This window comes from Sphingomonas sp. PP-F2F-A104-K0414, assembly GCF_004340945.1.
Lineage (GTDB): Bacteria > Pseudomonadota > Alphaproteobacteria > Sphingomonadales > Sphingomonadaceae > Sphingomonas.
In genome coordinates this window covers 1-55,765 of sequence record NZ_SLYD01000007.1, presented here as the reverse complement: position 1 = coordinate 55,765, position 55,765 = coordinate 1, and the positions used below count along the sequence as shown (strand labels likewise).

Here is a 55,765-nt window from a genome sequence, read left to right as displayed (position 1 = left end):
GGTCGGTATCGGACTGCTGGTCCTCGCCGTTCGGATCGGACTTGCGATCCTCATCATCGTGGTTGGCGTCGGAGTGGTTCGTCTGGTCGGTCATGCCTGGCCCTGTTCTTCAGCACGCATCGAATCGAGAATAGCGTCGATATTGGCGTCGATACGCGCCTTGATATCGAGGATGTCGTTGGGTTCGAGCACATCGCGCTCGAGCAGTTTCAGGCAGGTCGCGCGGTTCGCCCGCAGCGTGATGACCTGCCCCATCAAGGTGATCGTCGCGATCCTGCCGGTGCGAATCTCGGCGCAACCGGTGGCGATGCAAACCAAGTCGCTGAGCCTGCGCACCATCTGACCCATCACGCCGCCATAGATGCGCTCGAACGCCTCGCCCGGCTTCATCTGTTCGCGCAGCACGAACAGCGTCCAGTCGGCGCTCTCGTTGCTGGCCATCTTGTCCGCGAGTCGGCCGAAGATGCGGTGAATCTGGGCGCGCGCTTCGCCGATGTCGTCCGCCGCGAGTTCGTGCGACAGCTCGGACGGGTCGCCCATCACCGCGGACATGCGTTCGGCGATCCGGTCGGCGGCGGCGAGGTACAAGCCCTCCTTGCCGCCGTAGTGATAGGTGATCGACGACATCGCGGTGCCAGCCGCAGCGGCGATCCCACGCGTGCTCGCCCCTTCCAGCCCCTTGGTGCCGAATTCGCTGATTGCGATATCTAGGAGTCGGGACTGGACCACGAGCGGCGTTTAGTTCGATCGAACGAACCAGCCTAATGAACAAAGCGTCATGTTGCGCGGAGGGGATGGGCGTCGTTTCGCGCCGACTTTCCGCGCGCCCCCCGTCATCCTGACGAAAGTCAGGACCCAGGGTAACGGGCGTCGCACTGCATGGCTCTGGGTCCTGACTTTCGTCAGGATGACGGAAGAGGCTTAATTATGCCTGCGACGCGATCACGATGCCACCGACGCACGCCAGAAACAGCAACGCCGGCCCCTCGTGCGAAGGAACCGGCGTAAATCTGGTGGGCGCGGCTGGGATTGAACCAGCGACCCCACCCGTGTGAAGGGTGTGCTCTACCACTGAGCTACGCGCCCGAAACTCGTTCGGAAGCGGGCCTTTAGGCAGACCCCGTCCACCTGTCCAGCTCTTTCGATGGCGCTCCCTTCGATCCTCTCCCGCGAGGGGGAGGTGGCGCCGAAGGCGACGGAGGGGGAGGACACGGAGCAGAGGTCGTCTCCAACCTCCCCCTCCGTCTGGCAAGGGCCAGCCACCTCCCCCTGCCGGGGGAGAATCGAAGGCGTCCTTAGTTGACCGCGTCCTTGAGGCCCTTGCCGGCCTTGAACTTCGGCTGGGTCGAGGCCTTGATCGTCATCGGCTCGCCGGTCCGGGGATTGCGGCCGGTGGACGCCTTGCGCTTCGAGATCGAGAACGTGCCGAAACCGACCAGGCGAACCTCGTCGCCCTTCTTCAACGATGCCTCGATCGCGTCGAACACCGCCTCGACGGCCTTGACCGCGTCGGCCTTAACCAGCCCGGACGTGTCGGCAACCGTCGCGATCAGCTCCTGCTTGTTCATATAATCCCCCGGAAAAAACTCGAATCAGCCACGATGGACTCGCGACCGCGCTCAGCGCGCAATAATGCGGCGGCTCCGTCTGCTGTCAAACGAAACCGCCGCATCATCGCGTACGATCCAAACATGGATCAGTGGTGAAGGCCACCCCCGACCGGTGCGATCGGTGCCGGCGGCAGTGCCGCCAACTCATCCGCATCGGTCCACTCGATCGCTTCGAGCGGCTCGGTCAGCGCCAGACGAAGCACCTCGTCGACATGCGAAACGGGGATGATCTTCAGCCCCGCCTTGATGTTCGCCGGGATCTCCGCGAGGTCCTTCTCATTCTCCGCCGGGATCAGCACCGTCTCGATCCCGCCACGAAGCGCGGCAAGCAGCTTCTCCTTGAGGCCACCAATCGGCAGCACGCGGCCGCGCAGCGTAACCTCGCCGGTCATCGCCACCTCGCGCCGGATCGGCACGCCGGTCAGCGTCGAGACGATCGACGTGACCATGCCGATCCCCGCCGACGGGCCATCCTTCGGCACCGCGCCTTCGGGCAGATGGATATGGATATCCTTCCGCGCGAACAGGCTCGGCTTGATCCCGTAGCTCGGTGCGCGCGCCTTGACGAAGCTGAACGCGGTCTCGATCGACTCCTTCATCACGTCGCCGAGCTTGCCGGTAAGCTTCGCCTGGCCCTTGCCCGCGACCGTCACGCTCTCGATCGTCAGCAGCTCGCCACCGACCTCGGTCCAGGCGAGCCCGGTGACCGCACCGATCTGGTTCTCGGTCTCGCCGAGCCCGTGGCGATACTTCTGCACACCCGCGTACTCGCCGATGTTCTCGGGCGTGATAGTGACGCTGGTCGTCTTGTTCTCGAGGATCTGGCGCAGCGCCTTGCGGCACAGCTTGGCGATCTCGCGCTCGAGCGTACGCACGCCGGCCTCACGCGTGTACTGCTGGATGAGCGTGCGAAGCCCTTCCTGCGTCAGCGTGAACTCACCCGGCTTCAGACCGTGCGCCTCGATCTGCTTCTCGACCAGATGACGCTCGGCAATCTCGACCTTCTCGTCCTCGGTATAGCCCTCCAGACGAATGATCTCCATGCGGTCGAGCAGCGCCTGTGGCAGGTTCAGCGAGTTCGCCGTGCACACGAACATCACGTCCGACAGGTCGATATCGACCTCCAGATAATGATCCTGGAACTTGCCGTTCTGCTCCGGGTCGAGGACCTCGAGCAGCGCCGATGCCGGATCGCCGCGGAAATCCTGACCGAGCTTGTCGATCTCGTCGAGCAGGAACAGCGGGTTCGACGTGCCGGCTTTTTTGAGATTGGTCACGATCTTGCCCGGCAGCGAGCCGATATACGTGCGGCGATGCCCGCGGATCTCGGCTTCGTCACGCACGCCGCCGAGCGACTGGCGGATGAACTCGCGCCCGGTCGCCTTGGCGATCGACTTGCCGAGCGAAGTTTTGCCGACGCCCGGAGGGCCGACGAGGCACAGGATCGGCCCCTTCAGCTTGTTGGTGCGCGCCTGCACGGCGAGATACTCGACGATCCGGTCCTTGACCTTCTCGAGCGCATAATGATCCTCGTCCAGCGTCACCTGCGCGGCGGCGATGTCCTTCTTGATCTTCGACTTCTTGCCCCAGGGAAGCCCGAGCAGCACGTCGAGATAATTGCGCACGACGGTCGCCTCGGCGCTCATCGGTGCCATCGTCTTGAGCTTCTTCAGCTCGGCAGTCGCCTTGCCACGCGCTTCCTTGCTCATCTTGAGCGTCGCGATCTTCTGCGTCAGCTCGGCGATCTCGTCGCCTTCGCCTTCATCGCCCTCGTTGCCGAGCTCGCGCTGGATCGCCTTCAGCTGTTCGTTGAGGTAATATTCGCGCTGCGTCTTCTCCATCTGGCGCTTGACGCGGCTCTTGATCTTCTTCTCGACCTGCAGGACGCCCAGCTCGCCCTCCATCGCGACCATCGCCATTTCTAGCCGCTTCGACGGGTTGGTCTCGATCAGCATCGCCTGCTTCTCGGCAACCTTGATCGCGATGTTGGCGACGACCGCGTCGGACAGCTTCGACGCGTCCTCGATCTCCGACATCTGGACCGCAGTCTCGGAGGCGAGCTTGCGGTTGAGCTTGGCGTAGTTCTCGAACTGGTCCACGACCGAGCGCATCAGTGCGGTGACCTCAGCGCCCTCGACCTCGGCATCGGCAACCGTTTCGACCGTCGCGGTCAGGAAATCGCCGGACTCGTCCAGCGTCTCCAGCGTCGCGCGCTGCTTGCCCTCGACCAGCACGCGAACGGTGCCATCGGGGAGCTTCAGCAGCTGCAACACGGTCGCGGTGACGCCCATCGAATACAGGTCGTCGCGTGCGGGATCGTCCTCTGCGGGATCGACCTGCGCGACGAGATAGATCTCCTTGTCCGCCGCCATCGCCGCTTCGAGCGCGGCAACGGACTTATCGCGGCCGACGAACAGCGGCACGATCATGTGCGGGAACACGACGATGTCGCGAAGGGGAAGGACGGGGTACTGGGTCATGAACGCTCCGGTGGGTGCCTGCATGGGGGCATAGTCTGTAGCTTATATGGTGAGGATGAAGCGTCCATCAATTGGTTGGCGGTGGTTAGGGGTTTTCGCGCGTTGCCCAAGCGCCAGCCGGGCTCCTGCGAGCGCAGGAGTCCAGGGTATCGAGCGGCGGCATTCGTGATTCTGGGTTCCTGCGTTCGCAGGAGGACCGGAGGTGCCGGATCGCACTTGTATGCAAGCCGCCCAGGCGCGAGAACGCGGCATGATCTCGCGTTTTCTTCTCGCCGCCAGCGCCACCGCGCTCCTTGCCGCCGCCCCGCTTCCCAAGAAGGGCGAACCGGCGATCACCGCGCAGACGCAGCGGTCCGGGGGCGTACTGACACCCGAGCAGACCGCACTCCAGTTCGACAGCGCGGACCTTGCGTTCGAGGTGTTGCCCGAGACCGAGAGCCTGAACGGCGTGGCAACGTTGGTCTTCACCGCGAAAGCCCCCCTCACCCGCCTGCCGATCGACCTCGACCGCAACCTGCCGGTCAGCGCGATCACGATCGATGGCGTGCCGCTCGCCCCCTCGGCATGGAGCAATCCCGAGGGTCGGCTGACGATCACGCTGCCAAAGCCCGTCCCCGCTGGCGGGAAGGTCACCGCGAAGATCACCTATGGCGGCACGCCGCACGTCGCAGTGAAGGCGCCGTGGGACGACGGGATGGTCTGGTCGAAGACGCCCGACGGCCGGACTTGGTTCGCAACCACCGCGGAAGGCTATGGCTGCGACCTGTTCTGGCCATGCCTCGATTTCCCGACCGGCGAGCCTGCGCTGGTGACGCTGCACATCACCGTGCCGAAGGGGCTGAAAGCGCCCTCGAACGGCGTGCTGCTGGGCGTCGATACGCTGGCGGACGGCCGGACGACGTGGAACTGGCGCGCCAAGCATCCCAACACCTACGGCATCGCGCTGAACGTCGGGCCGTATGAGGAGATCAGCGGCACCTACAAGAGCCGCTACGGCAACAGCATCCCGATGTATTACTGGTACCTGCCGGGCGAGAAACCGCAGGCGGAGAAGCTGTTCGCCGAGTTCGCGCCGACGCTCGATTTCTTCGAAAGCATGATCGGCCCCTACCCGTTCGGCGACGAGAAGCTCGGCGTGGTCGAGACGCCGCATAAGGGCATGGAGCACCAGACGATCAACGCCTACGGCAACGGCTATGAGAAGGCGCCGGAGGGGTTCGACTGGCTGTTCCAGCACGAGTTCGCACATGAGTGGTTCGGCAACCAGCTGACGGCGGCAAACTGGGACGATTACTGGCTGCATGAGGGGTATGGCACGTACATGCAGCCGCTCTATGGCCAGTGGCGCGAGGGCCGTGCGCGCTATGCCGCGATGATGCAGGGCGAACGTACCTCGATCATGAACCGCAAGCCGATCACGCAGCAGCGCGTCACCACCGAGGAGGAGGTGTACGAGCTCGACAAGGGCGGCGCGGGGCAGGACATCTATTACAAGGGGTCGTGGATGCTTCACACGCTGCGAGGGCTGATCGGCGACAAGGCGTTCTTCGATGTGACGCGGCTGGCGGTTTACGGGCGCGCGGATCCCAAGCCGGGCAATTTCGCGCCGCGGTTCGGGTCGACGAAGGAGTATGAGACGCTCGTCAGGAAGGTGACGGGGAAGGACTATAAATGGTTCTTTGACGTGTATTTGCGGCAAGCGGCGCTGCCCGAACTGGTCGAGATGCGGACGGAAAGTACACTGTCGCTAGCTTGGAAAGTGCCGGGTAATGGCCCCTTCCCGCTGCCGGTGCAGGTGCAGGTCGATGGGAAGACGCGAGTGTTGCCGATGACGGGCGGGAGGGCGACCTTGTCCGTACCAGCCGGCGCGCACGTCGTGATCGATCCGGACGCGCTGGTCCTCCGGCGTAGCGTCGCGCTCGAAGATGTGGCCGCCTGGAAAGCCGCGCAAGCTGCGAAGGCCAAGGCCCAATGAGCGACTCGTCCGAGTTCCTTCGCGAAGGCGGGGGCCCAGGATCCCAAGAGACGACGCCCGTGGCTCCTGGACTCCTGCGTGCGCAGGATAACATCTGGGGGTCGCGCGCGGCGGAGATGGCGGCGATCTTCATGGTCGGCGACGGCTTGATCGGGCTCCTCCAACCCCGCCGCCACGTCGATCTCTGGAAGGACAATGCGCTTGGCACCGAGAAACTGGTGCAGCCGTTCGTCGACCGGCCCGGCCGCCGTCGCCTCTACGCCGTCGTGCAGATCGCCGCCGGCCTCGCCTTGGCTACACGCCAGAAGCGATGACCCTGCCGCGGTGGCCCCTGCTGGCGCTGGCGCTCGCCGGCTGCGGTTCGAGCCCCGACGCCGGCACGACCAGCCAGATCGCCAGCGGCGAACGCGTCTTCCGTCGCTGCACTGCCTGCCACACGATCGGGCAATATGCGGGCGATACCGATGGGCCGAACCTCTACGCGGTCATGGGCAACCCGATCGGCGAGCGGCGCCCGCGCTTCTCCTATACCGCCGGGCTGAAAGCACTCGGCGGCAACTGGGATGCAAAGCGCATGGACGCCTGGCTCACCAACCCGCGCAAGATGGTGCCCGGCACGACGATGGCGTTCGCAGGCCTTCCCGACCCCAAGGACCGCGCCGACGTCATCGCCTATCTCTCGACGCAAGGCCCCTGAGTTTACGGCACGACCGTCGTGAACAGGTAGGCTGCGAAGATCACGAGGTGGACGACACCCTGCAACACCGTCGTCCGCCCCGTGCCGAGCGACAGCGTCGCTACGAACAATGACAGAGCCAACAGCGTCATGCTCTTCGCGTCGATGCCGAGCGCGAGTGGCAGGTCGAGCACCAGCGACACGATCGCCACGCTCGGGATCGTCAGCCCGATCGTCGCCAATGCCGAGCCGAGCGCGAGGTTGAGGCTGGTCTGCAACCGGTTGCGCCGCGCCGACTTGTAGGCAGCAAGACTTTCAGGCGCGAGCACCAGCGCCGCGATCACCACGCCGACCACGGTAAGCGGCAGGCCGGCACCGAGCACCGCCGCCTCGATTGTCGGCGACAGCGTCTTCGCGAGCAGAACCACTGAGACAAGCGCCACCAGCAGCGCGGCGAAGGCGATGCCCGTTGCGCGGCCCGACGGCGGCGCGGCGTGGTCGTCCTTGTCGTCGGTCGACGGCAGGAAATAATCGCGGTGTCGCACCGTCTGCACCAGCACGAACGTGCCGTAGAGGATCAGCGATACGACCGCGACGAACATCAACTGAGATGGGGCGTAGGTCGGGCCCTGCGTCGACGAGGTGTAGTTCGGCAGGATTAGCGACAGCACCGCCATCGCCGCAAGCACGCCAAGCGCTGCGGTCATGCCCTTTAGCGTGAACCGCTGCTCATGATGCCGTACCGCGCCCGCGAGCAGGCATATCCCGATGATGAAATTGAGGATGATCATGATCGCCGCGAACACCGTGTCGCGCGCTAGCGTGGTGGCGTCGCCGGCGTTGGAGAGCATCAACGAGACGATCAGCGAAACCTCGATCACGGTGACCGCAATCGCGAGGACGAGAGTGCCGAACGGCTCACCGACCTTGTGCGCGATCACTTCGGCGTGATGGACGGCGGCGAGCACGCTGCCGATCAGGACGATGACTGCCGCCGCGGTGCCGAGCGTGCCCATCTTGGCAAGGCCGACGAGGACAGCGAGCAGTCCTAGGCCCGGCGCGATCAGCGTCCAGATCGGCAGCGCCAGGCGGTCCGGCATCGTCTCCACCACGTGTTCACTCGGTCGGTCGGCCACTTCGATCGTCATGCATGCTCCCTCGTTCCACTTGGATAACGAATGCGCGAGGGCGGATAAGGGTCCGAGTCGGGGCGATTGCGGGGCGGTGAGGATCGGGTAGGTTGCGGCGATGCTGGCTTCCAATCTCCGCGCAACGCTCGTCATGACCGTCGATGCGATGCGGTATGCTCGAGACCCGTGGTGGGTCATTTCCAGCGCGGCGGTGGCGCTTCACGGGGTGGTACCGATCGAGGTCGGTGACGTCGATGTGCTGATGAGCGTGGGCGATGCTCGGCGAATGATGCACAGGCTTGGCGTCGTGCCGATCGAGGATGGCGCGAGTTCGCTGTTCCGATCAACGTTGTTCGGGCGGTGGAAGACGCCGCCTTTGGTCGTCGAGATCATGGCGGGGTTTCATGTTGCGACGGGCGCGGGTTGGACGGAGGTGCTGCCTCGGACGCGCGTACCTGTCCTCGCCGAAGGGTCTGTCGTTTATGTGCCTGACCGGGCGGAATTGACCGAGATGCTCAGGCTGTTCGGACGTCCAAAGGATTTGGAACGCGTTCGGCTTTTGACCTCATAGATTTAGCACCCGAGCCGTCCGCGCTGTTTCTACGGCGCAGTCGCCGTGGGGCGTTTTCCAATTCCAGTTGGGAGAGGGTGAGACGTCGGAGACCGCGGTGGGTCAGGACGCGACGGTTGATACGGATGCGCTGCCCTACCCTTCCCCGTCATCCTGACGAAAGTCAGGATCCAGGGTTACGGCGGGCTGATCCTCGTGGTTCTGGATCCTGACTTTCGTCAGGATGACGGACGGGGGTTTTCGCGCGTATGCCCCAAATAAAAAAAGGGCGCCGATCGCTCGACGCCCTTTCCCGTATTCCCAAACCAATCAGCGCTTAAGCTGCGTCGCCAGTCTTCTTCTTCTCCGCATAGACGCGGATCGGTTCCTTGCGGCCTTCGATCACGTCCTTGTCGATCATCACCTCGTCGACGCCGTCCATGCCGGGCAGGTCGAACATCGTGTCGAGCAGGATGCTCTCGAGGATCGAGCGAAGCCCGCGCGCGCCGGTCTTGCGTTCGATGCCCTTCTTGGCGACCGACACCAGCGCATCGTCGGTAAAGCCGAGCGCGACGTCCTCCATCTCGAACAGCTTCTGGTACTGCTTGACCAGCGCGTTCTTCGGCTCCTTGAGGATCTTCACCAGCGCGTCGACATCGAGATCCTCGAGCGTCGCGATCACCGGCAGACGGCCGACGAACTCGGGGATCAGCCCGAACTTCAGCAGATCCTCGGGCTCGACCGACTTCAGCGTCTCACCCGTCTTGCGCTCGTCCGGCCCGGCGACATACGCGCCGAAACCGATCGACTTGCCCTGCAGACGATCGCCGATGATCTTCTCGAGACCCGAGAACGCACCGCCGCAGATGAACAGGATGTTGGTCGTATCCACCTGCAGAAATTCCTGCTGCGGATGTTTCCGCCCGCCCTGCGGAGGAACCGACGCCGTCGTCCCTTCCATCAGCTTGAGCAACGCCTGCTGCACGCCCTCGCCCGACACGTCGCGCGTGATCGAGGGGTTCTCCGCCTTGCGCGAAATCTTGTCGATCTCGTCGATGTAGACGATCCCGCGCTGCGCCCGCTCGACGTTATAGTCCGACGCCTGGAGCAGCTTGAGGATGATGTTCTCGACATCCTCGCCGACGTATCCCGCTTCGGTCAGCGTCGTCGCATCGGCCATCGTGAACGGCACGTCGAGAATGCGCGCGAGCGTCTGCGCGAGCAGCGTCTTGCCGCAACCGGTCGGCCCGACGAGCAGGATGTTCGACTTGGACAGCTCGACATCGGCACCCTTGGCGCCGTGGTTGAGCCGCTTGTAATGATTGTGCACCGCCACCGACAGCACGCGCTTGGCGCGCTTCTGGCCGATCACGTAATCGTCGAGGACGTCGCAGATCTCCTGCGGAGTCGGCACGCCGCCGTCCTTCTTGGACACCAGCGCAGACTTCGTCTCCTCACGGATGATGTCGTTGCATAGCTCGACGCACTCGTCGCAGATGAAGACCGTCGGCCCGGCGATCAACTTGCGGACCTCGTGCTGCGACTTCCCGCAGAACGAGCAATAGAGGGTGCTCTTCGAGTCGCCACCGCTCAGCTTCGTCATTCAATCACCTCTCGCGCATGTCGGTGCACGTGCCGTTTCCGGGGCCGCTACCGTAACGCACCCCGGAGTTCCTACAATCAAATAAACCGGCGGGGTTTACGATTCACCCCATGCCCGTCTCGTTCAAGCGGGTATCAGGCAGGCTTAGGCGCATCCTCGGATACCGCCGGACGCTTGTCGAACACCTCGTCGATCAGCCCGAAATCCTTCGCTTCGTTCGCTTCGAGGAACGTATCGCGGTCCATCCGGCGCTCGATCTCTTCGATCGGCTGACCGGTGTACTGCGAATACAGCTCGTTCATGCGCTTGCGGATGCGCAGGATCTCGCGCGCCTGGATCTCGATGTCGCTGGCCATGCCCTGTGCACCACCCGATGGCTGATGGATCATGATGCGCGCGTTGGTCATCGCGACGCGCATGCCGGGCTCACCGCTCGCGAGCAGGAAGCTGCCCATCGACGCGGCCTGGCCGATGCAGACGGTGCCGACGCGCGGACGGATGTACCGCATCGTGTCGTGGATCGCCATGCCCGCCGTGACGACACCGCCCGGCGAGTTGATGTACATGAAGATGTCCTTCTTCGGGTTCTCGGACTCGAGGAAGAGCAACTGCGCGGTGATCAGCGAGGCCATGCCGTCCTCGACGCCACCGGTTACGAAGATGATGCGTTCGCGGAGCAAGCGCGAGAAGATGTCGAACGAACGCTCGCCGCGGTTCGACTGCTCGATGACGATGGGAACCAGGCCTGCTTGCGTCTGCTGCAGGCCGAGCCCGGCGCTGGCCAACGGGCTCGCGAAATCGCCGGTCTCGAACGGATTGTGCATGGAAATCTCTCTTATGCCCCAGTGAACCGCTAACATCGGCGGTCCGGGAGGGGAGTTCAAGCCCTTCGCTCCTTGGCGCGAGGACAGCTTCCCCTCGCCCCTTCGGGGAGAGGGAGGGGCCCGCACGCACTTGCGGGTGGGAGGGTGAGGGGCGGTTGGGATCCGCCAACCTCCCCTCACCCTACCGTCGCCAAAGCGGCTCCTCCTTCCCTCTCCCCGACGGGGCGAGGGAGTCAGATGCCTGGGGCCGGGTAGGCCAGGTAGGCGAGGCGGCGGACTTCGCGGCGGCCGCGGACAACCGTGTCCAGGATCAGGCCGGTGAAGACGTTCAGCGCGGCGAAGATGCCGAGGCCGGTGATCAGGATCGCGGTCGGGAAGCGTGGGACCTGATGGATCTCGATGTACGTCAGCACCAGCGGTATGCCGAGGGTCAGCGCTAGCAGGCCGAACACGCTGCCGATCGCGCCGAAGAACCACAGTGGCCGCTCGATGCGGTAGAGCGTCATGATCGTGCGGACGATGCGCCAGCCATCGCCATAGGTGCTGAGCTTCGATTCGGAGCCTTCGGGGCGCGCGTAATAGGGCGTCTCGACCTCGCCGATCGGCATTTTCAGCTCGAGTGCGTGGACGCTGATCTCGGTTTCGATCTCGAACCCGGCCGACAGCGACGGGAAGCTCTTCACGAACCGGCGCGAGAACACGCGGTAGCCCGACAGGATGTCGGTAAAGCTGCGGCCGAATAGCCGAGCGAGCATGCCGGTGAGGAGCGCGTTGCCGAAGCGGTGACCGCGACGATAGCTTTCCTGGACCTGGCTGATCCGCGAGCCGACGACCATGTCGAGCTGCTCGTCGAGCACGCGCTTTACCAGATCCGGTGCGGAGGCGGCGTCATAGGTCGCGTCGCCATCGGCCATCACGTAGATGTCGGCGTCGATGTCGGCGAACATGCGGCGAACGACCGCGCCCTTGCCCTGGATGCGCTCGGTCCGGACGACGGCACCGGCGGCGCGCGCGACCTCGATCGTGCGGTCCGCGCTGTTGTTGTCGTAGACGTAGATGGTCGCGCTGGGCAGCGCGGCGCGGAAACCCGCGATCGTCTGCGCGATCGCGGCGTCCTCATTGTAGCAGGGGAGGAGGACGGCGATTCGAGGTTCGGTCATGCCCTGCCCTACGGAGTTGAAAGACGACATCGGAGATCGAGCAGCGGTCGAAACGTCAGTCAACGCATCATCCCAAAACGCACTTCCCCGGCGCAGGCCAGGGCCCAGTTAGGGAAGGTCCATAACGGAGCTTTGCGCGCCGTTACAGCTACCTTTCCAACTGGGCCCCGGCCTCCGCCGGGGAAGTGGTATTATAAGCACCGACTCTACCCAATCCGTCACCCCGGACTAGTTCCGGGGTCCACCGTTCCGCACACTTATCGGCTTGAGAGGGTGCGGAACGGTGGATGCCGGAACGAGCCCGGCATGACGGAGGGAAGGCATTACGCCTCGGTCTTGGTTGCGGCCTTCTTGGCAGCTGGCTTCTTCGCGGCCGGCTTCTTCGCCGGTGCGTCTGCGCCTTCGGTGCCCTCGGCGTTCTCGGCAGCAACCGGCGACGATTCCGTCACGGCCGTCTCTGCTTCGACGGGAGCCGCCTTCTTCTTTGCAGCTGCCTTCTTCGCAGGCTTGGCCTCGTCCGCTGCGTCCGAAGCCGGTGCTTCTTCCGTCACAGCCTCGTCCGAAGTTGGCTTGGCCTTCTTGGCTGCGGCCTTCTTCTTCGGCTTGTGGTTGTCGTGGTCATGCGTGTGCGTACCGCTGGCGAACCCGTCCTCGCTCTCGATCGCGGCCTCAAGCTCCTCGCGCGTCGCTTCGCGGTCGGTAATCTCGGCCTTCTCGAACAGGAAGTCGACGACCTTGTCCTCATACAGCGGCGCGCGCAGCTGGGCGGCCGCCATCGGCTCCTGCTGGATGTACTGCATGAACTGCTGGCGCTGCTCGGCCGGATACTGCTGCGCCGCCTGCGCGAGCAGACGCTGCATTTCCTGGTTGGAAACCTCGACGCCGTTCGCCTGGCCGATTTCCGACAGGAGCAGGCCGAGGCGCACGCGACGCTCGGCGATCTTGCGGTAATCGTCGCGCTCGCCTTCCATCTCGGCCATCGCGGCCTCGGGGTCGGCTTCGTGCGTGGCTTCGTGCTGGAGCTGCGACCAGATCTGGTTGAACTCGGCTTCGACCATCGAAGGCGGAACCTCGAAGTCATGACCCTCGGCGAGCTGGTCGAGCAGCTTGCGCTTCATGTGCGTGCGCGTGAGACCGTTATGCTCCTGCTCGATCTGACCCTTAAGCAGGCCCGTGAGCTGCTCCAGGCTCTCGAGACCCAGCGACTTGGCCAGATCCTCGTCGATCTTGCTCTCGCCCGCGGTCTTCACCGACTTGACGGTGATGTCGAACGTCGCCGGCTGGCCTGCGAGCGACTTCTCCTGATACTCCTCGGGGAAGGTCACGTTCAGGACCTTGTCGTCGCCGGTCTTCACGCCGACGAGCTGGTCCTCGAAGCCGGGGATCAGACGCCCCGCGCCGAGCTCGACGCCCATGTCGGTGCCGGTGCCGCCCTCGAACGCGACGCCGTCGGTGGTCTTGCCGACGAAATCGACGGTGACGAGGTCGCCCATCTTGGCGACGTAGTCGTCGGCCGCGTCGTCCCACTTCTTCTGCTGGTCGGCGAACTTCTGGAGCTGCTCGGTGACCGCGTCGTCGGCGACGGGCACGGTCAGGCGCTCGAGCTTGATGCCGTCGATTGCGGGCGCGGGGACCTGCGGGAGGACCTCCATCTCGACCTTGACCACGGCGTCCTTGCCGATGTCATAGCCGTCTTCCAGCTCGACCGAAGGCTGCATCGCGGGGCGAAGCTGCTTCTCGGCGACGAGCGTCTGGACGCCCTCCTGGATCGCAGCGTTGACCGCGTCCTGAGTCAGCGCGGGGCCATGCATCTTGCGGATGAGGTTCGCCGGCACCTTGCCCGGACGGAAGCCCGGCATCTTCATCTGCGGCGCGAGGCGCTTCAGCTCGACATCGACCTTGGCATCGATATCCTTCGCGGTGATGGTGAGCGTGTAGGCGCGCTTGAGGCCCTCGTTCAACGTCTCGACAGTCTGCATGTCCGGCCTTTGTCTAAAAGAGCATTCGGGATAAATTCGTGTTGGCTGTCGCCCCGCCCGAGCGGCGGAGTGGTGCGGGCGAAGGGACTCGAACCCCCACATCTTGCGATGGCAGGACCTAAACCTGCTGCGTCTACCAGTTCCGCCACGCCCGCACAGGACATCGCCGTAGCGGGCGCGTCTATACCAACGTTGCACGTCGGGGCAAGCACGCAAGGCAACTACCAGGAAACTCGGGCAGGAAACTCGGGCAGGAAACCCGGGGCGACTGCACGCGTTGATGCGGCTGAAGGAGAGAGCATCATGGCTACCCAACCCCCCGCAGAATTCCCCACCCCGAGCCAGCCGGCGCAGCCGACCACGCCGCCACCCGAGTTCAACCCACCCGCGCCGGACGTCGATTATCCCGATCCGGGCGCGCCCTCGACCGATCCCGCGCCAGTGCAGCCGGAGTTTTGAGCATGGCTGATCCGCATTCCGGTACGAACCCCGAAACGCTGCCCGAAGACCGTGACGAGGACACGCGGAGCGATATCGAACAGGCGGTCGAATCGCGCTCTGACGCGGTCGAGCGCGGCGAAGGCGGCGACGAGCCCGAGACGTTTACCGACAGCGGCCTGCCCGACGGCGTCGGCGGCACCGGTGGCGTGACCAAGAACCAGGGCGGCGACGCGCAGTAAGCGTCAAGACTTCGGCAGATGGCGGTCGGTGCGATAAGCGTCGACCGCCATCAGCAGGCCGGATATTTCCGCTGTCGTGAGTAGCAAAGAGCGTTCGGCACCGGTTTGCGCCATAAGCTTGAAGCGCCACGCAGTACTCTGATCGCTCACGTAAAGCGTTGAATTGATCTTGAGCAGCGCCGCATCGATCGGGAACCCGACAGTTTCCGAGCGGGGACAGGCAAAGCCCCTCGCGCACGATGCCCGTACGCGCGCAATCCTCTGCGTGGCGATCGATCGTGGCCCGGTCGGCGTCGCGTAATTCACCGCCTGCCAATCTGCCCAACCATAATCGCGATACCGTACCGTCGCGTAGACCTGATACGCGGTCCGGCCCGAGCGCTTGTCGATGAACGCGCGGAGAAAGACATCGTCGGACGCTATCCCCAGCAATGGCTTACGCTTGGCAAAGCCGTCCGCGGTCGTGATGGTCGCGATCGTGTCCAGATCATCGTCGTGAAGCGTCGTTCGCGCCTGGAACTGCGCGGGTGTCATGGCTGCAGGGCGTCGCTCGTCGTCGGACTCACTCCTGCCCGACGCGTGTCCAGACGCGAGCGTCAGGATCGCGACCGTCAATGCCCACCTGTTCGCCATGCGCCGCCCCCCGGCCATAAAGGAGCGCCTCACAAAGGGCGTATGCAAGCCGCGGGGACGGCAATCTGACCGGTTTCGGATCGGTCCCATGCCACAGACTTAGTTCGCCTGCTTCGGTCAGCACCGATACACATTGTCGCAGCTAGTCTAAGACGTTGCTATTACCACTGTTTAGGACCCGTCGATCTTCCCGCTTCCCAACCCTGGCCAGCCCCACACGCTCTACCTCGCGCTCGGCATAGTCGTCGTCGTCCTCGTCGTCGCGCGGCGCATTCCGATCGTGCGGACGCTGGTGAACATCGGCATGACGCTCGTGCTGGTCGGCTTGCTGTTCGTCGCGGTCGATCAGCGGCGTCAGTTCGATCCCTATGTCGGCAAGATCGCCCGGTTCCTGAAGATCGAGGATCAGCAGGTGGTCGGCGGCGAGGTCCGCATCCGCATGTCGCCGGACGGCCATTTCTGGGCGCGGGCGACGATCGACGGGGTGAGCCAGCGGTTGCTGATCGACAGCGGGGCGACGATCACCGCGATCTCGGACAAAACGGCGGGGGCGGCCGGGATCGAGGCGCGGGTCGGCGTTGTGCCGATCGTGTTGCAGACCGCCAATGGGTCTATCGCGGCGAAGACGGGGACGATCGCGAGCTTGCGCCTCGGCGCGATCGTCGCGCGGGACTTGCAGGTCGTGGTGTCGCCCGCGTTCGGCGAGACCAACGTGCTGGGGATGAACTTCCTGTCGCGGCTGGCCTCGTGGCGCGTGGAGGAGAACACGCTGATCCTCGTGCCGCATCATCCGCAGAAGGTGGATGCGTAACGCCCCGCCATGCCTTCGCACTTGCGCCCGTTTTCGCTCCGAACCCACCTTACCAAACTACCGCCACCCCGGCGGAGGCCGGGGCCCAGTTGGAAAGGTCGCAGTAACGTAGCACCGCGACCAGTTAGCAACGTCCCCCAAACTGGGCCCCGGCCTTCGCCGGGGTGGGGCGTGTTGGAAACGGGCGAACTAAACTTCTGCTAGTTCCCTCGCGAACGCGGGGGCCCAGGAATCCAACAGCGCTACGCTTAGTTACCCTGGGCTCCCGCCTTCGCGGGAGAACGGACAAAGGCGGGAGATCGGTAGGTGGGGCAGACAGAGAGAGCGCGAAAGCCGCCAGCTTACGAAGCCACCGACTCCCCAAGCGCCTTCTTCAACACCTCGTTAACAACGGCAGGGTTAGCCTTCCCCCCCATAGCCTTCATCGTCTGGCCCACGAAGAACCCGAACAGCTTGTCCTTGCCGCCACGATAATCGGCAACCTTATCCGCATTCGCCGCCATCACCTCGGCGATCACCGCCTCGATCGCCCCGGTGTCGCTGGTCTGCTTCAACCCGCGATCCTCAACCACCTTCGCCGCGCCGTCCCCGGTCTCGAGCATCACCTCGAACACCTGCTTGGCAAGGCTGCCCGACAGCGTGCCATCCGCGATCAGCCCCAGCAGCTCCGCCGCCTGCGCCGGCGACACCGGCGAATTCTCGATGTCCTTGCCAGTCCGGTTGAGCGCACCGAACAACTCCGACGTCGTCCAGTTCGCCGCCGCCGCCGGCTTCACACCCGCATCGAGCAACGCATCGAACCACCGCGCCGCCTCGACCTCGGCGGTCAGTACCGTCGCCTGATACGCGGTGATCCCCAGCGCCTCGTACCGTGCCCGCTTGGCATCCGGCAGCTCGGGCAGCGAAGCCCGGCACTCGGCCAGGAACGCATCGTCGAGCACCAGCGGCAACAGGTCCGGATCGGGGAAGTAGCGATAATCATGCGCGTCTTCCTTCGACCGCATCGAGCGCGTCTCGTTGCGATCGGGATCGTAGAGCCGCGTTTCCTGCTGGATCTTACCGCCGGCCTCGAGCACCTCGACCTGACGCTTGGCCTCCTGCTCGACCACCGCCATCACGAAGCGCACCGAATTGACGTTCTTCGTCTCGGTCCGCGTGCCGAGCTCGTCGCCGGGCTTGCGCACGCTGACGTTGACGTCGGCGCGCATCGAGCCCTCTTCCATGTTGCCGTCGCACGACCCGACATAGCGCAGGATCGATCGCAGCTTCCGCAGGTAAGCCCCTGTTTCCGCTGGCGAAGCTAGATCTGGCTTCGACACGATCTCCATCAGCGCAACGCCCGACCGGTTGAGATCGACGTACGACTGGGTCGGATGCTGGTCGTGCATCAGCTTGCCGGCATCCTGCTCGACATGGATGCGCTCGACGCCGATCCGCTTGCCCGCGGCATCGGGGTTCTTCTCGTCGAGGCTGATGTCGATCGCGCCTTCACCGACGATCGGATGATAGAGCTGGCTGATCTGATAGCCCTGCGGCAGATCGGCGTAGAAATAGTTCTTCCGGTCGAACCGCGACCATTTGTTGATCTGCGCCTCGATCGCCATGCCGGTGCGGACCGCCTGGCGGATGCACTCGCGGTTCGGCACCGGCAGCATGCCCGGCATCGCCGCGTCGACGAGGCTCACCTGCGTGTTGGGCTCCGCGCCGAACGCGGTCGCCGCGCCCGAGAAGAGCTTGGCGTTCGACGTCACCTGCGCGTGCACTTCGAGGCCGACCACGACCTCCCACTCGCCGGTTTCGCCCTGGATACGATAATCGCTCATGTTACCACCAAGCCTCTGGTCGCGCGGTAAATCCTGCTCGCTGTTCGATTGCGAGCCCTGCGTTCAGCACGCCTTGCTCGTCGAGCGGCTTGCCGATGATCTGCAGCCCGAGCGGCAGACCCTGCTTGTCGAGCCCACCCGGCACCGACATCGCCGGCAGGCCTGCGAGCGAAGACGGCACGGTGAAGACGTCGTTCAAATACATCGCAATCGGATCGGCCGACTTCTCGCCGAGCGCGAACGCCGCCGAGGGTGCGGTCGGGGTCAGGAGGACGTCGCACGTCTCCCAAGCCCGCTCGAAATCACGCGCGATCAGCGTCCGGACCTTCTGCGCCTGCGTGTAATACGCGTCGTAGAAGCCGGCCGACAGCACGTACGTGCCGATCATGATGCGCCGCTTCACCTCGGGGCCGAAGCCATCCGCACGCGTCGCGGCGTACATGTCCTGCAGGCCGGCACCGGTCGGCAGGTCGCGAATGCCATAGCGCACGCCGTCATAGCGCGCGAGGTTCGACGACGCTTCGGCGGGCGCGATGATGTAATAGGCGGGCAGCGCGTATTTGGTGTGCGGGAGCGAGACCTCGACGATCGTCGCGCCAGCATCTTTCATCCAGGCGATGCCCTGCTGCCAAAGCGCCTCGATCTCCTCGGGCATCCCGTCGACGCGATATTCCTTGGGAATACCGACGCGCAGGCCGTTGAGATTGGCGGACAAACCCGCTTCCCATTTCGGCACGTCGAGCTGCAACGAGGTGCCGTCCTTCGCGTCGAACCCGGCCATCGCCTCGAGCAGGATCGCGCAGTCGCGGACGTCGCGCGCCATCGGCCCGGCCTGGTCGAGCGACGAGGCGAACGCGATCGTCCCCCAGCGCGAGCAGCGGCCATAAGTCGGCTTGATGCCGCTGATGCCCGTGAACGCGGCGGGCTGGCGGATCGAACCGCCGGTATCGGTGCCGGTCGCGCCGGGGCATAGCCGAGCAGCCACTGCCGACGACGAACCACCCGACGAGCCGCCGGGAGCCAGCGAGGCGTTACCGCCATCGTTGCGCTTCCACGGCGAGATCACGTTGCCGAACGCCGAGGTCTCGTTCGACGAGCCCATCGCGAACTGGTCCATGTTCAGCTTGCCGAGCATCCCCGCGCCCGCGTCCCACAAATTCTGCGAGACGGTCGACTCGTAGGTCGGCGTGAAGCCTTCAAGGATGTGGCTCGCCGCGGTCGTCGTGACGCCCTTGGTGCAGAACAGGTCCTTCATGCCGATCGGCACGCCGGCCAGCGGCTTGAGCGTCTCGCCGGCTGCGCGCGCGGTGTCGGCAGCGGCGGCGGCGGCGATCGCGTGCTCGGGCGTCTCGACAAGAAACGCGTTCAACGCCTTGGCCTGGCTCACCTTTACGATGAACGCGTCGGCGACTTCGCGCGCCTTGAAGGAACCATCGCGAACGCCGTCGCGGATCCCTGCGATCCCGAGATCTGTGAGGTCGGTCATTATTCGATCACCTTCGGCACGGCGAAGAAGCCATGCTCTGCCACCGGGGCATTGGCCAAGACCTGCTCGCGGATGCCGCCGCCGGTCAGCGGGTCGGCGTTGACGACGTCGTCGCGCAGCCGCAGCGTGTTGGGGATGACGGCGGTCATCGGCTCGATACCGGTCGTGTCGACCTCTTCGAGCATCTCGATCCAGCCAAGGATGTTTCCGAGTTCCGGCGCCATGCGGGCGGCGTCCTCGTCGGTGATCGCGATGCGCGCAAGGCTCGCGATCCGCTTCACGGTTGCAGTATCTACGGACATGCGCTGCGGCTAGCACCCGGCGCGCCGGGGGCGCAACACCCTTCTAGCTCGCGGCCCTTCTTGTTCCCCCGCGGAGGCGGGGGCCCAGGATTACAGAGGATGCCGCCCGAGATCCTGGGCCCCCGCCTCCGCGGGGGAACGAGCCAGTTCCGGGCCGCCGCCGGTTTCCCCAACGAGAAGGCGCCCGTTGCAACCTTCCCCCGCTTCCGGCACGGGAGCGACACCGCCTGCACGGAAGGTCCCGCTTGGCCCGCAAGTTTCTCTATTTCGTCGCCGCGATGATCGTCCTCGCGATCGCCGCATTGCTCGCCTACCGCCTGTTCGGCACGCAGTTGATGCGCGCGGTGATGGTCCCGAGCGAGACTTTCCAGGCCCAACGCGAAGCCCCGCGCAACATTTACGCGCGAAAGATCATGTGGCTTGCCCGCCCCGACACGCCGGGCAATCCGGCGCTCTGGACGCCGCCCGGCTTCACCCCCGGCCAGCCCGGTACCGGCGCCGCGATCTTCTTCATCCACCCGACCTCGTACATCAACCGCGACCATTGGAACGCGCCGATCGACGATCCCGAGACCAACGCGCGGGCGGAACTCTTCCTCCGCGGCCAGGCGAGCGCGTTCAACGAGGCCGGCGACATCTGGGCGCCGCGCTATCGCCAGGCGACGTTCGGCGCATTCCTCACCAGCGCCGCCGAAAGCGAGCGCGCGCTGGCCTTGGCCTATAGCGACGTGTCGGCGGCGTTCGACCGGTTCCTCAAGGAAGCTGGCCCGACCCGCCCGATCATCCTTGCCGGGCATAGCCAGGGCGCGCTCCACCTCACCCGCCTGCTCCGCGACCGGATCGCCACCGACCCGAAGCTGAAGGCACGGATCGTCGCAGCCTATGTCGTCGGCTGGCCCGTCTCGCGCGCGACCGACCTGCCGCGCATGGGCCTCCCCGAATGCCGCGCCGCCGACCAGACCGGTTGCATCCTGTCGTGGGAAAGCTTTGCCGAGCCCGCAGATCCGTCGTTGATCGTCGACACCTACGACCAGACCACCGGTTTCGACGGACAGCCGCGCAAGGGCACGCCGATGGTCTGCACCAACCCGCTGACCGGCACCGCCGACGCGACCGCGTCCGCCACCGCCAACCTCGGCACATTGGTCCCCTCCACCGACCTCAAGACCGCGACGATCGCGATCGGCAGCGTCCCCGCGCGCTGCGCCGACCGCGGCTTCCTGCTGATCGGCGAAGGGCCGAACCTCGGACCGTACGTGCTGCCTGGCAACAACTACCACGTCTATGACTACAGCCTGTTCTGGGCGAACATCCGCGCCGACGCCAACCGCCGCCTGAAGGCTTTCAAATGATCACGCTCTCCGCCGCGCAGTTCCGCGACGCGCTCCCGAACGGCGGCCGGCTGATCGGTCTCGACGTCGGCACCAAGACGATCGGCACCGCGCTCTGCGACGCGGGCTGGTCGTTCGCGAGCCCCGCCCTCCTGATCCGGCGCACCAAGTTCCAGAAGGACAAGGCCGCACTTGCCGAGATCATCAAGGCGCAGGCCGTCGTCGGACTCGTCATCGGCCTGCCGATCAACCTCGACGGCAGCGAGAGCCCGCGCTCGCAATCGACGCGGGCGTTCGCGCAGAACCTCAAGGACATGGGCCTCCCGATCCTGCTCCAGGACGAGCGCTGGTCGACCGTCGCCGTCACCCGCACGCTGATCGAACAGGACGCCAGCCGCGCCAAACGGGCCGAGTTGGTCGACAAGATGGCCGCCGCCTACATCCTCCAGGGCGCGATCGATGCGCTGGTCACCGCACAGATCTAGCACGCCGTTAACCGTCCCTTGCCGGATGGCATGCGATGGCCTGCTCATGCCGCACCCGACCGACCAGGACAGGCCGAAGCCATGGTGGGCCACGCGCCGCTATGGCGCGCTGGTCAGCCTGCTGCTCGCGGCCCCGCTGCTGTGGCCGGCAATCCCGCCACTGACCGACATCTTCGGCCATCTGGCGCGCTACACGATCGTCGCACGGATCGGCACGTCGCCATATCTGCACCAGTGGTTCGCGACGCACTGGCAACTCTCGGGCAATCTGGGCGTCGACCTGATCGCGGCCGCAGTCGGTCCGGCCTTCGGCATCGTCCTCGTCACCAAGATCACCATGATCGCGACCGCGGTGCTGACCGGCGGCGGCATGCTGCTCGTCGCACGTGTGGCGCATGGCCGCCTCCCCCCGACCGCACCGTTCGCGTTGCCGCTCGTGTTCGGCATGCCGTTCCACTACGGCTTCCTCAACTACAGCCTGTCGCTCGCGCTGGTGTTCCCCGCGATCGCGCTTTGGTTGCGGCTGGGGTCTCGGCGAGATCGCGGCATCGTACGCGCCGCGCTCTTCGTGCCGATCGGCCTCGTGATCTGGATCACGCATCTGGCCGGCTGGGGGCTGCTCGGCCTCGTCCTGTTCGCGATCGAACTGGCGACCGCGCGACGCGATGGCGCCCCTTACTGGCGCGCGGTCATCGCCTGCCTGCCGCTTGCCGCACCGCTCGCGCTCCTGCTGCTCCAGCCGGCTGGATCGTCGACGATCGGCATATCGCACTGGTTCGACGGCTCGCTGAAGCTGTTCTTCGTCCTCGCCGTGCTGCGCGATCAGAACGCCGTGTTCGATATCGCCAGCGCCGTGCTGCTCTACGCGCTCGTCGTGTTCGGCCTGCGCGGGCTGGGTTTCCGCATGGAGCCACGCCTCGCCTACGCGGCGGCGGCGGTGTTCGCGGCGTTCCTCGTGATACCCGGCATGATCATGGGCTCCGCGCTCGCCGACATGCGCGTACTGCCCTGCGCGCTGGCGCTGGCGATCCTGTCGCTGTCGCCGACCAGCACGGCGCAGCGTAACCTCAATCTGCTGGCCATCGCCGCGCTGGCGTTCCTGGGGCTGCGGCTGGCGGTCCAGACGATCGGCTGGGCGCGCACCGCGACGCTGCAACGGGAACAGCTTGCCGCGCTCGACCATATCCCGCGCGGCAGCCGCGTGTTCGTGCTCGTCACGCTTCCCTGCGAATCGGCGTGGAGCAGCCACCGGATGGATCATCTCGGGCTGATGGCAATCGTCCGCCGCGACGCGTTCGCCAACGGCGTGTGGGACATGCCGTCGTCGCAACTGACGGTGCACCGACCCGATGCCGCCGGCTTCGTCTATGCCGGCAGCCAGACGCTGTTCCCCGCCGGATGCCGGTACGACGAGCAGTACGACCTCCCTCACGCACTAGCGACGATGCCGAGAGCGGCGTTCGACTTCGTCTGGCTGATCGACACGCCAAGCACCGCCTGGCCGAACGATCGCGGCCTCCACCGGATATGGTCGGGCAACCGCGGCGCACTGTACCGGATCACGCGCGCGCCGATCTGAGCCTTGCCCCCTGCCCCTGCGGCCACTATCCCGCGGCTTTAATGCGCACTTCAGATCACCGCCCCGCCGCCCTCATCGAAGGCGGCGCCGTCTTCCCGCACCGGCATCTCACCGGCATCGACGGGCTCCAGCCGCACGAGATCGCGTTCCTGCTCGACGAGGCGGAAACCTGGGTCGGCGCGAACCGGACGCACGCGACGCCCGACAAGCGGCTCGCGGGGCTCACCCAGATCAACGCGTTCTTCGAGAATTCCACGCGCACGCTGCTGTCGTTCGAGATTGCGGGGAAGCGGCTCGGCGCCGACGTCGTCAACATGCACGCCGCACAGTCGAGCGTGAAGAAGGGCGAGACGCTGATCGACACCGCGATGACGCTCAACGCAATGCGCGCGGACGTGATCGTGATCCGGCATATGTCGTCGGGCGCAGTGCGGTTGATCGCGGACAAGGTAGACTGCCCCGTCCTGAACGCTGGCGACGGGCGTCACGAGCATCCCACGCAGGCGCTGCTCGATGCGCTGACGATCCGGCGGCGGAAGGGCTCGATCGCGGGCCAACGCGTCGTCATCTGCGGCGATCTGCTGCACAGCCGGGTCGCGCGCTCGAACATCCTCGCGCTGACCGCGCTTGCCGCCGAGGTCCGCGTGTGTGCGCCGTCGACGCTGATGCCGCCGATGATCGAACGGATAGGCGTGACCGCGTTTACCGATTTCGACAAGGCGCTGGAGGGTGCGGACGTGGTGATGATGCTCCGGCTCCAGAACGAGCGGATGGACGGGGCTTACGTGCCGTCGACGCGCGAATACAGGCTGCGCTACGGCCTGACGCTCGACCGGCTGGCGAAAGCGGCGCCCGATGCGCTGGTGATGCACCCCGGCCCGATGAACCGAGGCGTCGAGATCGACTCGGCGGTGGCCGATCACGCACGCTCGGCGATTACCGAACAGGTCGAGATGGGGGTCGCCGTCCGCATGGCCTGCCTCGACGTGCTGACACGAAGAGCGCGCGGCGTGGAGGGTTGGGCATGATCCTCGCTCTCACCAACGCCACGCTCGCCTGCCCGGTCGGCGGCGTGACGAAGGGCAATGTGCTGGTCCGCGACGGCGTGATCGTTGCGACCGGCATCGTCGACATTCCTTCGGATGCGGACATCGTCGACTGCGCGGGCAAGACCGTGGCACCCGGGATCGTCGATCTTGGCGTAGCCAAGGTCGATCGTGCCGCGTTCCGCGCCGGCGGGATCGTCCGGATCGGCCTCATGCCCGACCAGTCGCCGGTGCTCGACGATCCCGGCATCGTCCAGCGTGCTGCGCTGATCGGCAAGCCCGACCTCTGGATCCACCCGATCGCCGCCGCCACGCGCGGGCTCGAAGGCCATGACCTCGCCGAGATGGCCATCTGCCTGTCGGCGGGCGCAAAAGCGGTCGGCACGGGGAAGCACTGGATTGCGGACAGCGGCGTGATGCGGCGCGTGCTAGCCTATGCGCGCGATCTCGACGTGACGGTGATCGCGCATGCCGAGGATAGCGGCCTCACCGCCGGCGCGGTCGCGACCGAAGGCGAGACCGCCACGCGGCTTGGCCTGCCCGCCGCGCCGGCTGTTGCCGAAGCCTTGGCGATCACACGCGACCTGATGCTCGCCGAGGATACCGGCGCGCGTCTCCACATCCGCCAGGTTACCACGGCGGCGGGGTTCGACCTGATCCGTGCGGCGAAGCGTCGCGGCGTGTCGGTGACGTGCGGGATCACGCCGGCGCATCTGCATCTGTCCGAGATCGCGGTCAGCGATTTCCGATCGTTCGCGCTGCTCTCACCGCCGTTGCGTGCCGAGGGCGACCGCCGCGCGGCGCTGGCGGCAATCGCGGACGGGACGATCGACGTGCTGTGCTCGGGCCACGAACCGCGCGGGCCGGAGGAAAAACGGCTGCCGTTCACGGACTCGAGCAGCGGGATGGCGGGCGCGGAGACGCTGCTGCCGCTCGCGCTGATGCTGGTGCGCGACGAGCATCTGACGCTGGAACGGCTGTTCGCGCTGCTGGCGCGCAATCCGGCGCGGGTGTTGGGGCTCGATACGGGTACGCTCGAGGTGGGCAAGCCTGCCGACCTGATGCTGTTCGATGGCCAGGCCCCGTGGCAGATCGTCGGGGAGGCGTTCAAGGCCGAGGCGGGGAATACGCCGTTCGACGGGCTGCCGGTGCAGGGCCGCGTGCTGCGGTTATGGAAGGGTGGCCGCGAGGTTCGCTAGTACTGCCACCCGATCACTACCGCATCACCACCACCCCGGCGGAGGCCGGGGCCCAGTTGGAAAGGTTGTCGTGACGGAGCGCCGCCCTCAATTAGCGACGTTCCCCAACTGGGCCCCGGCCTCCGCCGGGGTGGCACTTATTCGGCCGGGGTGGCGTTTACTCCGCTGGGGTGGTCGTTACTCTTTGGGAAGCGCCCCCCCTTACCGCGACGCCAACTGCATCCCGGGCTTGCGCAACCACTGCGCCATCGCATCGCCCGCGCCCATCCGGACGAAGCACGCCCCGCCCTTGGCGCGGTACTGCCGACACATCGTATCCGCCGCAGACCGGCTGAACCCGCCGACCGACAGCCGGTAGAAATCCTCGCCATCCGCTTTGAAAGTCATGCCGTTGGGCGTGTAGCCCGCGAGCACCGCGAACCGCTTGGCCGCACGCCCCCACGCATCGCGCGCAACGCCGGCGCTGTCGAACGCGCCAAGCTGCACATACCAACGCCCGGTGGCAGGCGTCTTCACCTGATACGCCGCGCTGGCCGTGCCGCGACCCGTTGGCGCAGGAGCCGAGGCGACCTTGATCGGGCCTCCCGCCGGACGGAGCATCATGGCGGGCATTGCCTGGACGACCTCCTGCCGCGGCCCGAACGATACCTTCGAAAAACCTGCGACCGGCGCAGCGGTTGGAACGGCAGCAACCTCGACCGGGGCCTCCACCACCACCGGATCGACCGCCGCGAGCGCCTGTGCGGGCGCACCTGGCACCACGGGCGCAGGCGCGTTCAACGCGAGCGCGACCGGCTGGCCCGCATCCGCCACTGCGCGCACCCCGAGCAGGCTCGCCACCTGATCCGACGCGTTGGCGGGCTGCGCGAACGACGCCCATTGTTCGAGCCGCGCATCGACGTCGGCGGGCGCCATGTCCGCCGCCGCGACCACGCGCGCCTCCTGCCAGCGCCCCGCCAGCGCAAAGCTCAACGCCAAATTCTGCCGCACCTTCGCGTTCGCCTCGGGCGACCGCGCGGTTTCGGTCAGCAGCGCGATCCCCCCCGCGGTATCGCCCGCGAGCGACAGCGCCAGCCCGCGATCGGGCGCCGGGATGATCGCCGCGTGCGTCGCCAGCGTCTGCCGCGCCGCCTGCCAGTCGCCCGTCGCGACCTGTGCCAGCGCGAGGTTGAGCGCTGCCTTGCCGTTGGTCGGCGACAACTGCAGCGTATCCGCGAACGCCTGCGAGGCCGACACGAACCGCCCGCCCTGCAGATAGCTCTGGCCGAGCAGCATGCGGTAGTCCGCCGATTGCGGCATCAGCGCCACCGCACCCTCGGCAAAGCCGATCGCCGCCGGACCATCACGCCTGGCGAGCGCGGTCTGCGCCCTGCCCGCATCCGTCGCCGCGCCTTTCGACGCGAGCGCCACGCTGCGATCGCTGGCCGAGGCTATGCCGCCACCATTGGCCGCGCAGCCGACCATGGTGCCGCCGAGCATGAGGGCGGAAATGCTGCCGAGGAGGAGTGCGCGCGTGGTCATCGGGATAATCCCTGTTTCAACGTTTTGGCGTGGCCGGCGGCAGCTGCGCGACGAGCGCATCCACTTCCGGCAAGGTCTGGAGAAAGGCATCGAGAGCGAGCGTGACGAGATGTTGCGACGACGATCCGGTGACCGCACTCGCGAGCCGCAACCGGAGGTGTCGATCGGTATCGAGCCGCAACGTGAACGCGGCCCTCGCGCCCTTCGTCTTGGCACGAGTCTCGCGGCCGATCCGCGCGGCGGTGGCGTTCGAGACCGACGCGACCGCAACCGGACGTTCGATCTCGACCTTCAACGCCTCGCGCGCGACCAGCACCGACGGCACGGCCGAGCCCATGTCGTTCCAGCCGAGATCGTCGCCCGCGTCATCGGCCGGCGCATTCAGATCCTGCGGCCGCATCGCCGGACGCGCGTCGCCCTTGCGCGCCAGCAGCGACGACGACAGCGCGGCGCGAGGTTTGGTCTGGGCCATCTCAGCCGACACCCCGACGGCCGAAGCCGCCTGCGACAGGACGCTGCCCGACGGCGGCCGGCACGCTGAACACGGTGCGGCGGAAATTCTTCTCGAGCCGGTCGCAGACATAGGTCCACAGCGCCTCGATCTCGGCGGTCGAGCGAGTGTTCGCATCGAGCTCCATCACCGTCCGCCCGTCGATCATCGAGACCGCGAAGTCGGTGCGCTGATGGACGATCACCGGCGCCACCGTGCCGTGCTGCGACAGCGCCAGCGTCGCGTCGGCAGTGATCCGCGCTTTCGGCGTGGCAGCGTTGACGACGAAGATCAGCGGCTTGCCGGCGCGCGCGCACATGTCGACGGTCGCACCGACCGCGCGCAGATCGTGTGGGCTCGGCCGCGTCGGCACGACGATCAACTCGGCGACCTGGATCACGCTCTGGATCGCCATCGTGATCGCCGGCGGCGTATCGATCATCGCCAGCTTGAAGCCTTGCTGGCGGAGGATTTCGAGATCGGCGGCGAGCCGCGCGACGGTGGTCTGCGCGAAGGCCGGCTCCTCGGCGGTGCGTTCGTTCCACCAGTCGGACAGCGAGCCCTGCGGGTCGATGTCGATCAGCACCACCGGACCATGGCCCGCACGCTCCGCCTGGACGGCGAGATGACCCGTCAAGGTCGTCTTCCCCGATCCCCCTTTCTGCGATGCGAACGCCAGAACGCGCATAATCTGCCTGATCCCCCGATAGTCGCAGCCGGCATGGCAGGCGCGGGTCAAGAAGCGGTTAACAGCGCGTCATAATGGGGTTGATCCGAGCGAAATCGGTCGGAAATTACCCGTACGCCCTTTGCCTAACGCGGCGAACGGCGGCATGGTAGCGATGAGTCGATATGGGGTAGAGCGATGACGGTTGGGCGTAAGCTTCTGGTGGGTGCGATCGCACTGAGCGGCGTGTTCGCCGCCGTCCCCGCCTATGCCGATGTGAAGGCCGGCGTCGACGCCTGGGGCAAGGGCGATTACGCGCGGGCCGTCGGCGAGTGGCGACCGCTCGCGATCGCCGGCGATGCCGACGCGCAGTTCAATCTCGCCCAGGCGTACAAGCTCGGCCGCGGCGTGCCGCTCGATCCCGGCCTCGCCGAAAGCTGGTTCCGCAAGGCGGCCTTGCAGGGGCATCTCCAGGCCGGCGACAATTACGGCCTCGCGCTGTTTCAGGCGGGGAAGAAGACCGATGCGCTGCCCTGGCTCGAAAAGTCGGTCGCACGCGGCGAACCGCGGACCCAGCTGGTACTCGGCACGATGCTGTTCAACGGCGATGGTGTGCCGCGCGATTTCCCCCGCGCCTATGCGCTGATGACGCGCGCATCGGCGTCCGGGTTGCAGTCCGCCTCGCAGACACTGGCGCAGATGGACCAGTATATTTCGCCCGCCGACCGCGAGAAGGGCACCGCGTTGGCGCAGCAATATGCGTTGCAGGCACCGCCCGCCGCCCCGTCGCGATCGACCGTCGGAGCGACCAGCGCACGAGTCGACGTACCGGCGCCGCGAACGGCCGAGACGCCACGGCCTACGCGTTTGCCAGCGAGTTCGCCCCCTGCCCGCGGTCCCGCGCCGACGCGTGAACTTGCGGCCAAGCCGACGCCGCCGAAACCCGCGCCGGTAAAGGCGGTTGCGGCAAAGCCCGCGCCAAAGCCTGCGCCGGTCAAGGCTACGGGCAATTGGCGCGTCCAGCTCGGTGCGTTCCGCGATCAGGGCAATGCCGAGACGCAGTGGAACAAGGTGCGCGGCAGGCTGCGTGGCGCGCAGCCTTTCTACACCAAGGCGGGCACCGTGACGCGGCTCCAGGCCGGCGGGTTCGCGTCGAAGGCGGACGCGACGCGCGCCTGCTCGGCAGCGGGCGTGCCCTGCGTGATCGTCGCGCCCTGATCTGAGGGACCCAAACGCGGTGATACGCATGACGATACTCATGACGATACTCATGACGATACTCATGACGGGGATATGCGAATGTTCTTTCTGACCCTGGCGTTACTGTCGGCGCCATCGACCTGCACCGAGATCAAGCAGCAATGCCGCGCGTGCCCGACCGAGGGCAGCCTCAAGGGGTGTTCGACGGTCGGCATCGCCTGCCAGCCGACGCGGCGAGTGTGCGAACCCGCTACGCCTGCAAAAGCCGTGGTACGCCCGGATCGCGGCGCCGACAAACGGTCGCATTGATCGACCGCGGTGCCGTCGTTGCGAGGGCAGGACCTGGCGCGGCAGGGATCAATTACCCGGACCGGTCGTTTCGTTTCGACATCGACCGGGAGCTAGATGAATGATTAAGACCTTGGCGCTGGCGTTTGCCGGCGCAACGCTGTTAGCCGCGTGTTCTGGCGAGCAGCCTGCGACGACTACGAGCAACGACGCGATGGTGGATAACGGCGTGTCGTTGCGCAACCTCGCGGAAACCGACGTGGCCGTCCCCAAACCCGAGCAGCTGACGGTCAAGGGCCGGCTGATCCCGACCCCGTCCGATCCGACCTCGCGGCACTTCCTGCTGCGCGAACGCAAGGCCGTCGGCGGCACGATCATCGCGATCCTGCGGCAGGAGCATGACGGTAAAGTTGCCTATGCGCGCACCGAGACCGACTGCGCCAAGCGGCTATTCCATGTGCTGGGCGTCGGCCCCAACCGCGCGCTGGTAGAAACCAACATCGCGCATGACGGCCCGTTGCGGCCGATCAAGGGGCTGCCGTTGCGTGAGGAACTGGCGACATACGTCTGCGAAGCGAGCGGCACGCCGTTGGCGAAGGCATAACCAAATCCAGGTCGGCGATCGTACAGGCCGCCGACCACCCTAGTCCGTCATCCTGGGCTTGAACCAGGATCCAGTGCCAAGGGGAACATCGCCTGTGGCTCTGGATCCTGACTTTCGTCAGGATGACGGACTTGGGTTACTCTGCAACCCAATCGCGTTTCGGAATACCCTGCGCATAGAGCAGCGCCGTCAGATCCCCATGATCGATCCGCGCAGCCGCAGCAGCCGCCACGATCGGCTTGGCGTGATACGCCACCCCAAGTCCCGCCGCCTCGATCATCGCCAGATCGTTCGCGCCATCACCGACCGCAAGCGACTCCTCGACCGCGATCCCCCGCTCGGCGATTGCTGCGCGCAACGTCGTCAGCTTCGTGTTCGAGCCTACGATCGGCTTGGTCACCGTCCCCGTCAGCACGCCGCCGTCGATCTCCAGCACGTTGGCGATCGCCCGGTCGAAGCCGATCTCTTTCGCTACCGGCTCCGCGAACCGCGTAAACCCGCCTGACACCAGCACCGCCACCGCTCCGCGGGCGCGCATCGTCCGCACCAAAGCCTTGGCGCCAGGCATGATCGTCACGCGCTCGGCTAAGCAGCGTTCGATGTCGCTTTCGGCCAGGCCTTTGAGGAGCGCTACGCGCGCATCGAGCGCGGCTTCGAAATCGAGTTCACCGCGCATCGCGCGCTCGGTGATCTCCGCGATCTGCGGCTTGATCCCGGCATAGTCCGCCAGTTCGTCGATGCATTCGACGGTGATCATGGTGGAGTCCATGTCCGCGACCAGCAGCGTCTTGGTCCGCGACAAGCTTGACTGTACGACCACGTCCGCCCCCGAGAAAGCACCCTCAAGCGCGCCCCGAGCCGCATCCGGCGCCATGCCGAAGATCAGGTCGGCGGCATCGCCCTCGTCGATCCAGCCGCTCGCGCCCGGTGCGCAGCCCGCGTCGCGCAGGCGGTCCATCGCGGTCGAAATATCGCCTGCGGTCAGCGTGCCCGAGGCTATAAGCGTTGCCGTGAACATAGAAACTCTCCCGAAGGTGGCGCTCATCGCAGGGCCGACCGCGAGCGGCAAGTCCGCGCTCGCGGTCGCCATCGCTGCGCGCCACGACGGCGTCGTCATCAACGCCGACTCCGCGCAGGTCTATGCCGACCTCCGCATCCTCACCGCCCGCCCGTCGGCGGAAGAAGAGGCCAGCGCCCCGCACCGGCTGTTCGGCCACGTGGATGCGGCCGATGCGAGCTACTCGGCCGCGCGCTGGGCTGCCGAGGCGACGCTGGCGATCCGCGATACGCTCGCCGAGGGCAAGCTGCCGATCCTAGTGGGTGGCACTGGGCTCTATATCCGCACGCTGCTCGACGGTATCGCGCCCGTCCCTACGATCGACCCGGCCCTTCGCGAGCAAGTCCGCGCCCTCCCCGTCGCCGAGGCGCGCGCCGCACTCGCGCAACTCGACCCGCAGGCTGCCCAGAAACTCAACGCAGCCGACACCACCCGCGTCGCCCGCGCTCTCGAAGTTGTCCGCGGTACCGGCCGGACGCTTGCCGATTGGCAGACGGAGAAGATCGGCGGGATCGGCGACACGATCGACGTCCGCGCGCTGATTTTGATCCCCGACCGCGACTGGCTCAACGCGCGTATCGACCAGCGCTTCGCCGAAATGGCCGATACCAGCCGCGAGGAAATCACCGCATTCCTCGCCCGCACCGATATCCCGCAGGACGCCCCGATCCGCCGCGCGATCGGTGTGCCCGAGATCGCCGCGCTCGTTCGCGGAGAGACTTCGAAGCCCGACGCCATCGCCGCCGGATCGCTCGCCACGCGGCGCTACGCCAAGCGTCAATATACGTGGCTCCGGCACCAGCCGCCCGCTGCTTGGACCCGCACCGAAGCCCTAGATCTCCCAACGCGCCTGCAGCAATTTGAAACTATATTGCTCAAATGATGTTTGACACGCATCTTTTATATCGGTAGCCGGCCCCTCCACGAGACGCTAAAGGCAGCGTTCTCGCAAAGGATGATATGAAATGACCGAGAAGAGTGGAGCCGATATCCTGATCGAGGCGCTGTGCGATCTCGGCGTGGAGGTCGTCTTCGGCTATCCGGGTGGTGCCGTGCTGCCGATCTACGATGCGCTGTTTCGCTCGGGTAGGATCAAGCACATTCTGGTGCGCCACGAACAGGCCGCGACGCATGCGGCCGAGGGTTATGCCCGCTCGACCGGCAAGCCCGGCGTGGTGCTCGTCACCTCGGGTCCCGGCGCGACCAATGCCGTGACCGGCATCACCGACGCGCTGATGGATTCGATCCCGATGGTCGTGATCACCGGCCAGGTGCCGACCGCGCTGATCGGCACCGACGCGTTCCAGGAGGCCGATACCGTCGGCATCACGCGCCACTGCTCGAAGCACAATTACCTCGTGAAGGACCCCGCCAAGCTTGGCGACGTGATCCACGAGGCGTTCCACATCGCCACCTCGGGGCGCCCCGGCCCGGTGGTCGTTGACATTCCCAAGGACGTGCAGGTCGCGACGGCTCGGTACAAGAAGCCCGGCCCGATCCAGCACAAGACCTATCGCCCGCAGGTGAAGGCCGACCAGTCGCAGATCGAGCAGCTCGTCGACATGCTCGCCGCGGCCGAACGCCCGATCCTGTACACCGGCGGCGGCATCATCAATTCCGGCCCCGCCGCGAGCCAGTTGCTGTGCGAACTCGTCCGCATCACGGGCGCGCCGGTGACGTCGACGCTGATGGGTCTCGGTGCCTATCCCGCGTCCGGTCCGCAGTGGCTCGGCATGCTCGGGATGCACGGCACGTACGAGGCCAACATGGCGATGAATCAGGCCGACCTCGTCGTCGCGCTCGGCTCGCGCTTCGACGATCGCGTGACGGGGCGGCTGGATGCGTTCAGCCCGAACTCGCGGAAAGTGCATATCGACATCGATCGCTCGTCGGTGAACAAGACCGTGCGCGTCGATCTCGGGATCATCGCGGACGTCGGCCACGCGCTCGAGGACATGGTGCGGATCTGGAAGAGCCGCCAGCATCCCAAGCCCGACACGACCGACTGGCAGCGGCGGATCGCCGGCTGGCGCGCGGTGAAGTGTCTCGATTTCCCCGAGAACGATCCGAACGAGATCATGCCGCAGCGTGCGATCCGGGCGCTGTTCGACGCGACGCACGCGCGCTCGCCGATCATCACGACCGAGGTCGGCCAGCACCAGATGTGGGCCGCCCAGCATTTCGGGTTCGAGAAGCCGAACAAGTGGCTGACCAGCGGTGGTCTCGGCACGATGGGCTACGGCCTGCCCGCCGCGATCGGCGCGCAGCTCGGCAATCCGAATGCGCTGGTGATCGACATCGCCGGCGAGGCGTCGATCCAGATGAACATCCAGGAGCTGGCGACCGCGTCGCAATACCGGTTGCCGGTGAAGATCTTCATCCTCAACAACCAGTATATGGGCATGGTCCGCCAGTGGCAGGAGCTCACCTATGAGAGCCGCTATGCCGAGAGCTATTCGGATTCGCTGCCCGATTTCGTCAAGCTCGGCGAGGCCTATGGCTGGAAGGGCATCCTGATCGAGACGCGCGACCAGCTCGACAGCGGGATCGCCGAGATGCTCGCGTATGACGGCCCGGTGATCGTCGATTGCCGCGTGTCGCAGCTGACCAACTGCTTCCCGATGATCCCGTCGGGCGCGGCGCATACCGACATGATCCTGCAGGCGAACGAAGTGTCCGGCACGATGGACGACGAAGCGAAGGCGCTGGTTTAAGATGCACATCTCCCAGGAAAAGGCCGAGCGGCACACGCTCGCCGTCATCGTCGACAACGAACCGGGTATCCTCGCCCGGATCGCCGGCCTGTTCACCGCGCGCGGCTATAATATCGAGAGCCTGACGGTGAGCGAGATCACCGCGGACAAGTCGGTCAGCCGGATCACCATCGTCACCAGCGCCTCGCCGGCGACGATGGAGCAGATCATCGCCCAGCTCGACCGGCTGGTGCCGGTGCACAAGGTCACCGACCTCACCGCACAGGGCGCGCACGTCGAACGCGAACTCGCGCTGGTGAAAGTCCGCGGCACTGGCGACCACCGGATCGAGGCGCTGCGCCTCGCCGACGTCTACCGTGCGCGCGTGGTCGATGCGACGACATCGAGCTTCGTGTTCGAGGTCACCGGCGGCATCGACAAGATCGACAAGTTCGTCGAACTTATGGGTGAAGTCGGTCTGATCGAAGTCGCCCGAACCGGCATCGTCGCGATCGCCCGCGGCAAAGAGCCGGCCTGAGTTTCGCTACCCAAGCTTCATCAACACCCAATTCCACCAAACCCGTCACCGCCCCCATCCGTCACCCCAGCGAAAGCTGGGGTCTCCCCCGGCTCCTGTCCCGCAAGAGCCGCATGAGATACCAGCTTTCGCTGGCATGACGCGATTTGCCGCTGGTGTGGTGAATTCCGGGCACCGACGCTTCACGACCCAATTCTTCCAGAAAGGACCATTCCAATGCGTGTCTATTACGATCGCGACGCCGACCTGAACCTCATCACCGACAAGAAGATCGCGATCGTCGGCTACGGTTCGCAGGGCCACGCGCACGCGCAGAACCTCCGCGATTCAGGCGTCAAGGACGTCGCGATCGCGCTGCGCGAAGGTTCGGCCACCGCCAAGAAGGCGATCGAGGCGGGCTTCGCGGTCAAGTCGAACAAGGAAGCCGCCGCCTGGGCCGACATCGTCATGATCCTCGCCCCCGACGAGCATCAGGCGGCGATCTATGCCGCCGACCTGCACGACAACCTCAAGCAGGGTGCGACGATTGCGTTCGCCCACGGCCTCAACGTGCATTTCGGCCTGATCGAGCCGCGCGGCGATCTCGACGTCATCATGATCGCGCCCAAGGGCCCCGGCCACACCGTGCGCAGCGAATATGTCCGCGGCGGCGGCGTCCCCTGCCTGATCGCGATCGATCAGGACAAGTCGGGCAACGCGCATGACATCGCCCTCGCCTATGCTAGCGGCGTCGGCGGCGGGCGCTCGGGAATCATCGAGACCAACTTCCGCGAGGAATGCGAGACCGACCTGTTCGGCGAGCAGGCCGTGCTGTGCGGCGGCATCACCCACCTGATCCAGGCCGGGTTCGAAACGCTGGTCGAAGCCGGCTACGCTCCCGAGATGGCGTATTTCGAGTGCCTCCACGAGACCAAGCTGATCGTCGACCTGCTGTATGAGGGTGGCATCGCCAACATGCGTTATTCGATCTCGAACACCGCGGAATATGGCGACATCACGACGGGTCCGCGGATCATCACCTCGGAGACCAAGGCCGAGATGAAGCGCGTCCTGGCCGACATCCAGTCGGGTCGGTTCGTGAAGAACTTCATCCTCGACAACCGTGCGGGGCAGCCTGAGCTGAAGGCGGCAAGGAAGCAGGCGCTGGCGCATCCGATCGAGAAGATCGGGTCGGAGTTGCGCGGGATGATGCCTTGGATCGGGAAGAATGCGCTGGTCGATCGCGAGCGCAACTGAGCGACGCGAACGCGCGTGAGCGCGGCCGGCACGACGAAGCCTGCCCATAGGGCACGGCTTCGCCGGGGCCGACGGGTTGGCGTTCCCGAGCGCTCCACACCACCCCGGCGAAGGCCGGGGCCCAATTGGGAAGGCCCCGGTAACGGAGCGCCGTCTTCGGTTAGCGACGTCCCCCAATTGGGCCCCGGCCTTCGCCGGGGTGATTTTGTGAGGTGGGGGCCGGTCTCCCTTTTCTGTTCCCTCGCGAACGCGGGGGGCCAGGGTCTCGGGCGGTGATCGTGGTTTAGCTGGGCCCCCGCGTCCGCGGGGGGAACTGGAACGGGCCAGCGGCCTCGCTTTCTCTCCCCCCACCGACCCAATTCCGAAACACAGCGTTGGCATAACGTCGTTTGACGCGCCCCCTCCGCTCAGCCAGCATCGCGTGTCAAACAGGAGACCCCGCATGCGCCTAGTCCTAGCCACGATCCTCGCCCTCACCGCCGCGCCCGTTCTCGCGCAGACCGCAGGCGTCCCCGGCGCACCGGTCAAGGCACGCGTCGCCGCCGGCACCTACGCGGTCGACCCGAACCACACCCAGATCACGTGGCAGGTCAACCACATGGGCTTCTCGATGCTCGAAGGGCAGCTCGGCGCGTCGGGGGGCAGCATCACGATCGATCCCGCCAAGCCTAACGCGACCAAGGTCGAAGTGACCTTCGCGATCGACCAGCTCTCGGTCACCGCGGCACCGTTTGCCGGCCATCTGAAGTCGAAGGACTTCTTCGACGCCGCGACCTACCCGACCGCCAAGTTCGTCTCGACCAAGGTCGTCGCGACCGGCGACAAGGCGACGATCACCGGCGACCTCACGCTCAAGGGCGTCACCAAGCCGGTCGTGCTGCAGGCGACCTTCATCGGCGCGGGCGCGAACCCGATGAACAAGAAGCTCAACTTCGGCTTCCGCGCGACGACCTCGATCAAGCGCAGCGACTTCAACCTCGGCGCCTACGCCCCGGTCGTGTCGGACAAGGTTGACCTGACGATCAACGCCGCGTTCTCGGCGCAATAATATACCAATTTCCCTATCGCGCTGGACACGGGACGTGTCCGCGCGATAGGACGCCATCAATGACGCACGGCCGCCTCCTGCTGCTTCGACTTACGCGCCCTTAGGCGCGCCGATCGTTTGCGCGGTGGCCATGCCCCGCGCCCCGCGCCTAAGGGCTGACCCGAACGCTCCCGACGACACGAGAGACTGGCCATGCTGCGCGACCCATCGACCAAATACCGACCCTTCCCCCAAATCGACCTGCCCGACCGCCAATGGCCGTCGAAGACCATCGTCAAGCCTCCCCGCTGGCTCTCCACCGATCTGCGCGATGGCAACCAAGCGCTCATCGACCCGATGGACGCGGAGAAGAAGACACGGTTCTTCGATCTGCTCTGCAAGGTCGGACTGAAGGAGATCGAAGTCGGTTTCCCGAGTGCGGGCGCTACCGAGTTCGATTTCATCTCCGGGCTGGTGAAGACCGGGCGGATCCCCGACGACGTGTCGATCCAGGTGCTGACCCAGTCGCGCCGCGACCTGATCGAGACGAGCTTCGCCAGCCTGGTCGGCGCGAAGACCGCGATCGTGCATCTGTATAATGCGGTGTCGCCTGCCTGGCGGAAAATCGTGTTCGGGATGGACCGCACGCAGGTGAAGCAGATCGCAATCGACGGCGCCAAGGTGCTGCGCGACGAAGCCGCCAAGCAGCCGAACGTCAGCTGGCAGTTCGAATACAGCCCTGAGACCTTCTCGACCGCCGAACTCGATTTCTCGCTGGAGGTTTGCGAGGCGGTGATGGAAGTCCTCATGCCGACGCCCGAAAACCCGATCATCTTCAACCTGCCCGCCACCGTCGAGTGCGCGACGCCGAACATCTATGCCGACCAGATCGAATGGTTCGGCCGCCACATCCGCAACCGCGACGCAGTGGCGATCTCGCTGCACACGCACAACGACCGTGGCACCGGCGTCGCAGCGGCGGAACTCGGCATGATGGCGGGCGCCGACCGGGTCGAAGGCTGCCTGCTCGGCAATGGCGAGCGCACCGGCAATTGCGATCTCGTGACCGTCGCGCTCAACATGTACACGCAAGGGGTGGATCCGCAGCTCGACCTGTCGGACATCGACGGCGTCGTGAACACGGTCAACTACTGCACCAACATCCCCGTCCACCCGCGCACGCCCTATGCCGGCGACTTGGTCTTCACCGCGTTCTCGGGGTCGCATCAGGACGCGATCAAGAAGGGCTTCGCGGCGCAGGAGGCGAAGAACGACACGCTGTGGGAGGTGCCGTATCTCCCGATCGACCCCGCCGATCTCGGTCGCAGCTACGAGGCGGTGATCCGCGTCAATTCGCAATCCGGCAAGGGCGGCGTCGCCTGGGTGATCGAGCAGGACAAGGGCCTGAAGCTGCCCAAGCGCCTGCAGGCCGACTTCAGCCGCCACGTCCAGGCCTATGCCGACGAAACCAGCCGCGAGTTGAACGCCGCGGATATCTGGGGCCTGTTCGAGCGGACGTACATGCCGCAGGCGGACGACCGGGTCGAACTGCGCGACTACGAGGAGAGCGGCGCCTCGGGGCAGCGGGTGTTCATCGGCCGGGTTGCGATCGACGGCGAGGAGCGGTCGATCTCCGGACGCGGCAACGGTCTGATCTCGGGCGTGATCGCGGCGATCGCAGAGTCGACCGGGCCGACACTCGACGTCATCGATTACAACGAGCACGCGATCGGCCACGGTGCGGACGCGCAGGCGGCGGCGTATGTCGAATGCCGTACGGCCGAGGGAAAGACGGTGTTCGGGGTCGGCATGGACACCGACATCGCCACCGCCTCGGTCCGCGCCGTCCTGAGCGCCGCCAACCGCGCCTGACCTTGCAGAGGACGGCCACCGGCTGAACCGGTGGCCGTTTCTTCTTATGCCAGCTTCGCCAGCAGCGCCTGCGCCGCCTTTTCCGACGATGCCGGGTTCTGGCCGGTGATCAGCAGGCCGTCCTCGACGACGTGCACGCCCCAATCGGCGGTCTTCGAATACTTGCCGCCCTGTTGCCCGAGCATGTCCTCGACGAGGAACGGGACGATATCGCTGAGCCCGACCGCGGCCTCCTCGCTGTTGGTGAAGCCAGTGACCGTCTTGCCGTTGACGAGCGGCGTGCCATCGGCAGCCTTCACGTCGCGCAGCACGCCGGGCGCATGGCAGACCAGCGCGACCGGCTTGCCCGCACCGATCGTGTCCTCGATCAGCGCGATCGATGCCGGATCGTTGGCGAGGTCCCAGAGCGGCCCGTGCCCGCCCGGATAGAACACCGCGTCATAATCGGCGATCCGCATATCGGACAGCTTGCGCGTATCGGCGAGTGCTGCGGTTGCCTCCGCATCCGCCTCGAACCGGCGCGTCGCGTCGGTCTGCGCGTCGGGCTTGGCGCTGCTCGGATCGAGCGGTGGCTGGCCACCCGCTGGCGATGCGAGCGTGATGTCCACGCCGGCGTCCTTGAACACGTAATAGGGCGCGGCGAGTTCCTCGAGCCAGAAGCCGGTCTTGCGGCCGGTATCGCCGAGATCGGCATGCGAGGTGAGGACAACGAGAATTTTCAACTTTGGTCTCCGGATCGGGGATTACGGGGAGGGAACGATCCGGCTCTAGGATCGGTACCTTACGCCTGAGAAACGAATTGCGCCCGATCGTGGGACTATCGCCCCGAGCGGGACCGACACTCATACGGCGGCATGCCCTTCCTTGTTCTCCTGCGAAGGCGGGAGCCCAGCCTGGATCCCCGCCTTCGCGGGGAAACACGTCTTTCCCAAACGCTGGATCGATCTGCCGCTAGATCGGTCGCTCCCGCACGATCCGGCAACCGATCGCGGCGTCTGGGTAGACGTCGGTCTTCATCGTCTCGATCTCGACCCGCCTCACGCGCTCGTCGCTCAAGCACAACGCAGCGATCGCCTCACACAGCGTCTCCTGCAACTTGAACGGGCGCTCCGCCACCATCGCCAGGATGCCCGCGCGCACGAAATCATAATCGAGCACCTCCTCGATCGCATCCTCGCCGAGCGGCCCCGGATACACCACCGTCATCTCGACCGAGACGACCACGCGTTGCGGCGCGACCTCGTGCGGATGGATGCCAAGCCGCATCATGACCTCGAGCCCGTCGAGGATCGTCGTGAATTCAGCCATGTCGCCCCTCAAACATCACGTCGCTATCGCGCGTCAGAAATCGCTGCCCGCAATCGACGAACAGGTTCTGCCCCGTCACGCCCTTCGCGGTCAGCAGCCACGCGACCGCGTCCGCGACCGCCTCCGCGCCGACCGGTCGCCGGAGCAAATTGTCGCTCGCCACCGCCGCGAATTCTTCCTCGGTCTGGTCGCCGCTCGGCAACGTCAGCCCCGGCGACACCGCGTTTACCGCGATCCGCGGCCCGAGCGCCTGCGCGAGCATCGTCGTCGCACCCTCCAGCGCGATCTTCCCGCAACTGTAAGAGAAGAAATCGGGGTTGAGGTTCGCCACCTTCTGGTCGAGCACGTTGACCACCGCGCCGTCCGCGACATCATCCTGCGCCGCCAGCGCGGAGGCGAGCAGCACCGGCGCGCCACAATTGATCGCACCAAGCTCGGCGAACAGCACCGGGTCGACGCTGGGCGGCCGATCGAACTCGAACCGCGAGGCGCAGTTCACCAGCCCGTCGATCGGTCCGCCGATCGCAGCCCGCGCCTTCGCGAACAGGTCGCCGATCGCACCCAGGTCGCTCAGGTCGCCGGCCACCGCAGCAGCACGCCCGCCGCCCTCCACGATTTCCGCCACCAGCGCCTCCGCCTCGTCCCGCGAATGCCCCTGGTGCACGACCACCGCATGGCCGTCGGCTGCCAGCCGCCGGACGATCGCCGCGCCCAGCCGCTTCGCCCCGCCGGTGACCAGCACCGTGCGCATCAGGCGCGCTGTCCCATCAAGGCCAGCACTTCCTTGCGGCTGCGTTCGTCGTCGCGGAACACGCCCATCATCCGGCTCGTGACCATCGTCACCCCCGGCGTCCGCACGCCGCGCGCGGTCATGCAGGCATGGCTCGCCTCGATCACCACCGCGACGCCCTGCGGCTTCAGATTGTCCCAGATGCAATCCGCCACTTCCGCGGTCAGCCGTTCCTGCACCTGCAACCGCCGCGCGAACCCGTGCAGCACGCGCGCGAGCTTCGAGATGCCGACGACATGGTTGCGCGGCAGGTACGCGATGTGCGCCTTGCCGATGATCGGCGCCATGTGATGCTCGCAGTGGGACTGGAACGGGATGTCCTTTAGCAGCACGATCTCGTCATAGCCGCCGACTTCCTCGAACACGCGCTCGAGATGCTTGGCCGGATCGTCGCCATAGCCTGCGCAATATTCCCTCCACGCACGTGCAACACGGCGCGGCGTGTCGAGCAGTCCCTCGCGGGTCGGATCGTCCCCTGCCCAGCGGATCAGCGTACGGATCGCCGACGCTACGTCTTCGGGCACAATCACCTTGCCATCGAGATCCAGCACATCCTCTGCAACCGTCGGCCCCTCGGGCCCGCCCAGTTCATCCCGCATTGCAACACCCTTTGTCAGCATACCCAAACATCAGAACATGGGTCCTCTTTTGCAACTGTTTCATTTCGGCCACTTGCCATAAATCCCGGTTTTCCGGGGACGAAAAAGCGTTGACGGTTGATTTAAATCGTCGTTACCTCGCCATACCTGAAAAACTAAATCGTGAATCGGCATAGACCGGCACGATCGGGGAGAGGACTGCCATGGCTAAGTTCGAACTGCTCGCCGCATCGGCGATGATACTCCTGTCGATCGCGCCGGCAATGGCGCAGACCGCCACCACCACATCGGCTGAAAACACCGCACCGACCAACGGACCCGGCCAGGAAGCCCCGTCGACGCAAACCCCGTCGACGCAGACCGCCCCAGCCGATACGCCGTCCAGCGCCTATGCGTCGCAGGATATCGTGATTACCGCGCAACGCCAATCGCAGCGTTTGCAGGATGTTCCGATTGCTGTGAGCGCTTTTACCGCTGAAAACCTCAGCAAGCAGCAGATCGTCAACCCGAGCGCGCTTCAGCAGACGCTGCCCAACGTCACCTTCACCAAGACCAACTTCACCACGTCGAGCTTCACGATCCGCGGGATCGGCGATCTGTGCACCGGCGCGACCTGCGACACCGCGACCGCGATCCACGTCAACGACATGCCGCTGGTGACGACCCGCCTGTTCGAGAGCGAGTTCTTCGATCTGGAGCGTATCGAAGTGCTGCGCGGACCGCAGGGCACGCTGTTCGGCCGCAACGCCACCTCGGGCGTCGTAAACTTCATCTCCGCCAAGCCCGATCTGTCCGCGATCCATTCCGCCGCCGAGTTCGAATATGGCAATTACGATTCGAAGCGCGTGAAGGCGATGTTCAACCTGCCCTTCACCGACACGCTCGGCATCCGCGTCGCCGGCACCTATCTCAACCGCGACGGCTATACCAAGAACCTGTACGACGGCCGCAAGATCGACGGGCGCGATCTGTATTCGATCCGCGGCACGCTGTCGTGGGAACCGACCAGCGACACCCGGATCGACCTGATCGGCTATTATTTCCGCGAGAAGGACGATCGCTCGCGGTTGCAGAAGCAGCTGTGCCACCGCGATCCGACCGGCGTCCTAGGCTGCCTGCCCGACCGGCTCGCCAACGAGACCGCGAACGGCAATTCGACGCTGTCCGCGGTACTCAGCTCGAACGAGTTCTTCGCGGTCAACAACCCCGCGCTCGCGCGCTTCGGCCTGCAGAGCCTGTACGGCCAGGATACCTATGCGGGCGTCGTCAACCCGGCCGACGTGCGGACCGTGTCGCTCGACTACAGCCCGACCTATTTCGCCGAGGAAGAGCAATATACCGCCAAGATTTTCCACGATTTCGGCCCGGTCAGCCTGAACTTCACCGGCGGCTACACACGCAACGTGGTCGACAGCACCGCCGACTATAATCTCGCGGTCGAGAACCCGCTGACCAACAATGCCGGACTCGCCAACCTCAATGCACTCGCCCGGACCGGATCGCCTTTCGCGTTCCTCAACGGCGTGCGGCAGACGCTGATCCCCAACGGCGCGGCGGGAGGCGTATGCCAGTCGGCAGCGGACCCGAACAATGTCGGCATCTATGGCGGCAATTCGATCGGGTGTTATGCGCAAAGCCTCGACTTCGATCGCTCGCGTCAGAAGAACCGCCAATATTCCGCCGAAGCACATCTCGACAGCAATTTCGACGGGATGTTCAACTTCCTGCTCGGCGGCATCTATGTCGACAGCAAGTCGACCAACACCGATTATTTCGTCAATTCGTTCGGGCTCGATTACGCCTCGGGCATCCTCGGCTCGGCGACCGCTGCAGCGAGCGGCCTGCCCGCGGGCAACGGCTATTTCCTGGCGACGCCCTTCTACCGCAACAGCGATACCGAGTTCCGCCTCAAATCCTACGGCATCTTCGGCGAGACCTATTTCAAGTTCACCGACAAGCTGAAGCTGACCGTCGGCCTGCGCTACAATCACGACAAGAAGACCGACGAGGCGCGCAACCTCGCACTCAACGTGCTGACGCCGATCGGCGCGACCGGCATCGAGCAGGGGCTCAATTACGGCACGGTCGATTTCGATCCGAATTTGCCGGGCCGGCAGGAGTTCGCCGAGGCGCAGGTGAGCTTCTCGCGACTGACCGGGCGCGCGGTGCTCGACTACCGGATTACCGAGAACAACCTGCTCTACGCGTCCTATTCGCGCGGGTATAAATCGGGCGGGATCAATCCGCCGCTGCTGCCGATGTTCAACGTCAGCAGCACGTTCCTCCCCGAGCAGGTCAATGCCTACGAGATCGGCTCGAAGAACACCTTCGGCGGCGGTCAGCTCAGGCTGAACCTCACCGGCTTCTACTACCAGTACAAGAACCTCCAGCTGAGCCGGATCGTGGCGCGCACCTCGGTCAACGACAACGTCAACGCCGATATCTACGGCGTCGAGGCCGAAGCGATCATGAGCCCGATCCCGGCGTTCGTGGTCAACATGAATGCCAGCTACCTGCATTCGAAGGTGTCGAGCGACAAGTTCCTGGTGAACCCGCGCGACGTGTCGGGCGGCCGCGCGGACGCGGTGATCATCAAGGACATCACCAACGCGTCAAACTGCGTCGTCGTGCCCAACGTGGCGGGCAATGCGGCGCTATCGAACGGCTATGTCGCGGCGGTCAATCGCGCGATCGGCCTGCGCGCGCCGACCGCGATCCCGACGATCGCGGCGACCGGCGCGTTCGGGATCTGCTCGGCGCTGGGCGCCAACGCAGCCGCCAGCGGCGTCTCGGTGCTCGACGGCGTCACCACCAACATCCGCGGCAACCGCCTGCCGCAGGCACCGACGTACAAATGGTCGGTCGGCGCGCAGTACACGATCGACTTCGCGAACGGCATGAGCCTCGTGCCGCGTGCCGACCTGAACTACACCGGCGGGCTGTCGGGGAGCATCTTCAACACCCAGATCGACCGGATCCAGGGGTATGAAGTCGTCAACATGCAGGTCCAGCTGAACGCACGCGAAGACCGGTTCTACGTCCGGGCGTATGTGCAGAACCTGACCAACAACGATGCCACGACCGGGCAATATGTGACCGACCAGTCGGCCGGGCTGTTCACCAACATCTTCACGATCGAACCACGTCGGTACGGCGTCGCGGCGGGGTTCAAGTTCTGAGGAGACATGCAAACTCCGATCGCGCGATCCTGCTATGGGCGGGATCGCGCGCGGGGCCAGCGTGGGTCGCTAGCGGGGATGGCATGGTACGCTCCACGGTGAGATCCCAGCTTTCGCTGGGATGACGACCGGAGTTTGCCAGAATTTGACGGTGCAGCCCTCCCCCGTCACCCCAGCGAAAGCTGGGGTCTCCCGCTTGCGAAGAGCCGTCCGCCACCAAACGGCGAGAAGCCTATCCCAGCCGCGCCGCGTGCCAGGCGACATGGTCTGCCATGAACGTCGAAATGAAATTGTAGCTGTGGTCATACCCCGGCTGCATCCGCAGCGTCAGGTCTATCCCCGCCGCCTCGCACGCGGCCGCCAGCAACTCAGGCTTCAACTGCTCGACCAGGAAGCCATCCGCATCCCCCTGATCGACCAGGATCTCCTCCACCCGCGCACCATCCTCGATCAGCGCACACGCGTCATACGCACGCCATGCCGTCCGGTCCGCCCCGAGATATTCGCCAAGCGCCTTCTCACCCCAAGGACACTGCAACGGCGCCACGATCGGCGCGAACGCCGACACGCTGCGGAACCGTTCCGGATTACGCAGCGCGATCGTCAGCGCGCCGTGCCCGCCCATCGAGTGCCCAAAAATGCCCTGCCGCGTCATATCCGCCACCGGGAACTCGGCCGCGATCAGCGCCGGCAGTTCGTTCTCGACATAGGACCGCATCCGGAAGGTCTTCGCCCAAGGCTCTTCGGTGGCATCGACGTAGAAGCCCGCACCCTTGCCGAAGTCGTACGCCTCGTCGTCCGGCACGTCGTCGCCGCGGGGCGAGGTATCCGGCGCGACCAGTATGACGCCAAGCTCGGCACACGTGCGCCGATACTCGCCCTTGTCCATGACGTTGGCGTGCGTGCAGGTCAGCCCCGACAGGAACCACAGCACCGGCAACCGCGCGCCGTCGTCATGCGGCGGCACGTAGACCGCGAAGGTCATGTAGGTACCGGTCACGGTCGAGGCGTGGCGGTAAACGCCCTGCGTGCCGCCATACGCCTTGCTGGTGGAGACGGTCTCCATCACGCGATCCGGTGCAGTGCGCAGATCTTGTTGCCCGACGGATCGCGCAGATAGGCCAGATACATCGTCCGCCCGCCGGTCGCCTGCCGCACGCCGGGAGGATCCTCGCAAGCCGTTCCACCGTGAGCCAACCCTGCCGCATGCCACGCGTCCGCGGCCTCCGTCGAAGCGGCGGCGAACCCCAGCGTGCTACCGTTGCCATGGCTCGCCGGTGCCCCATCGATCGGCTTCGTCAGCAGGAAACGCCCGCCGTCATGGGCATAAACCACCCGGCCCCAATCGTCCGTAACGCCCGCGGGCACCCCGAGCGCGCCCAATGCCGCATCGTAGAACGCCTTCGACGCCGCGATGTCGTCGGCGCCGAGCATGATATGGCTGAACATGGCCCTGCCCCTCAGTAGATCACGACGGAGCGGATGCTCTCGCCGGCGTGCATCAGGTCGAAGCCCTTGTTGATCTCGTCGAGCGTCAGGCGGTGCGTAATCATCGGGTCGATCTCGATCATGCCGTTCATGTACCAGTCGACGATCTTCGGCGTATCGGTCCGCCCACGCGCGCCGCCGAATGCGGTCCCGCGCCAGTTGCGCCCGGTGACGAGTTGGAACGGCCGCGTCGAGATTTCCTTGCCCGCCTCGGCCACGCCGATCACGATCGAGGTGCCCCAACCGCGATGGCATGCCTCCAGCGCCTGCCGCATGACCGTGGTGTTGCCAGTCGCGTCGAACGTATAGTCCGCACCGCCATCGGTCAGCGCGACGATGTGCTGAACGATGTCGCCCACATCCTTGGGGTTCGCGAAGTGGGTCATGCCGAAGCGCCGGCCCCATTCCTCGCGGTCCGGATTGATGTCGACGCCGACGATCATCCCGGCACCGGCAAGCCGCGCGCCCTGGATCACGTTCAGCCCGATCCCGCCAAGCCCGAACACGACGACCGTGTCGCCCGGCTGAACCTTCGCCGTGTGCACGACCGCGCCGACACCCGTCGTCACGCCGCAGCCGACATAGCACGAGGTATCGAACGGCGCGTCCTCGCGGATCTTCGCCACCGCAATCTCCGGCAGCACGGTGAAATTCGAGAAGGTCGAACAGCCCATGTAATGGAAGATCGGCTGCCCCTTGTAGCTGAACCGCGTCGTGCCATCGGGCATCAGCCCTTTCCCCTGCGTCGCGCGTATCGCGGTGCACAGGTTGGTCTTGCCGCTGAGGCACGACTTACACTGGCGGCATTCGGGCGTGTAGAGCGGGATGACGTGATCGCCGACCGCGACGCTGGTCACGCCTGCGCCCACTTCGCGGACGATGCCGGCGCCTTCATGGCCCAGCACGCTCGGAAACAAGCCTTCCGAATCAAGTCCGTCGAGCGTGTACGCATCGGTATGGCAGATGCCCGTCGCCATGATTTCGACGAGGACCTCGCCGAATTTCGGCCCTTCAAGGTCGAGTTCGACGATCTCGAGCGGTTTTTTTGCCTCGAAGGCTACGGCGGCGCGGGTCTTCATCGGTCGGTCTCCTTGATTGCCGCCCTGATGCCCCCCGAGCCCCGGCTCCGCAACCCGTCGGCGATGCAACCAAAGCCACGTTCCCGCGCTTGATCCTTTCAAATCAAGGAGATGGCGCGATGAAGGATCCGAAGAAGGGCGACGAGGTCACCTGGAAATCGCACGGCGGCGAGGCGCACGGCACGGTCGAGAAGAAGCAGACCACCGACACGAAGATCAAGGGCCACACCGTCAAGGCCTCCAAGGAGGAGCCGCAGTTCATCGTAAGGAGTGACAAGGGCGGCAAGGCAGCGCACAAGGCGGACGCGCTCACCAAGGCGTGACCACGCGCGCAGTGCCTAACGCACGCGCGCAACAGGAAGGAATGCTTATGGCTACAGCTCCCAAGACCGGCGGCATCCACGCCCCCGTCCAGCCCTCTCCCGAGCTCGGCGAGATCGTCGGCAACGACAAGCTGCCGCGCAGCGAAGTGATCAGCAAGGTGTGGGTCTACATCAAGGCCCACAACCTCCAGAACCCCGAGAACAAGCGCGAGATTCTGGCTGACGAGAAGCTGAAGAAGGTCTTCGGGCGTGACAAGTGCACGATGTTCGAGATGAACAAGTACATCTCGCAGCACGTCAAGGCCTAACCGCCAGCACTGCACGGCAAGCGGCGACGGGGCATCGACAGCGATACCCGTCGCCCCTTGATCGTCTCTACCCGATTTCTGTTACCTGATGGCGGCTACCCGGTCGCCTTGGCCCTTGGCGGCCCAACAATGACCCTTGGCAGATCGCGAACCAGACGCTTGATCGCCCCATCCGACCGTCGTACTGCGCATTCGGATGCCCCCGTAGCTCAGCCGGATAGAGCGACGGTTTCCTAAACCGTAGGCCGCGTGTTCAAATCTCGCCGGGGGCACCAGCTTTTCCGCCATTCCCCGGGGTTTTGAGCCGGATCCTAACGCGCGAAACGCGCGGATAGCTACGGTTCGCGTAGGCACAACGGGGGGCACAGTCTGTTCCCGCTACGGTCTACTTTTAAGGTGACGTTACCCAAGGCTGGCCCGGATACATCATTCATCGAGCGTTCTGCCCGCCCCAGCCAGCTGACACAGCCGGGGGCACGAAAAGCGGCACAAACGTGGGACCTGTTGGGACCTAGCTTATCGTTCCAACCGGCAGAACACCGGCTCGCTCCAGCTGGCCCAGGATACCGTTGTAAGCGGCGTTCATGCCCTGCTCACGACCTATGACATGATCCTGCACGGAGGACTCCCAGAACATCGTCAGCGGCCAGCGCTCGGGGCAGTGCGGCAATAGGACGCGCAGGGCCAACCTGACCGCCGAGGGATCTCCGCGCGCGCTGCCGGCCGCTTCCATCGCTTCCCGAGCGACGTCGACGGCGAGCTTCACGAGCATTCTTTCGCGGGGATCCAGTGGCATTCCATAATCGAAAGCACGAAGAGGGGAGCGGCTCACAGAATATAAAGTAGGGGGCGGGAAAACCCTAACCCCCCTAACATCGGCGGATTTCTGCGGTTTTTGGCCTAACCTTTTCCCTAACATTACTATAATCAGATTATAACCAATGACCCTGATTATCCCGGTTAGAAAAATCGTTTGTTTTCAATGGGATTAGGTTTTTGACCTGAAAAGGTTAGGCTTGGTGAGGGTCGGACCCTAATCGAATTATCGTGTTATCGCAGTCGCTTACATGCGGATCGGCGGTGAGGTTAGGAAGATTAGGGTTTTCCCGCGCCATACCCCCAGCCTGGACAGATGCCCGTCCACAAAGGTTTCGTAAGCGCCCCCCACGGTGTCCTGCTAAAGGTCGAAACCAAGCGAACCGGATCAATCGGGTAAGTTGGGTAATGACCAGGAATTGCCTATGTCAGAGAGAGCTAAATTTGCCGCATCTCGAAAGGTTCGTGGTGAAGATCATCAGCCCCCGATATTGGCAGTAGTCCGTCGCCGCTGGCTATATGTGTGGGCCGTTATTGGCAGTCTGGGCATCGCAATTTTATTCGGCACATTGCTGCTACCAGACCGGCCGAAAGGGAGCGCCAACAGGCATTCTCACGACTCATATTCCAACTTTCAGGCCAGAACCGTTGCCTGCCATCTAGGTCAAAGCAACGCTCGTATCACGGTGGCCAGTAAGGCCACGGCAGATGCATGCCTCAAATTACTTGAGCAAGATCGTCGCGCCTTTCAGGCGGAGATCGACTCTGATCGACAGGCGGATGCCGCTGAAGCCGCAAACGAACTTGCATACAGCCAAACAGTGATTGCCGCGTGGGCAGCAGCTGTTGGTCTATTAACGCTCGGTGCTGCTGGTGCGGCCGCACTGTTCGCGCAAAGAGCGGCATTCCAAACGAAGCAAAGTGTTAGGGTAGGCCTTAAGACGCTTGCCGCAACAAAAAGATCAAATAGCCTATTTCTTGAGGCGCAACTTCAGGAAACGCGCCCTTGGGTTATTTTGAAGATAAAGAAGATACAGTCCCTCAACGTAGGAGCCCTGCAAGTCTCTAATAGGAATTTTTCATACCTAGACGAGCCTCATTTTGTTCAAGGATTATTTGAGTTTAGCATTGAATGCAGGGGTGGACGACCAGCTTATGATGTATTTTGGTGGAGCTATCTGCATTCCGGATTGAGCACGTGGGCCGACGCTAAATATAGTAGCAAAGACATAATCAATAATTGGGTTAACACGTGTAAAACACGTGAAGATCCCGGTAAAATTATGTTTCCCGGCCAAATAGATAACGGTGTTTCCGGCATGAGATTTGAGATTTCTGACAATACATATACCGAGAATTATTATCCGACATTGACCATAGTAGTTTGTTATAAGTCTGGAAATGGCAACTTCCACCAGACATCGGCTGTTTACGGGTTTCGAAGGACAAGCGGCAACGGATTTAATATAAGGGAATTCGTTATAGACGGTACGGATATTCTCATCGAAGAGAGATTTGGTGGGTTTGCCACGTGAAATTAGCGCCGGAAAAACCCGATGCGCGACGTGTCATGCTCCCAAAAAATTTTGTTTCACGACTAAGTAGGGCCGCAAGACATCGAAAGATGGTCGCCGTCGCAAGGTTGCTGGGGGTGCCGCAGATTGATTATCCTGCCACCATCCGGACGTAAATCAATTCAACCGGTATGGCGCTATCTAGGTGCAGCAATCTGCATCCAATCGATGCGTCTAAAACCGCCCCTAGCGGCGCATTTCCTATGGGGCTGCAGCAGATCCGCGAACTGCATCCAAAGCCACCTAAAAAGCTCGCGGGCGAGGCGGGGGTTCTTGCGCGGTATTCGGGGTCGCGACACCGAGATCCGCCGGCCGGGCGCGCGCGGCGGTCGTCGTGGTGTGGACGATGACAACACATCAACCCCGGCTCCGCCTTACGCTTTTGCCGAGCCCGTAACGAGCAGTCTGTTTAATGCAGGGCGGGCCAGAAGGCCAAGGATCGTAACGGGTTGGCAAACGTGAACATTATGTCATCCTCTCAATCGCTGGCTTCACTCAGCGAATCGGAGAACAGAGATGGCTATCAAGAAACGTTTGGCTTTCGCTCTCGTGACTTTGGCAACTGTAAGTGTCCAGGCTATGCCGGCTCAGGCGCAACGCTACTGCCAGCGCGAATTGAACGACGACGTTGAGCCCGATGTGGGTTGCACTGCCCCGGTCGGCGGTGGGGTTGGCCGCACCGATCCGCGCTTCTCAAGTACTGCAAGCCCCACACACGATAAGGACGCAGCCGATCTGAATGCGTTCGTTGAAGCAATCGATTTGGCCGGCAACTGAAGACTGAGAGCCGCGGGCCTAAGCACGCGGCTCTCCCCCTTAGATTGTGAAGTTTGAGACGATCAACTCGCTGGCTTTGATCGTGGGCCCCGCGCCGACCGTATACGTCGTGTCGGCCTCGATCATGTGGAAGCCGGCGAACGTCTCGCGCACGCCGGGCGTGTCGTTGATCGACAGGAGGAACTTGCCCTTGATGCCGGCAAGCTGCGCGGCGAGTTGGTCGAAGTCGGCCCGGCCGAACACGTCCTGACCATAGTCCTTCTCGCAACCCCAATAGGGCGGATCGAGATAAAACAGCATCCCTGCGCGATCGTAGCGACGGATGAAATCGGCATAGCCGAGCTGCTCGATCGTCACCCCGGCAAGCCGTTCGTGAATGTCCGCCAGCAGCGGTTCCAGTTTGGTGACGTTGAACCGGGCGCCCTGAGACTTATCGACGCCGAAGTATCGGCCGTTGACCTTGCCACCGAATGCCAGGCGCTGAAGGTACAGGAACCGGCATGCGCGCTCGAGGTCGGTCAGTGCCTCAGGCGGTGTCCCCTTCAGCCGTTCGAACTCTGCGCGAGCAGCCACGCGAAAGCGCAGCATGTCGATCATGTACGGGTAGTGGCGCTGAAGGACGCGGAAGAACGTCACGACATCGCCGGACACGTCGTTGATCACCTCGACCTTCGGTCGCGATCGGCGTCGCAGGAAGATCCCGCCCATGCCGACAAAGGGCTCGGCATAGCCGTCGTGATCGACACGCTCGATCATCGTGACCAGCCGCGAGGCCAGATTGCGCTTGCCGCCAATATAGCCTGCGGCGGGTGCGACGGGCTGAACAAGATTCAGGGTGTTCACTTTTCGTTCTCGCTTCATAAGACCCGTACCCTGCGAATCGGCAGGGTGCGGGATGGCCGATGGCCGTTGGTCATGGCGAGAGTGAACCTCGTCGGTTTGCCGGGTTGCACCCCGACATCCCCCGCCCGGCTATGCCGGACGCGAAAGCTATTTGGCGGGCGCGATGGCCCGCGGATTGAACCGGACGGCTTCGAAGCCGACGCGGTCATTGATCTCGAGGAACGCCATCTGCAGGGGCAGGATCTCCAGCTCGAAGAACATATCGACGGCTTCGCTGATCTTGCCGAGCTGTGAACCCTGCGCCGGTACGATTCCCAGCACCGAAGGCGGGGTGCGGTGCGCCGCCAGCACGTCGTCGCGCGTCGCGTTCTTGATCCCGAGGAACTCGTCTTTCGCGCCCACCTCAGCGATCGGCAGGATCTTGATGCTGCCCTCCTTGCCGCCGGGCGCGTGGACGAACAGGTTTTTGAAGTTACCCGGCCCCTTCGAGTTCTTCAGCGCGTCGCGCAGCTCGTCGGTGTCGTTCTCATCGATGTCGCCGGTGGCGTAGAGGATATACCCGGCGTGACTGCCGTTCAGATAGTAGCGACGCCGGAACAGCGTCGCCGCCTCGTTCAGCAGCGCCGACTGCAACGCGCTGAGATATTCAGGCACGCCGTAGATTTCCTGATTGATGTCGGGCTGCATGATCTGGATGACGCTACCCGGCTTGAACGCGGTCGCTGCTGCCAGCCCCGGCGACCAGAAGAACTCACCGGCCACGATGCCGCGGCGGGTATATTTCGCGAGGCAGTGATCGAGCCGAAGCAACCCGCCGATCACGTTGTCGCGCCGCTCGACATAGGCGTTGCCGAACACGAGATAGTCCTGCACCGCGCGACCAAACGCCGACCGCGACAGCACCGGCACCGTCGACGCGCCGCGCGTGACGGGGTCGAACGACGCGACCAGCAGGTTGCGCTTGAGCATGATCGCCGAACTATGATGCGGCGATACGCGGAACGCTCGCGCGAGGCCGTCCAGCGATAAAGGCGGCTCATACCAGCGGTCGGTCTTGTAGCACTCGACCATGTCCATGATCTCGCGGCGGTTCAGCACGGGCTCGGGATCGCCGAACGAAAACGCGGTTGCCCGGCTCGTTTGCGCGGGCGTGTTCGCGCCAAAGGCGGGCAACTGGTTCATCAAAATAGCTCCATACGGGTCTTCGGCCGCACCTGACCGTCGAGTGGTTCGTTGATAAAAATGTGCATCGCCGCCCAGGCGAGGTCGCCGTGGCCGACTGCTTCGGTGCGGCTCGTCCTGAAGGTGACGCTCTTGCCGCTCTGGGTCAGCGCTTTCTTGATCGACAGGAACGCCGACTGCAGGTCGATCCAGCCGGCGTCGTATTCGACACGCTGGCGGGCGAAGGTGTGCTGCGCCTTCATGACCAGACCGGTTTTCACCTCGAGCGAGTATTCGATCGCGACCACGCCGCGCACCTTGGCGTCGCGCAGGATCTGATAGACCGCCGCGCCGATGCCCTTCTTGTCGATCCCGAGATACGTGCAATTGTAGCGTGCAAGGCGCGCGCGGACGAACTCGGCCTGCGCCTGAAAGTCGCCTTTGATCTGGTGGCGTTCGAGCAGTTTGAACTTCCCGCCGGGGCCGTCGGGCGGCAGCGCGATTACCAGCGCAGCGTTGTCACCGTCCTCGCTCTCCTGCGGGTCATAGCCCGCCCAGACCTCGCGATTGCCGACCGGTCGCTTCGCCAGCATGTCGACGTCGGTCCAGTCGACCATGGCGTCGACCGCGCACCGCTGCAGCTCGTTGAACTTGAACGCCGACAGGCTGTCGTCGACGAACTGGCACATGAGCAGGTTGGCGAATTCGTCTGGCGCATATTCGATGCGCAGCTCGTCGAGGTTGAACAGGTCGCAGCCGCGCGCCGCGGCGTCTTCGATCGTGACGATCTGCCGCCAGACCTGATCTTCGCACAGCACGCCTGCCTGCAACCGGGCGTGCGAAACATCGATCTCGATCCGGTCGGCTTTCTTGACCCGCCGGTTGCGCCGCTCGCCCGTCCAGTACGGATGGCCCTGATGCGCAATGGTTGACGGGGTCGAGAAATAGGTTCGGCGCCAGCGCTTGTGCATCGCCATCGCGCTGGCGACCTTGTTCAGCTCCTCGAAGCCGTAGGTCCAGAAGAACTCGTCGAAGTAGAAATTGCCGTGATAGCCCTGGGCGGTGCGGGCGTTCGTGCCGAGGAAGATCAGCTCGGCCGCGGGCTCGCCCGCGGGGATCGTGTCGGCCGTCAGCACGATCGGATCGCCCTGCAGCTTCACGCCGACGCGCGCCGCGAACTGGACGATGTAGTTGCGAAAAATGTGCGCCTGATTTTTCGACGCCGACAGGAAGATCTGGTTGCCGCCCCCACGTAGCGCGTCGAGCAGCGCCTCGCGGGCGAAATACCATGTCGCGCCGATCTGGCGCGATTTGAGGATCATGCGTGTGCGCTGATCCTTCGCGCCCCACCAATCCTCCTGATAGCCGAACAGCTCGTCGTGAAAGATCTGCTCGAGTTGCTCGACCTGTTCGGTCGTGAAGTGGTTCTTCGGCTTGCCAGCCTTGCGATCACCGGCGTTGCGGTTGCCGACCTTATCGTTGAGGTCGCCCTCGTGCCCGCCGGGCGCTTCGAAGCGGCGCACGCGCGCGGCCGACGTGACCGCGCGCATCAGGAGGTCGATCTCCTTCAGATCCCCGCCGGTCTTCTTGTCCTTCGCGATCAGCCCGCAAAGCCGCGCCTCGAGATGGTCCTCGATCTTGGCGATGCACGGCGCATCGTCCCATTTGTCGCGATCCTTCCAGCTTTGGACCGTCTTCGGATTGAGGTGCAGTTCCTCCGCGATCTGCGGGACGCCCCAGCGCTGCCAGTACAGGCTGCGCGCCTGTCGACGCACGTCCACGGGAATCGGGAACGTCGAGGATGGCAACGGCATGCCGGTATCTGCGGGGAGCTTGTCCATGTCGCGGCGGACCTTGCCGCGCGATCGGGGGCGTCCGCACCGTGTCTAGGGTGTGGAATGCGATCCCACACCTGCGCACGCTTGAGAGAGGCGGCACTTTCGGTCCCTTTGCGGCTTCCAGATGCCGCCTGACGCGGCCCACCGATTTTGAACCCCGAGGGACCGACCGCCATGGGCACCAAGAGCAAGTTCTTCCGCGCATTCGTATCCGGCGCGACGATCAGCGACGGGCGCGTCATCACCGACGAGATGATCGACGAGGTCTTCTCGACGTTCAACGCCGAGACCTACAGCCCGCGCATCAATGTCGAGCATCTGGCTGGTTACAGCCCCGAGCCCCCGTTCAACGGGTACGGCGATGTCGTCGCGGTGAAGGTGCAGAGCGACGATTTCACGATCGACGGCAAGGTCGAGAAGCGCAAGGCGCTCTATTGTCAGGTTCAGGGCAACGACCAGCTCGTCGCGCTCGTGAAGGCAGACCAGAAGCCGTATCCCTCGGTTGAGCTGACGCCGAGCTATGCCGGCACCGACAAGGTGGGCCTGATCGGTCTCGCCTTCACCGACAAGCCCGCCTCGATCGGCACGCAGCGTCTGCAATTCTCGCGCTCTGCGCCGGGCACCGTCTTCGCTGCCTCGTCCGATGCCGTCACGCTGGAATTCGACACGCCTGCGTCCGATCCGGCCAAGGTTGAAGGTGCCGTCGCCGGTTTCTTTTCCGCACTCGCGGCAACGTTGAAGGGCGGCAAGCCCGAGAAGGTCGAGGTTGCAACGCCCCCGGCACCCGCCAACGACAATTTCGATGCCGCGGCGTTCACCACGCAGATGGGCGACGTTGTCGGCAAGTCGATCGCGGCTGCAATCAAGCCGATCACCGACGCCCATGCCGAGCTGCATGGCCAGTTCGCGACGCTGCAGGCCAAACTCGAGGCCACGCCCGAAAAGGACTTCAGCCGCACGGCCGCCAATGGCGGCACCGGCGAGCCCGCCACGGACTGCTGACAAGCAGCCACCCCCTTCGACCCGACCGACATTCGCCCAGGAGCCGCCCCCATGCGCAACGAAACCCGTCTCAAGTTTGACGCCTACACGACCAAGATCAGCGAACTGAATGGCGTCGGCGACAC

55 protein-coding genes and 3 tRNA genes (1 of these 58 cut by a window edge) are annotated in these 55,765 nt (G+C 64.8%); 28 read left to right on the top strand and 30 right to left on the bottom strand.

Annotation, left to right across the window (positions count from 1 at the left end; all coding sequences use genetic code 11):
• From C8J46_RS16400 to lon, 5 genes are all read right to left on the bottom strand, one after another.
• Nucleotides 1–94 carry the beginning of an HlyD family secretion protein gene (locus C8J46_RS16400; RefSeq protein WP_132741464.1) on the bottom strand. The gene continues 1,088 nt to the left of window position 1, outside the view, so only the first 94 of its 1,182 coding nucleotides appear in the window; its start codon is at nt 92–94; the stop codon falls past the left edge of the window.
• A complete protein-coding gene (locus C8J46_RS16395) occupies nt 91–729 on the bottom strand; it encodes a CerR family C-terminal domain-containing protein (RefSeq protein WP_132741462.1) in 639 nt (212 codons plus the stop codon). The genes C8J46_RS16400 and C8J46_RS16395 overlap by 4 nt, the downstream gene beginning before the upstream one ends.
• Before the next feature lie 282 nt (nt 730–1,011).
• Nucleotides 1,012–1,086, bottom strand: a tRNA-Val gene (locus C8J46_RS16390).
• A gap of 209 nt (nt 1,087–1,295) precedes the next feature.
• Nucleotides 1,296–1,568 carry an HU family DNA-binding protein gene (locus C8J46_RS16385; protein WP_056048186.1) on the bottom strand — a complete coding sequence of 91 codons (273 nt, stop codon included), beginning with the start codon at nt 1,566–1,568 and terminating at the stop codon, nt 1,296–1,298.
• A gap of 128 nt (nt 1,569–1,696) precedes the next feature.
• On the bottom strand, nt 1,697–4,090 hold the full coding sequence (gene lon, locus C8J46_RS16380) for an endopeptidase La (protein WP_132741460.1): 2,394 nt from the start codon (nt 4,088–4,090) through the stop codon (nt 1,697–1,699).
• 250 nt (nt 4,091–4,340) lie between these two features.
• Here lon and C8J46_RS16375 point away from each other — a divergent pair, with 250 nt between their 5' ends.
• From C8J46_RS16375 to C8J46_RS16365, 3 genes are read left to right on the top strand one after another with little or no spacing between them, the layout of a single operon-like run.
• Nucleotides 4,341–6,065 (top strand): M1 family metallopeptidase, encoded by a 1,725-nt coding sequence (locus tag C8J46_RS16375; RefSeq protein WP_132741458.1) that lies wholly within the window; start codon nt 4,341–4,343, stop codon nt 6,063–6,065.
• Between the two features lie 59 nt (nt 6,066–6,124).
• Nucleotides 6,125–6,379 (top strand): hypothetical protein, encoded by a 255-nt coding sequence (locus C8J46_RS16370; RefSeq protein WP_243643454.1) that lies wholly within the window; start codon nt 6,125–6,127, stop codon nt 6,377–6,379.
• Nucleotides 6,376–6,762, top strand: a complete 387-nt coding sequence (locus C8J46_RS16365; protein WP_132741456.1) for a c-type cytochrome — start codon at nt 6,376–6,378, stop codon at nt 6,760–6,762. Before C8J46_RS16370 ends, C8J46_RS16365 begins: the two co-directional genes overlap by 4 nt.
• Before the next feature lie 2 nt (nt 6,763–6,764).
• On the opposite strand, the gene C8J46_RS16360 is transcribed toward C8J46_RS16365, so the two are convergent.
• A complete protein-coding gene (locus C8J46_RS16360; protein ID WP_132741454.1) occupies nt 6,765–7,889 on the bottom strand; it encodes an ionic transporter y4hA in 1,125 nt (374 codons plus the stop codon).
• 100 nt (nt 7,890–7,989) lie between these two features.
• Between C8J46_RS16360 and C8J46_RS16355 the strand changes: the two genes are divergently transcribed.
• The gene (locus C8J46_RS16355) at nt 7,990–8,442 is read left to right on the top strand and encodes a hypothetical protein (RefSeq protein ID WP_132741452.1); all 453 of its coding nucleotides are present in this window, start codon (nt 7,990–7,992) and stop codon (nt 8,440–8,442) included.
• Nucleotides 8,443–8,758: 316 nt separating this feature from the next.
• Here C8J46_RS16355 and clpX read toward each other — a convergent pair whose 3' ends face one another.
• The 5 genes from clpX to C8J46_RS16330 form a co-directional block, all read right to left on the bottom strand.
• Nucleotides 8,759–10,024, bottom strand: a complete 1,266-nt coding sequence (gene clpX, locus C8J46_RS16350; RefSeq protein ID WP_056048170.1) for an ATP-dependent Clp protease ATP-binding subunit ClpX — start codon at nt 10,022–10,024, stop codon at nt 8,759–8,761.
• A gap of 134 nt (nt 10,025–10,158) precedes the next feature.
• Nucleotides 10,159–10,848 (bottom strand): ATP-dependent Clp protease proteolytic subunit, encoded by a 690-nt coding sequence (locus tag C8J46_RS16345; protein WP_056048165.1) that lies wholly within the window; start codon nt 10,846–10,848, stop codon nt 10,159–10,161.
• A 233-nt stretch (nt 10,849–11,081) separates the two neighbouring features.
• On the bottom strand, nt 11,082–12,008 hold the full coding sequence (locus C8J46_RS16340; RefSeq protein WP_132741450.1) for a glycosyltransferase family 2 protein: 927 nt from the start codon (nt 12,006–12,008) through the stop codon (nt 11,082–11,084).
• A 323-nt stretch (nt 12,009–12,331) separates the two neighbouring features.
• The gene (gene tig, locus C8J46_RS16335; RefSeq protein ID WP_132741448.1) at nt 12,332–13,987 is read right to left on the bottom strand and encodes a trigger factor; all 1,656 of its coding nucleotides are present in this window, start codon (nt 13,985–13,987) and stop codon (nt 12,332–12,334) included.
• A 70-nt stretch (nt 13,988–14,057) separates the two neighbouring features.
• Nucleotides 14,058–14,142, bottom strand: a tRNA-Leu gene (locus C8J46_RS16330).
• Between the two features lie 148 nt (nt 14,143–14,290).
• Here C8J46_RS16330 and C8J46_RS20925 point away from each other — a divergent pair.
• Nucleotides 14,291–14,446 (top strand): hypothetical protein, encoded by a 156-nt coding sequence (locus tag C8J46_RS20925; protein WP_165886596.1) that lies wholly within the window; start codon nt 14,291–14,293, stop codon nt 14,444–14,446.
• Nucleotides 14,447–14,448: 2 nt separating this feature from the next.
• Nucleotides 14,449–14,667 (top strand): hypothetical protein, encoded by a 219-nt coding sequence (locus tag C8J46_RS16325; protein ID WP_132741446.1) that lies wholly within the window; start codon nt 14,449–14,451, stop codon nt 14,665–14,667.
• Nucleotides 14,668–14,670: 3 nt separating this feature from the next.
• On the opposite strand, the gene C8J46_RS16320 is transcribed toward C8J46_RS16325, so the two are convergent.
• Entirely contained in the window at nt 14,671–15,300 is a 630-nt protein-coding gene (locus C8J46_RS16320; RefSeq protein ID WP_132741444.1) for a hypothetical protein, read from the bottom strand.
• Between the two features lie 280 nt (nt 15,301–15,580).
• Here C8J46_RS16320 and C8J46_RS16315 point away from each other — a divergent pair, with 280 nt between their 5' ends.
• A complete protein-coding gene (locus C8J46_RS16315; protein ID WP_243643453.1) occupies nt 15,581–16,111 on the top strand; it encodes a TIGR02281 family clan AA aspartic protease in 531 nt (176 codons plus the stop codon).
• Nucleotides 16,112–16,452: 341 nt separating this feature from the next.
• On the opposite strand, the gene gatB is transcribed toward C8J46_RS16315, so the two are convergent.
• The 3 genes from gatB to gatC are packed head-to-tail and all read right to left on the bottom strand — an operon-like array spanning nt 16,453 to nt 19,722.
• Nucleotides 16,453–17,934, bottom strand: coding sequence for an Asp-tRNA(Asn)/Glu-tRNA(Gln) amidotransferase subunit GatB (gene gatB, locus C8J46_RS16310; protein ID WP_132741442.1), 1,482 nt, complete (start codon nt 17,932–17,934; stop codon nt 16,453–16,455).
• Nucleotide 17,935: 1 nt separating this feature from the next.
• Nucleotides 17,936–19,420, bottom strand: coding sequence for an Asp-tRNA(Asn)/Glu-tRNA(Gln) amidotransferase subunit GatA (gene gatA / locus C8J46_RS16305; RefSeq protein WP_132741440.1), 1,485 nt, complete (start codon nt 19,418–19,420; stop codon nt 17,936–17,938).
• A complete protein-coding gene (gene gatC, locus C8J46_RS16300) occupies nt 19,420–19,722 on the bottom strand; it encodes an Asp-tRNA(Asn)/Glu-tRNA(Gln) amidotransferase subunit GatC (RefSeq protein ID WP_056048145.1) in 303 nt (100 codons plus the stop codon). The genes gatA and gatC overlap by 1 nt, the downstream gene beginning before the upstream one ends.
• 245 nt (nt 19,723–19,967) lie before the next feature.
• On the opposite strand from gatC, the gene C8J46_RS16295 reads away from it, so the two are divergent.
• From C8J46_RS16295 to C8J46_RS16275, 5 genes are read left to right on the top strand one after another with little or no spacing between them, the layout of a single operon-like run.
• Nucleotides 19,968–21,074 carry a DUF3089 domain-containing protein gene (locus tag C8J46_RS16295; RefSeq protein ID WP_132741438.1) on the top strand — a complete coding sequence of 369 codons (1,107 nt, stop codon included), beginning with the start codon at nt 19,968–19,970 and terminating at the stop codon, nt 21,072–21,074.
• Nucleotides 21,071–21,538, top strand: coding sequence for a Holliday junction resolvase RuvX (gene ruvX / locus C8J46_RS16290; RefSeq protein ID WP_060524389.1), 468 nt, complete (start codon nt 21,071–21,073; stop codon nt 21,536–21,538). The genes C8J46_RS16295 and ruvX overlap by 4 nt, the downstream gene beginning before the upstream one ends.
• 46 nt (nt 21,539–21,584) lie before the next feature.
• Nucleotides 21,585–23,117 (top strand): hypothetical protein, encoded by a 1,533-nt coding sequence (locus C8J46_RS16285; RefSeq protein ID WP_132741436.1) that lies wholly within the window; start codon nt 21,585–21,587, stop codon nt 23,115–23,117.
• A gap of 41 nt (nt 23,118–23,158) precedes the next feature.
• On the top strand, nt 23,159–24,145 hold the full coding sequence (locus tag C8J46_RS16280; protein WP_132741434.1) for an aspartate carbamoyltransferase catalytic subunit: 987 nt from the start codon (nt 23,159–23,161) through the stop codon (nt 24,143–24,145).
• On the top strand, nt 24,142–25,362 hold the full coding sequence (locus tag C8J46_RS16275; protein ID WP_132741432.1) for an amidohydrolase family protein: 1,221 nt from the start codon (nt 24,142–24,144) through the stop codon (nt 25,360–25,362). Before C8J46_RS16280 ends, C8J46_RS16275 begins: the two co-directional genes overlap by 4 nt.
• Nucleotides 25,363–25,563: 201 nt before the next feature.
• Here the strand turns inward: C8J46_RS16275 and C8J46_RS16270 are convergent, their stop codons facing one another.
• From C8J46_RS16270 to C8J46_RS16260, 3 genes are read right to left on the bottom strand one after another with little or no spacing between them, the layout of a single operon-like run.
• Nucleotides 25,564–26,883 (bottom strand): SPOR domain-containing protein, encoded by a 1,320-nt coding sequence (locus C8J46_RS16270; RefSeq protein WP_132741430.1) that lies wholly within the window; start codon nt 26,881–26,883, stop codon nt 25,564–25,566.
• 16 nt (nt 26,884–26,899) lie between these two features.
• The gene (locus C8J46_RS16265; RefSeq protein ID WP_132741428.1) at nt 26,900–27,355 is read right to left on the bottom strand and encodes a hypothetical protein; all 456 of its coding nucleotides are present in this window, start codon (nt 27,353–27,355) and stop codon (nt 26,900–26,902) included.
• A gap of 1 nt (nt 27,356) precedes the next feature.
• On the bottom strand, nt 27,357–28,061 hold the full coding sequence (locus C8J46_RS16260; protein ID WP_132741426.1) for a ParA family protein: 705 nt from the start codon (nt 28,059–28,061) through the stop codon (nt 27,357–27,359).
• A gap of 177 nt (nt 28,062–28,238) precedes the next feature.
• Between C8J46_RS16260 and C8J46_RS16255 the strand changes: the two genes are divergently transcribed.
• The 3 genes from C8J46_RS16255 to C8J46_RS16245 all read left to right on the top strand — a co-directional run bounded on the left by C8J46_RS16255 (nt 28,239) and on the right by C8J46_RS16245 (nt 30,132).
• Complete coding sequence (locus tag C8J46_RS16255) at nt 28,239–29,258, top strand: SPOR domain-containing protein (protein ID WP_132741424.1); 1,020 nt, start codon at nt 28,239–28,241, stop codon at nt 29,256–29,258.
• Between the two features lie 81 nt (nt 29,259–29,339).
• Nucleotides 29,340–29,549: a hypothetical protein gene (locus C8J46_RS16250; RefSeq protein ID WP_132741422.1), complete on the top strand. Its 210-nt coding sequence runs from the start codon at nt 29,340–29,342 to the stop codon at nt 29,547–29,549.
• 100 nt (nt 29,550–29,649) lie between these two features.
• Nucleotides 29,650–30,132: a hypothetical protein gene (locus C8J46_RS16245; protein ID WP_132741420.1), complete on the top strand. Its 483-nt coding sequence runs from the start codon at nt 29,650–29,652 to the stop codon at nt 30,130–30,132.
• A 136-nt stretch (nt 30,133–30,268) separates the two neighbouring features.
• On the opposite strand, the gene serB is transcribed toward C8J46_RS16245, so the two are convergent.
• Nucleotides 30,269–31,150, bottom strand: a complete 882-nt coding sequence (gene serB / locus C8J46_RS16240; RefSeq protein WP_132741418.1) for a phosphoserine phosphatase SerB — start codon at nt 31,148–31,150, stop codon at nt 30,269–30,271.
• A gap of 16 nt (nt 31,151–31,166) precedes the next feature.
• Here serB and miaA point away from each other — a divergent pair, with 16 nt between their 5' ends.
• The 6 genes from miaA to leuA all read left to right on the top strand — a co-directional run bounded on the left by miaA (nt 31,167) and on the right by leuA (nt 38,555).
• Nucleotides 31,167–32,072: a tRNA (adenosine(37)-N6)-dimethylallyltransferase MiaA gene (miaA, locus tag C8J46_RS16235; protein WP_243643452.1), complete on the top strand. Its 906-nt coding sequence runs from the start codon at nt 31,167–31,169 to the stop codon at nt 32,070–32,072.
• An 82-nt stretch (nt 32,073–32,154) separates the two neighbouring features.
• Nucleotides 32,155–33,903: an acetolactate synthase 3 large subunit gene (locus tag C8J46_RS16230; RefSeq protein ID WP_056048115.1), complete on the top strand. Its 1,749-nt coding sequence runs from the start codon at nt 32,155–32,157 to the stop codon at nt 33,901–33,903.
• Nucleotide 33,904: 1 nt separating this feature from the next.
• Complete coding sequence (gene ilvN / locus C8J46_RS16225) at nt 33,905–34,420, top strand: acetolactate synthase small subunit (protein ID WP_056048113.1); 516 nt, start codon at nt 33,905–33,907, stop codon at nt 34,418–34,420.
• Nucleotides 34,421–34,636: 216 nt separating this feature from the next.
• Nucleotides 34,637–35,656 (top strand): ketol-acid reductoisomerase, encoded by a 1,020-nt coding sequence (ilvC, locus tag C8J46_RS16220; RefSeq protein ID WP_132741414.1) that lies wholly within the window; start codon nt 34,637–34,639, stop codon nt 35,654–35,656.
• A gap of 442 nt (nt 35,657–36,098) precedes the next feature.
• On the top strand, nt 36,099–36,704 hold the full coding sequence (locus C8J46_RS16215) for a YceI family protein (protein WP_132741412.1): 606 nt from the start codon (nt 36,099–36,101) through the stop codon (nt 36,702–36,704).
• A gap of 192 nt (nt 36,705–36,896) precedes the next feature.
• On the top strand, nt 36,897–38,555 hold the full coding sequence (gene leuA / locus C8J46_RS16210) for a 2-isopropylmalate synthase (RefSeq protein ID WP_132741410.1): 1,659 nt from the start codon (nt 36,897–36,899) through the stop codon (nt 38,553–38,555).
• Nucleotides 38,556–38,599: 44 nt separating this feature from the next.
• On the opposite strand, the gene C8J46_RS16205 is transcribed toward leuA, so the two are convergent.
• From C8J46_RS16205 to folE, 4 genes are all read right to left on the bottom strand, one after another.
• Entirely contained in the window at nt 38,600–39,277 is a 678-nt protein-coding gene (locus tag C8J46_RS16205) for a type 1 glutamine amidotransferase domain-containing protein (RefSeq protein ID WP_132741408.1), read from the bottom strand.
• 229 nt (nt 39,278–39,506) lie between these two features.
• Complete coding sequence (locus C8J46_RS16200) at nt 39,507–39,863, bottom strand: dihydroneopterin aldolase (protein ID WP_132741406.1); 357 nt, start codon at nt 39,861–39,863, stop codon at nt 39,507–39,509.
• A complete protein-coding gene (locus C8J46_RS16195; RefSeq protein ID WP_132741404.1) occupies nt 39,856–40,614 on the bottom strand; it encodes an SDR family NAD(P)-dependent oxidoreductase in 759 nt (252 codons plus the stop codon). Before C8J46_RS16195 ends, C8J46_RS16200 begins: the two co-directional genes overlap by 8 nt.
• The gene (gene folE, locus C8J46_RS16190; protein WP_243643451.1) at nt 40,614–41,252 is read right to left on the bottom strand and encodes a GTP cyclohydrolase I FolE; all 639 of its coding nucleotides are present in this window, start codon (nt 41,250–41,252) and stop codon (nt 40,614–40,616) included. The genes C8J46_RS16195 and folE overlap by 1 nt, the downstream gene beginning before the upstream one ends.
• A 203-nt stretch (nt 41,253–41,455) precedes the next feature.
• Here folE and C8J46_RS16185 point away from each other — a divergent pair, with 203 nt between their 5' ends.
• Entirely contained in the window at nt 41,456–44,431 is a 2,976-nt protein-coding gene (locus tag C8J46_RS16185) for a TonB-dependent receptor (RefSeq protein WP_132741402.1), read from the top strand.
• A gap of 232 nt (nt 44,432–44,663) precedes the next feature.
• Here C8J46_RS16185 and fghA read toward each other — a convergent pair whose 3' ends face one another.
• From fghA to C8J46_RS16170, 3 genes are read right to left on the bottom strand one after another with little or no spacing between them, the layout of a single operon-like run.
• Nucleotides 44,664–45,497 (bottom strand): S-formylglutathione hydrolase, encoded by an 834-nt coding sequence (fghA, locus tag C8J46_RS16180; protein WP_132741400.1) that lies wholly within the window; start codon nt 45,495–45,497, stop codon nt 44,664–44,666.
• Nucleotides 45,497–45,880 (bottom strand): VOC family protein, encoded by a 384-nt coding sequence (locus tag C8J46_RS16175; protein WP_132741398.1) that lies wholly within the window; start codon nt 45,878–45,880, stop codon nt 45,497–45,499. Before C8J46_RS16175 ends, fghA begins: the two co-directional genes overlap by 1 nt.
• 11 nt (nt 45,881–45,891) lie before the next feature.
• A complete protein-coding gene (locus tag C8J46_RS16170; RefSeq protein ID WP_132741396.1) occupies nt 45,892–46,998 on the bottom strand; it encodes an S-(hydroxymethyl)glutathione dehydrogenase/class III alcohol dehydrogenase in 1,107 nt (368 codons plus the stop codon).
• A 119-nt stretch (nt 46,999–47,117) separates the two neighbouring features.
• Here C8J46_RS16170 and C8J46_RS16165 point away from each other — a divergent pair, with 119 nt between their 5' ends.
• From C8J46_RS16165 to C8J46_RS16155, 3 genes are all read left to right on the top strand, one after another.
• Nucleotides 47,118–47,321, top strand: coding sequence for a DUF2945 domain-containing protein (locus tag C8J46_RS16165; RefSeq protein WP_056482645.1), 204 nt, complete (start codon nt 47,118–47,120; stop codon nt 47,319–47,321).
• 47 nt (nt 47,322–47,368) lie between these two features.
• Nucleotides 47,369–47,629 carry an SWIB/MDM2 domain-containing protein gene (locus C8J46_RS16160; protein ID WP_031394799.1) on the top strand — a complete coding sequence of 87 codons (261 nt, stop codon included), beginning with the start codon at nt 47,369–47,371 and terminating at the stop codon, nt 47,627–47,629.
• A 198-nt stretch (nt 47,630–47,827) separates the two neighbouring features.
• Nucleotides 47,828–47,904 (top strand) — tRNA-Arg (locus tag C8J46_RS16155).
• 236 nt (nt 47,905–48,140) lie between these two features.
• Here C8J46_RS16155 and C8J46_RS16150 read toward each other — a convergent pair.
• Nucleotides 48,141–48,401 (bottom strand): hypothetical protein, encoded by a 261-nt coding sequence (locus tag C8J46_RS16150; protein WP_132741394.1) that lies wholly within the window; start codon nt 48,399–48,401, stop codon nt 48,141–48,143.
• A 469-nt stretch (nt 48,402–48,870) separates the two neighbouring features.
• On the opposite strand from C8J46_RS16150, the gene C8J46_RS16145 reads away from it, so the two are divergent.
• Together C8J46_RS16145 and C8J46_RS16140 are read left to right on the top strand one after the other, a co-directional pair.
• Nucleotides 48,871–49,980, top strand: a complete 1,110-nt coding sequence (locus C8J46_RS16145) for a hypothetical protein (RefSeq protein ID WP_132741392.1) — start codon at nt 48,871–48,873, stop codon at nt 49,978–49,980.
• A 555-nt stretch (nt 49,981–50,535) separates the two neighbouring features.
• Complete coding sequence (locus tag C8J46_RS16140; RefSeq protein WP_132741390.1) at nt 50,536–50,796, top strand: hypothetical protein; 261 nt, start codon at nt 50,536–50,538, stop codon at nt 50,794–50,796.
• Nucleotides 50,797–50,835: 39 nt separating this feature from the next.
• Here C8J46_RS16140 and C8J46_RS16135 read toward each other — a convergent pair whose 3' ends face one another.
• The 3 genes from C8J46_RS16135 to C8J46_RS16125 form a co-directional block, all read right to left on the bottom strand.
• A complete protein-coding gene (locus tag C8J46_RS16135) occupies nt 50,836–51,639 on the bottom strand; it encodes a DNA adenine methylase (RefSeq protein WP_243643450.1) in 804 nt (267 codons plus the stop codon).
• Nucleotides 51,640–51,786: 147 nt separating this feature from the next.
• Nucleotides 51,787–52,821, bottom strand: a complete 1,035-nt coding sequence (locus C8J46_RS16130) for a phage portal protein (protein ID WP_132741386.1) — start codon at nt 52,819–52,821, stop codon at nt 51,787–51,789.
• Nucleotides 52,821–54,641, bottom strand: a complete 1,821-nt coding sequence (locus tag C8J46_RS16125) for a terminase family protein (protein ID WP_132741384.1) — start codon at nt 54,639–54,641, stop codon at nt 52,821–52,823. Before C8J46_RS16125 ends, C8J46_RS16130 begins: the two co-directional genes overlap by 1 nt.
• Nucleotides 54,642–54,812: 171 nt before the next feature.
• On the opposite strand from C8J46_RS16125, the gene C8J46_RS16120 reads away from it, so the two are divergent.
• Nucleotides 54,813–55,640 (top strand): GPO family capsid scaffolding protein, encoded by an 828-nt coding sequence (locus tag C8J46_RS16120; RefSeq protein WP_132741382.1) that lies wholly within the window; start codon nt 54,813–54,815, stop codon nt 55,638–55,640.
• The last annotated feature ends 125 nt before the right edge of the window (nt 55,641–55,765 follow it).

Coding starts and splice junctions, on each gene's coding strand:
- C8J46_RS16385 (WP_056048186.1), bottom strand. CDS start 1,568: ATGAACAAGCAGGAGCTGATCGCGACGGTTGCCGACACGTCCGGGCTG.
- lon (WP_132741460.1), bottom strand. CDS start 4,090: ATGACCCAGTACCCCGTCCTTCCCCTTCGCGACATCGTCGTGTTCCCG.
- C8J46_RS16375 (WP_132741458.1), top strand. CDS start 4,341: ATGATCTCGCGTTTTCTTCTCGCCGCCAGCGCCACCGCGCTCCTTGCC.
- C8J46_RS16365 (WP_132741456.1), top strand. CDS start 6,376: ATGACCCTGCCGCGGTGGCCCCTGCTGGCGCTGGCGCTCGCCGGCTGC.
- C8J46_RS16360 (WP_132741454.1), bottom strand. CDS start 7,889: ATGACGATCGAAGTGGCCGACCGACCGAGTGAACACGTGGTGGAGACG.
- C8J46_RS16355 (WP_132741452.1), top strand. CDS start 7,990: ATGCTGGCTTCCAATCTCCGCGCAACGCTCGTCATGACCGTCGATGCG.
- clpX (WP_056048170.1), bottom strand. CDS start 10,024: ATGACGAAGCTGAGCGGTGGCGACTCGAAGAGCACCCTCTATTGCTCG.
- C8J46_RS16345 (WP_056048165.1), bottom strand. CDS start 10,848: ATGCACAATCCGTTCGAGACCGGCGATTTCGCGAGCCCGTTGGCCAGC.
- C8J46_RS16340 (WP_132741450.1), bottom strand. CDS start 12,008: ATGACCGAACCTCGAATCGCCGTCCTCCTCCCCTGCTACAATGAGGAC.
- tig (WP_132741448.1), bottom strand. CDS start 13,987: ATGCAGACTGTCGAGACGTTGAACGAGGGCCTCAAGCGCGCCTACACG.
- C8J46_RS20925 (WP_165886596.1), top strand. CDS start 14,291: ATGGCTACCCAACCCCCCGCAGAATTCCCCACCCCGAGCCAGCCGGCG.
- C8J46_RS16325 (WP_132741446.1), top strand. CDS start 14,449: ATGGCTGATCCGCATTCCGGTACGAACCCCGAAACGCTGCCCGAAGAC.
- C8J46_RS16320 (WP_132741444.1), bottom strand. CDS start 15,300: ATGGCGAACAGGTGGGCATTGACGGTCGCGATCCTGACGCTCGCGTCT.
- gatB (WP_132741442.1), bottom strand. CDS start 17,934: ATGAGCGATTATCGTATCCAGGGCGAAACCGGCGAGTGGGAGGTCGTG.
- gatA (WP_132741440.1), bottom strand. CDS start 19,420: ATGACCGACCTCACAGATCTCGGGATCGCAGGGATCCGCGACGGCGTT.
- gatC (WP_056048145.1), bottom strand. CDS start 19,722: ATGTCCGTAGATACTGCAACCGTGAAGCGGATCGCGAGCCTTGCGCGC.
- ruvX (WP_060524389.1), top strand. CDS start 21,071: ATGATCACGCTCTCCGCCGCGCAGTTCCGCGACGCGCTCCCGAACGGC.
- C8J46_RS16285 (WP_132741436.1), top strand. CDS start 21,585: ATGCCGCACCCGACCGACCAGGACAGGCCGAAGCCATGGTGGGCCACG.
- C8J46_RS16280 (WP_132741434.1), top strand. CDS start 23,159: ATGCGCACTTCAGATCACCGCCCCGCCGCCCTCATCGAAGGCGGCGCC.
- C8J46_RS16275 (WP_132741432.1), top strand. CDS start 24,142: ATGATCCTCGCTCTCACCAACGCCACGCTCGCCTGCCCGGTCGGCGGC.
- C8J46_RS16270 (WP_132741430.1), bottom strand. CDS start 26,883: ATGACCACGCGCGCACTCCTCCTCGGCAGCATTTCCGCCCTCATGCTC.
- C8J46_RS16265 (WP_132741428.1), bottom strand. CDS start 27,355: ATGGCCCAGACCAAACCTCGCGCCGCGCTGTCGTCGTCGCTGCTGGCG.
- C8J46_RS16260 (WP_132741426.1), bottom strand. CDS start 28,061: ATGCGCGTTCTGGCGTTCGCATCGCAGAAAGGGGGATCGGGGAAGACG.
- C8J46_RS16255 (WP_132741424.1), top strand. CDS start 28,239: ATGACGGTTGGGCGTAAGCTTCTGGTGGGTGCGATCGCACTGAGCGGC.
- C8J46_RS16250 (WP_132741422.1), top strand. CDS start 29,340: ATGTTCTTTCTGACCCTGGCGTTACTGTCGGCGCCATCGACCTGCACC.
- C8J46_RS16245 (WP_132741420.1), top strand. CDS start 29,650: ATGATTAAGACCTTGGCGCTGGCGTTTGCCGGCGCAACGCTGTTAGCC.
- serB (WP_132741418.1), bottom strand. CDS start 31,150: ATGTTCACGGCAACGCTTATAGCCTCGGGCACGCTGACCGCAGGCGAT.
- C8J46_RS16230 (WP_056048115.1), top strand. CDS start 32,155: ATGACCGAGAAGAGTGGAGCCGATATCCTGATCGAGGCGCTGTGCGAT.
- ilvN (WP_056048113.1), top strand. CDS start 33,905: ATGCACATCTCCCAGGAAAAGGCCGAGCGGCACACGCTCGCCGTCATC.
- ilvC (WP_132741414.1), top strand. CDS start 34,637: ATGCGTGTCTATTACGATCGCGACGCCGACCTGAACCTCATCACCGAC.
- C8J46_RS16215 (WP_132741412.1), top strand. CDS start 36,099: ATGCGCCTAGTCCTAGCCACGATCCTCGCCCTCACCGCCGCGCCCGTT.
- leuA (WP_132741410.1), top strand. CDS start 36,897: ATGCTGCGCGACCCATCGACCAAATACCGACCCTTCCCCCAAATCGAC.
- C8J46_RS16200 (WP_132741406.1), bottom strand. CDS start 39,863: ATGGCTGAATTCACGACGATCCTCGACGGGCTCGAGGTCATGATGCGG.
- C8J46_RS16195 (WP_132741404.1), bottom strand. CDS start 40,614: ATGCGCACGGTGCTGGTCACCGGCGGGGCGAAGCGGCTGGGCGCGGCG.
- folE (WP_243643451.1), bottom strand. CDS start 41,252: ATGCGGGATGAACTGGGCGGGCCCGAGGGGCCGACGGTTGCAGAGGAT.
- C8J46_RS16185 (WP_132741402.1), top strand. CDS start 41,456: ATGGCTAAGTTCGAACTGCTCGCCGCATCGGCGATGATACTCCTGTCG.
- fghA (WP_132741400.1), bottom strand. CDS start 45,497: ATGGAGACCGTCTCCACCAGCAAGGCGTATGGCGGCACGCAGGGCGTT.
- C8J46_RS16175 (WP_132741398.1), bottom strand. CDS start 45,880: ATGTTCAGCCATATCATGCTCGGCGCCGACGACATCGCGGCGTCGAAG.
- C8J46_RS16170 (WP_132741396.1), bottom strand. CDS start 46,998: ATGAAGACCCGCGCCGCCGTAGCCTTCGAGGCAAAAAAACCGCTCGAG.
- C8J46_RS16165 (WP_056482645.1), top strand. CDS start 47,118: ATGAAGGATCCGAAGAAGGGCGACGAGGTCACCTGGAAATCGCACGGC.
- C8J46_RS16160 (WP_031394799.1), top strand. CDS start 47,369: ATGGCTACAGCTCCCAAGACCGGCGGCATCCACGCCCCCGTCCAGCCC.
- C8J46_RS16150 (WP_132741394.1), bottom strand. CDS start 48,401: ATGCTCGTGAAGCTCGCCGTCGACGTCGCTCGGGAAGCGATGGAAGCG.
- C8J46_RS16145 (WP_132741392.1), top strand. CDS start 48,871: ATGTCAGAGAGAGCTAAATTTGCCGCATCTCGAAAGGTTCGTGGTGAA.
- C8J46_RS16140 (WP_132741390.1), top strand. CDS start 50,536: ATGGCTATCAAGAAACGTTTGGCTTTCGCTCTCGTGACTTTGGCAACT.
- C8J46_RS16130 (WP_132741386.1), bottom strand. CDS start 52,821: ATGAACCAGTTGCCCGCCTTTGGCGCGAACACGCCCGCGCAAACGAGC.
- C8J46_RS16125 (WP_132741384.1), bottom strand. CDS start 54,641: ATGGACAAGCTCCCCGCAGATACCGGCATGCCGTTGCCATCCTCGACG.
- C8J46_RS16120 (WP_132741382.1), top strand. CDS start 54,813: ATGGGCACCAAGAGCAAGTTCTTCCGCGCATTCGTATCCGGCGCGACG.